At 70.6% G+C, this 53,827-nt stretch carries 56 protein-coding genes, 1 pseudogene and 1 riboswitch (1 of these 58 cut by a window edge); of the genes and pseudogenes, 30 read left to right on the top strand and 27 right to left on the bottom strand.

Going from position 1 to position 53,827, the window contains the following annotated elements; genetic code table 11:
- Both ACZ5VC_RS31485 and ACZ5VC_RS31480 read right to left on the bottom strand, forming a co-directional pair.
- Positions 1-1,548, bottom strand: the 5' portion of a protein-coding gene (locus ACZ5VC_RS31485) for an amidohydrolase (RefSeq protein WP_469123380.1). The gene continues 219 nt to the left of window position 1, outside the view; only the first 1,548 of its 1,767 coding nucleotides appear in the window; the start codon lies at positions 1,546-1,548; the stop codon falls past the left edge of the window.
- The gene (locus tag ACZ5VC_RS31480) at positions 1,545-2,942 is read right to left on the bottom strand and encodes a purine-cytosine permease family protein (RefSeq protein WP_469123379.1); all 1,398 of its coding nucleotides are present in this window, start codon (positions 2,940-2,942) and stop codon (positions 1,545-1,547) included. Before ACZ5VC_RS31480 ends, ACZ5VC_RS31485 begins: the two co-directional genes overlap by 4 nt.
- 176 nt (positions 2,943-3,118) lie before the next feature.
- Between ACZ5VC_RS31480 and ACZ5VC_RS31475 the strand changes: the two genes are divergently transcribed.
- From ACZ5VC_RS31475 to ACZ5VC_RS31465, 3 genes are all read left to right on the top strand, one after another.
- Positions 3,119-3,676 carry a TetR/AcrR family transcriptional regulator gene (locus ACZ5VC_RS31475; protein ID WP_469123378.1) on the top strand — a complete coding sequence of 186 codons (558 nt, stop codon included), beginning with the start codon at positions 3,119-3,121 and terminating at the stop codon, positions 3,674-3,676.
- Between the two features lie 76 nt (positions 3,677-3,752).
- Positions 3,753-4,616, top strand: a complete 864-nt coding sequence (locus ACZ5VC_RS31470; protein ID WP_469123377.1) for a YhjD/YihY/BrkB family envelope integrity protein — start codon at positions 3,753-3,755, stop codon at positions 4,614-4,616.
- Between the two features lie 149 nt (positions 4,617-4,765).
- Positions 4,766-5,143 (top strand): discoidin domain-containing protein, encoded by a 378-nt coding sequence (locus ACZ5VC_RS31465; RefSeq protein ID WP_469123376.1) that lies wholly within the window; start codon positions 4,766-4,768, stop codon positions 5,141-5,143.
- Between the two features lie 215 nt (positions 5,144-5,358).
- Here the strand turns inward: ACZ5VC_RS31465 and ACZ5VC_RS31460 are convergent, their stop codons facing one another.
- Positions 5,359-6,576: an FAD-dependent monooxygenase gene (locus ACZ5VC_RS31460; RefSeq protein WP_469123375.1), complete on the bottom strand. Its 1,218-nt coding sequence runs from the start codon at positions 6,574-6,576 to the stop codon at positions 5,359-5,361.
- A gap of 202 nt (positions 6,577-6,778) precedes the next feature.
- Positions 6,779-7,135, bottom strand: a complete 357-nt coding sequence (locus ACZ5VC_RS31455; protein ID WP_469123374.1) for a DUF6479 family protein — start codon at positions 7,133-7,135, stop codon at positions 6,779-6,781.
- Between the two features lie 200 nt (positions 7,136-7,335).
- Here ACZ5VC_RS31455 and ACZ5VC_RS31450 point away from each other — a divergent pair, with 200 nt between their 5' ends.
- Complete coding sequence (locus tag ACZ5VC_RS31450; protein ID WP_469123373.1) at positions 7,336-8,073, top strand: SDR family NAD(P)-dependent oxidoreductase; 738 nt, start codon at positions 7,336-7,338, stop codon at positions 8,071-8,073.
- A gap of 364 nt (positions 8,074-8,437) precedes the next feature.
- Entirely contained in the window at positions 8,438-10,495 is a 2,058-nt protein-coding gene (locus ACZ5VC_RS31445) for a phosphocholine-specific phospholipase C (RefSeq protein WP_469123372.1), read from the top strand.
- Between the two features lie 70 nt (positions 10,496-10,565).
- On the opposite strand, the gene ACZ5VC_RS31440 is transcribed toward ACZ5VC_RS31445, so the two are convergent.
- Positions 10,566-11,366: a DeoR/GlpR family DNA-binding transcription regulator gene (locus ACZ5VC_RS31440; protein ID WP_469123371.1), complete on the bottom strand. Its 801-nt coding sequence runs from the start codon at positions 11,364-11,366 to the stop codon at positions 10,566-10,568.
- Positions 11,367-11,610: 244 nt separating this feature from the next.
- Here ACZ5VC_RS31440 and ACZ5VC_RS31435 point away from each other — a divergent pair, with 244 nt between their 5' ends.
- From ACZ5VC_RS31435 to ACZ5VC_RS31420, 4 genes are read left to right on the top strand one after another with little or no spacing between them, the layout of a single operon-like run.
- Positions 11,611-12,591 (top strand): ABC transporter permease, encoded by a 981-nt coding sequence (locus ACZ5VC_RS31435; RefSeq protein WP_469123370.1) that lies wholly within the window; start codon positions 11,611-11,613, stop codon positions 12,589-12,591.
- Positions 12,588-13,484: a carbohydrate ABC transporter permease gene (locus tag ACZ5VC_RS31430; RefSeq protein WP_468713287.1), complete on the top strand. Its 897-nt coding sequence runs from the start codon at positions 12,588-12,590 to the stop codon at positions 13,482-13,484. Before ACZ5VC_RS31435 ends, ACZ5VC_RS31430 begins: the two co-directional genes overlap by 4 nt.
- 17 nt (positions 13,485-13,501) lie before the next feature.
- Entirely contained in the window at positions 13,502-15,151 is a 1,650-nt protein-coding gene (locus ACZ5VC_RS31425) for a type 2 periplasmic-binding domain-containing protein (RefSeq protein ID WP_469123369.1), read from the top strand.
- A 28-nt stretch (positions 15,152-15,179) separates the two neighbouring features.
- The gene (locus ACZ5VC_RS31420) at positions 15,180-16,349 is read left to right on the top strand and encodes a Gfo/Idh/MocA family protein (protein WP_469123368.1); all 1,170 of its coding nucleotides are present in this window, start codon (positions 15,180-15,182) and stop codon (positions 16,347-16,349) included.
- A gap of 178 nt (positions 16,350-16,527) precedes the next feature.
- Here ACZ5VC_RS31420 and ACZ5VC_RS31415 read toward each other — a convergent pair whose 3' ends face one another.
- From ACZ5VC_RS31415 to ACZ5VC_RS31405, 3 genes are all read right to left on the bottom strand, one after another.
- Positions 16,528-17,394: a class II fructose-bisphosphate aldolase gene (locus ACZ5VC_RS31415; protein WP_469123367.1), complete on the bottom strand. Its 867-nt coding sequence runs from the start codon at positions 17,392-17,394 to the stop codon at positions 16,528-16,530.
- Between the two features lie 3 nt (positions 17,395-17,397).
- Positions 17,398-18,282, bottom strand: coding sequence for an SIS domain-containing protein (locus tag ACZ5VC_RS31410; RefSeq protein ID WP_469123366.1), 885 nt, complete (start codon positions 18,280-18,282; stop codon positions 17,398-17,400).
- Positions 18,283-18,576: 294 nt separating this feature from the next.
- Positions 18,577-19,254, bottom strand: coding sequence for a TetR/AcrR family transcriptional regulator (locus ACZ5VC_RS31405; RefSeq protein WP_469123365.1), 678 nt, complete (start codon positions 19,252-19,254; stop codon positions 18,577-18,579).
- A gap of 147 nt (positions 19,255-19,401) precedes the next feature.
- On the opposite strand from ACZ5VC_RS31405, the gene ACZ5VC_RS31400 reads away from it, so the two are divergent.
- A complete protein-coding gene (locus ACZ5VC_RS31400) occupies positions 19,402-20,697 on the top strand; it encodes a YncE family protein (RefSeq protein ID WP_469123364.1) in 1,296 nt (431 codons plus the stop codon).
- 107 nt (positions 20,698-20,804) lie between these two features.
- Here the strand turns inward: ACZ5VC_RS31400 and ACZ5VC_RS31395 are convergent, their stop codons facing one another.
- The 4 genes from ACZ5VC_RS31395 to kstD form a co-directional block, all read right to left on the bottom strand.
- Positions 20,805-21,650, bottom strand: a complete 846-nt coding sequence (locus tag ACZ5VC_RS31395; protein WP_469123363.1) for an NAD(P)H-binding protein — start codon at positions 21,648-21,650, stop codon at positions 20,805-20,807.
- 216 nt (positions 21,651-21,866) lie between these two features.
- Positions 21,867-22,112, bottom strand: coding sequence for a hypothetical protein (locus ACZ5VC_RS31390; RefSeq protein ID WP_469123362.1), 246 nt, complete (start codon positions 22,110-22,112; stop codon positions 21,867-21,869).
- Between the two features lie 108 nt (positions 22,113-22,220).
- Positions 22,221-23,144: a universal stress protein gene (locus tag ACZ5VC_RS31385; protein WP_469123361.1), complete on the bottom strand. Its 924-nt coding sequence runs from the start codon at positions 23,142-23,144 to the stop codon at positions 22,221-22,223.
- A gap of 28 nt (positions 23,145-23,172) precedes the next feature.
- Positions 23,173-24,987 (bottom strand): 3-oxosteroid 1-dehydrogenase, encoded by a 1,815-nt coding sequence (gene kstD / locus ACZ5VC_RS31380; RefSeq protein WP_469123360.1) that lies wholly within the window; start codon positions 24,985-24,987, stop codon positions 23,173-23,175.
- Positions 24,988-25,271: 284 nt separating this feature from the next.
- Between kstD and ACZ5VC_RS31375 the strand changes: the two genes are divergently transcribed.
- The 3 genes from ACZ5VC_RS31375 to ACZ5VC_RS31365 all read left to right on the top strand — a co-directional run bounded on the left by ACZ5VC_RS31375 (position 25,272) and on the right by ACZ5VC_RS31365 (position 26,608).
- The gene (locus ACZ5VC_RS31375) at positions 25,272-25,658 is read left to right on the top strand and encodes a VOC family protein (protein ID WP_469123359.1); all 387 of its coding nucleotides are present in this window, start codon (positions 25,272-25,274) and stop codon (positions 25,656-25,658) included.
- Between the two features lie 128 nt (positions 25,659-25,786).
- Positions 25,787-26,248 (top strand): SRPBCC family protein, encoded by a 462-nt coding sequence (locus tag ACZ5VC_RS31370; protein WP_469123434.1) that lies wholly within the window; start codon positions 25,787-25,789, stop codon positions 26,246-26,248.
- Between the two features lie 153 nt (positions 26,249-26,401).
- Entirely contained in the window at positions 26,402-26,608 is a 207-nt protein-coding gene (locus ACZ5VC_RS31365) for a hypothetical protein (RefSeq protein WP_469123358.1), read from the top strand.
- Positions 26,609-26,671: 63 nt separating this feature from the next.
- Here the strand turns inward: ACZ5VC_RS31365 and ACZ5VC_RS31360 are convergent, their stop codons facing one another.
- On the bottom strand, positions 26,672-27,973 hold the full coding sequence (locus ACZ5VC_RS31360) for a serine hydrolase domain-containing protein (RefSeq protein ID WP_469123357.1): 1,302 nt from the start codon (positions 27,971-27,973) through the stop codon (positions 26,672-26,674).
- Positions 27,974-28,605: 632 nt separating this feature from the next.
- Positions 28,606-28,761: riboswitch (cyclic di-AMP (ydaO/yuaA leader) on the top strand.
- 2 nt (positions 28,762-28,763) lie between these two features.
- Between ACZ5VC_RS31360 and ACZ5VC_RS31355 the strand changes: the two genes are divergently transcribed.
- The gene (locus tag ACZ5VC_RS31355) at positions 28,764-29,594 is read left to right on the top strand and encodes a LysM peptidoglycan-binding domain-containing protein (protein WP_469123356.1); all 831 of its coding nucleotides are present in this window, start codon (positions 28,764-28,766) and stop codon (positions 29,592-29,594) included.
- Positions 29,595-29,719: 125 nt separating this feature from the next.
- Here the strand turns inward: ACZ5VC_RS31355 and ACZ5VC_RS31350 are convergent, their stop codons facing one another.
- Positions 29,720-31,045 carry a phytase gene (locus ACZ5VC_RS31350; protein ID WP_469123355.1) on the bottom strand — a complete coding sequence of 442 codons (1,326 nt, stop codon included), beginning with the start codon at positions 31,043-31,045 and terminating at the stop codon, positions 29,720-29,722.
- A gap of 177 nt (positions 31,046-31,222) precedes the next feature.
- On the opposite strand from ACZ5VC_RS31350, the gene ACZ5VC_RS31345 reads away from it, so the two are divergent.
- From ACZ5VC_RS31345 to ACZ5VC_RS31330, 4 genes are all read left to right on the top strand, one after another.
- Entirely contained in the window at positions 31,223-31,936 is a 714-nt protein-coding gene (locus ACZ5VC_RS31345) for an alpha/beta fold hydrolase (RefSeq protein ID WP_469123354.1), read from the top strand.
- Positions 31,937-31,983: 47 nt separating this feature from the next.
- Positions 31,984-32,406: a hypothetical protein gene (locus ACZ5VC_RS31340; RefSeq protein WP_469123353.1), complete on the top strand. Its 423-nt coding sequence runs from the start codon at positions 31,984-31,986 to the stop codon at positions 32,404-32,406.
- Positions 32,407-32,604: 198 nt separating this feature from the next.
- The gene (locus ACZ5VC_RS31335; protein ID WP_469123352.1) at positions 32,605-32,868 is read left to right on the top strand and encodes a WhiB family transcriptional regulator; all 264 of its coding nucleotides are present in this window, start codon (positions 32,605-32,607) and stop codon (positions 32,866-32,868) included.
- 221 nt (positions 32,869-33,089) lie between these two features.
- The gene (locus tag ACZ5VC_RS31330; protein ID WP_469123351.1) at positions 33,090-33,341 is read left to right on the top strand and encodes a hypothetical protein; all 252 of its coding nucleotides are present in this window, start codon (positions 33,090-33,092) and stop codon (positions 33,339-33,341) included.
- Positions 33,342-33,533: 192 nt separating this feature from the next.
- Here the strand turns inward: ACZ5VC_RS31330 and ACZ5VC_RS31325 are convergent, their stop codons facing one another.
- Entirely contained in the window at positions 33,534-34,028 is a 495-nt protein-coding gene (locus tag ACZ5VC_RS31325; RefSeq protein WP_468713240.1) for a peptidylprolyl isomerase, read from the bottom strand.
- A 193-nt stretch (positions 34,029-34,221) separates the two neighbouring features.
- Here ACZ5VC_RS31325 and ACZ5VC_RS31320 point away from each other — a divergent pair, with 193 nt between their 5' ends.
- The 3 genes from ACZ5VC_RS31320 (at position 34,222) to ACZ5VC_RS31310 (ending at position 37,397) form a co-directional block, all read left to right on the top strand.
- Positions 34,222-34,830 carry a phosphoribosylanthranilate isomerase gene (locus ACZ5VC_RS31320; protein WP_469123350.1) on the top strand — a complete coding sequence of 203 codons (609 nt, stop codon included), beginning with the start codon at positions 34,222-34,224 and terminating at the stop codon, positions 34,828-34,830.
- Positions 34,831-35,091: 261 nt separating this feature from the next.
- Entirely contained in the window at positions 35,092-36,684 is a 1,593-nt protein-coding gene (locus ACZ5VC_RS31315) for a hypothetical protein (protein WP_469123433.1), read from the top strand.
- 302 nt (positions 36,685-36,986) lie between these two features.
- Positions 36,987-37,397 (top strand): excalibur calcium-binding protein, encoded by a 411-nt coding sequence (locus ACZ5VC_RS31310; protein ID WP_469123349.1) that lies wholly within the window; start codon positions 36,987-36,989, stop codon positions 37,395-37,397.
- A 20-nt stretch (positions 37,398-37,417) separates the two neighbouring features.
- On the opposite strand, the gene ACZ5VC_RS31305 is transcribed toward ACZ5VC_RS31310, so the two are convergent.
- Positions 37,418-38,185, bottom strand: coding sequence for a LysR family substrate-binding domain-containing protein (locus ACZ5VC_RS31305; RefSeq protein WP_469123348.1), 768 nt, complete (start codon positions 38,183-38,185; stop codon positions 37,418-37,420).
- A 58-nt stretch (positions 38,186-38,243) separates the two neighbouring features.
- Between ACZ5VC_RS31305 and ACZ5VC_RS31300 the strand changes: the two genes are divergently transcribed.
- Positions 38,244-38,636: a DUF5997 family protein gene (locus ACZ5VC_RS31300; RefSeq protein ID WP_469123347.1), complete on the top strand. Its 393-nt coding sequence runs from the start codon at positions 38,244-38,246 to the stop codon at positions 38,634-38,636.
- A 176-nt stretch (positions 38,637-38,812) separates the two neighbouring features.
- Here ACZ5VC_RS31300 and ACZ5VC_RS31295 read toward each other — a convergent pair whose 3' ends face one another.
- Positions 38,813-39,172, bottom strand: coding sequence for a hypothetical protein (locus ACZ5VC_RS31295; RefSeq protein WP_469123346.1), 360 nt, complete (start codon positions 39,170-39,172; stop codon positions 38,813-38,815).
- Between the two features lie 226 nt (positions 39,173-39,398).
- On the opposite strand from ACZ5VC_RS31295, the gene ACZ5VC_RS31290 reads away from it, so the two are divergent.
- On the top strand, positions 39,399-39,668 hold the full coding sequence (locus ACZ5VC_RS31290; RefSeq protein ID WP_469123345.1) for a hypothetical protein: 270 nt from the start codon (positions 39,399-39,401) through the stop codon (positions 39,666-39,668).
- Between the two features lie 120 nt (positions 39,669-39,788).
- Here ACZ5VC_RS31290 and ACZ5VC_RS31285 read toward each other — a convergent pair whose 3' ends face one another.
- The 4 genes from ACZ5VC_RS31285 to ACZ5VC_RS31270 all read right to left on the bottom strand — a co-directional run bounded on the left by ACZ5VC_RS31285 (position 39,789) and on the right by ACZ5VC_RS31270 (position 42,325).
- On the bottom strand, positions 39,789-40,106 hold the full coding sequence (locus ACZ5VC_RS31285; protein ID WP_469123344.1) for a hypothetical protein: 318 nt from the start codon (positions 40,104-40,106) through the stop codon (positions 39,789-39,791).
- Between the two features lie 240 nt (positions 40,107-40,346).
- Positions 40,347-41,177: a serine/threonine protein kinase gene (locus ACZ5VC_RS31280; RefSeq protein ID WP_469123343.1), complete on the bottom strand. Its 831-nt coding sequence runs from the start codon at positions 41,175-41,177 to the stop codon at positions 40,347-40,349.
- A 71-nt stretch (positions 41,178-41,248) separates the two neighbouring features.
- Entirely contained in the window at positions 41,249-41,818 is a 570-nt protein-coding gene (locus tag ACZ5VC_RS31275) for a DUF6234 family protein (RefSeq protein ID WP_469123342.1), read from the bottom strand.
- Positions 41,819-41,923: 105 nt separating this feature from the next.
- The gene (locus ACZ5VC_RS31270) at positions 41,924-42,325 is read right to left on the bottom strand and encodes a MerR family transcriptional regulator (RefSeq protein ID WP_469123341.1); all 402 of its coding nucleotides are present in this window, start codon (positions 42,323-42,325) and stop codon (positions 41,924-41,926) included.
- Between the two features lie 427 nt (positions 42,326-42,752).
- On the opposite strand from ACZ5VC_RS31270, the gene ACZ5VC_RS31265 reads away from it, so the two are divergent.
- The 3 genes from ACZ5VC_RS31265 to ACZ5VC_RS31255 all read left to right on the top strand — a co-directional run bounded on the left by ACZ5VC_RS31265 (position 42,753) and on the right by ACZ5VC_RS31255 (position 45,755).
- The gene (locus ACZ5VC_RS31265; protein WP_469123340.1) at positions 42,753-44,195 is read left to right on the top strand and encodes an FAD-binding oxidoreductase; all 1,443 of its coding nucleotides are present in this window, start codon (positions 42,753-42,755) and stop codon (positions 44,193-44,195) included.
- Between the two features lie 155 nt (positions 44,196-44,350).
- Positions 44,351-45,022, top strand: a complete 672-nt coding sequence (locus ACZ5VC_RS31260) for a maltokinase N-terminal cap-like domain-containing protein (protein WP_469123339.1) — start codon at positions 44,351-44,353, stop codon at positions 45,020-45,022.
- 112 nt (positions 45,023-45,134) lie between these two features.
- Positions 45,135-45,755, top strand: a complete 621-nt coding sequence (locus ACZ5VC_RS31255) for an L-threonylcarbamoyladenylate synthase (RefSeq protein ID WP_468713203.1) — start codon at positions 45,135-45,137, stop codon at positions 45,753-45,755.
- Between the two features lie 31 nt (positions 45,756-45,786).
- Here ACZ5VC_RS31255 and ACZ5VC_RS31250 read toward each other — a convergent pair whose 3' ends face one another.
- The 5 genes from ACZ5VC_RS31250 to ACZ5VC_RS31230 all read right to left on the bottom strand — a co-directional run bounded on the left by ACZ5VC_RS31250 (position 45,787) and on the right by ACZ5VC_RS31230 (position 50,684).
- Complete coding sequence (locus ACZ5VC_RS31250; RefSeq protein WP_469123338.1) at positions 45,787-46,812, bottom strand: endonuclease/exonuclease/phosphatase family protein; 1,026 nt, start codon at positions 46,810-46,812, stop codon at positions 45,787-45,789.
- Positions 46,809-47,105, bottom strand: a complete 297-nt coding sequence (locus tag ACZ5VC_RS31245) for a hypothetical protein (protein WP_469123337.1) — start codon at positions 47,103-47,105, stop codon at positions 46,809-46,811. The genes ACZ5VC_RS31250 and ACZ5VC_RS31245 overlap by 4 nt, the downstream gene beginning before the upstream one ends.
- A gap of 43 nt (positions 47,106-47,148) precedes the next feature.
- Positions 47,149-47,640: a hypothetical protein gene (locus tag ACZ5VC_RS31240; protein ID WP_469123336.1), complete on the bottom strand. Its 492-nt coding sequence runs from the start codon at positions 47,638-47,640 to the stop codon at positions 47,149-47,151.
- A 142-nt stretch (positions 47,641-47,782) separates the two neighbouring features.
- The gene (locus tag ACZ5VC_RS31235) at positions 47,783-48,364 is read right to left on the bottom strand and encodes a GNAT family N-acetyltransferase (RefSeq protein WP_469123335.1); all 582 of its coding nucleotides are present in this window, start codon (positions 48,362-48,364) and stop codon (positions 47,783-47,785) included.
- A 196-nt stretch (positions 48,365-48,560) separates the two neighbouring features.
- Positions 48,561-50,684, bottom strand: a complete 2,124-nt coding sequence (locus ACZ5VC_RS31230; protein WP_469123334.1) for a SpoIIE family protein phosphatase — start codon at positions 50,682-50,684, stop codon at positions 48,561-48,563.
- A 425-nt stretch (positions 50,685-51,109) separates the two neighbouring features.
- On the opposite strand from ACZ5VC_RS31230, the gene ACZ5VC_RS31225 reads away from it, so the two are divergent.
- Both ACZ5VC_RS31225 and ACZ5VC_RS31220 read left to right on the top strand, forming a co-directional pair.
- Positions 51,110-51,307: a hypothetical protein gene (locus tag ACZ5VC_RS31225; protein WP_469123333.1), complete on the top strand. Its 198-nt coding sequence runs from the start codon at positions 51,110-51,112 to the stop codon at positions 51,305-51,307.
- 147 nt (positions 51,308-51,454) lie between these two features.
- On the top strand, positions 51,455-51,886 hold the full coding sequence (locus ACZ5VC_RS31220; protein WP_469123432.1) for a DUF3662 domain-containing protein: 432 nt from the start codon (positions 51,455-51,457) through the stop codon (positions 51,884-51,886).
- Positions 51,887-51,984: 98 nt separating this feature from the next.
- Here ACZ5VC_RS31220 and ACZ5VC_RS31215 read toward each other — a convergent pair whose 3' ends face one another.
- Positions 51,985-52,662 (bottom strand): TetR/AcrR family transcriptional regulator C-terminal domain-containing protein, encoded by a 678-nt coding sequence (locus ACZ5VC_RS31215; RefSeq protein ID WP_469123332.1) that lies wholly within the window; start codon positions 52,660-52,662, stop codon positions 51,985-51,987.
- A gap of 121 nt (positions 52,663-52,783) precedes the next feature.
- Here ACZ5VC_RS31215 and ACZ5VC_RS31210 point away from each other — a divergent pair, with 121 nt between their 5' ends.
- A complete protein-coding gene (locus ACZ5VC_RS31210; RefSeq protein ID WP_469123331.1) occupies positions 52,784-53,485 on the top strand; it encodes a DUF4386 domain-containing protein in 702 nt (233 codons plus the stop codon).
- A 73-nt stretch (positions 53,486-53,558) separates the two neighbouring features.
- A pseudogene (locus ACZ5VC_RS31205) lies at positions 53,559-53,684 on the top strand (phosphotyrosine protein phosphatase); the annotation flags it as partial.
- Positions 53,685-53,827: the final 143 nt, after the last annotated feature.

The raw sequence follows: 53,827 nt of genomic DNA, 5'->3' as shown, positions 1-53,827 counted from the left end.
CTGCCACGGCTCGCCGCCGCCCAGCGGGCGGCGGGTGACGGCCGTGTAGATGCCCACCATGGGGTCCATCTCGGCGACGTTCCAGTCGCTGGAGAAGGCGAGAACCGCCCCGGCCTCGTGCAGTCCGCGCATCGGCCATGCCTTGTGCCAGCGGTCCTCGCCGACGTTCTCCGCCCAGTCCTGGCCCGGACCGGCGATTTCCGGGGCGCAGTGCCTCGGCTGCATGCAGGCGACCACGCCCAGCTCGGCGAAGCGCGGGGTGTCGGCGGGGTCCAGGCACTCGACGTGCACCACCTGGTGGCGCGCGTCGCGCGGGCCGTTGACCCGGCGCGCGTGCGCGACGGCGTCGAGGACGGTACGGATGCCGCGGTCGCCGGTGGCGTGCACGAAACACTGGAAACCCCGCGCGTCCAGCCCGGCGAGGAGCCCGGCGAACTCCTCCGCCGGGTAGAAGGTCTCGCCCCGGTGGTGGCCGCAGCCCGCGTACGGTTCGAGCAGCGCGGCCGTACGCGGCTCGACGACGTCGTCGATGTACAGCTTGAGCGGCCCGACCCGCAGCCGGTCGTCGTTGAAGCGCTTCGCCGCGGCCGTGAAGTCGTCCAGGTCGGCCTCCGTGGTGCCGCGGGGGTGGAACAGCGCCGCGACGATCCTGGACCGCAGCCGGCCCTCGGCGCGCGCCCGCTCGAAGAGGGCGAGGTCGTCGAGGGAGTTCTGCGGCTCGATCACGGTGGTGATGCCGTAGCGGATCGCGTCGTCGAGGCTCTTGGCGAGCCGCCCGTACTGCCGGTCGGGGGACGCCCATGGCACGCCGAGCTCCCGCAGGGCCCGGTGGCCGTCCCGGGAGAGCCCCTTGACGGCGAAGTCCTTGATGAAGCCGGTGGGTTCGCCGGTCTCGGGGTCCGTCTCCGCTTGGCCGAAGGGAAGACTCGTACGGTCACGTGTCACACCGAGCCGGTGCAATGCTGCGGTGTTCAGCCATGCGGTATGGACGTCGTAGCTGAGGATGAAGGCCGGAGAGTCACCCGTGACCGGGTCGAGATCGGACGCGCGGGGCATCCGCCCGTCCCCGATCGCCGAGTAGTCGAACGCCTCGCCCTCGATCCACTCGGCATCCGGGTGCGCGGTGTGCCAGGCGCGGATCCGTTCGTGGATCCCTGCGAGCGTGCGGACCCCCGCGAGCTGTACGCACGCGTCGTCGGACCCGAGCCGGACATGGTTGTGGGCGTCGATGAAGCCGGGCAGCACCAGCCGCCCGCCGGCCTCGATGACCTCGGTGTCCGGCCCCCTCCAGCGGTTGGCGTCGGCGTCCGCCCCCAGCCAGACGATCCGGCCGTCGCGCACGGCGAGCGCCTCGGCCTCGGGCAGGCCCGGGTCGACGGTGTGAATACGGGCGCCGGTGAGGACGAGGTCGGCGGCGGCGGTGCGGGTCATGGGATGTGCGCTCCGGTGGCGGTTCGGGTCGAGCGGGTGGTCCTGGCTGTGCGGATGCTTCGGTTCGTGCGGGGACTTCGGGGCGTCCACGTACGGGTGGCCGCGCCGACGGCTCATGCGGCGGTACGGGGACGGGCCAGCGCCCAGTAGGTGAGTGCCGAGACCACCGAGCCGAGCAGGGTGAGGTCGGCGCCCCCGAGCGGGGCCACCAGCGGTCCGGTCCACAGCTCCGAGTCGCAGGTGAGCGCCGCGAAGACCATGCCGGTCAGCAGTGCGGCGATGCCCGCCGGGTGGTAGCCGGAGCGGTACCAGTAGGCGCCCGCGCGTCCCGCGTGCAGGGCGTCCGCGTCGTACCGGCAGCGCCGCAGCACCATGTCGGCGAGGAACACGCCGCCCCACGGCGCGAAGACGATGATCAGCAGGGAGAGGAAGGAGAGCAGCGACTCGGTGAAGTCGGCGAGGAACAGAGCGCCGAGCGAGCCGAGCGCGGTGACGACCGCGCTGATCACGATGGTCTTGGCCCGCGTCCACGGGATGCCGAGCACCTGCAGGTTCAGGCTGGACGAGTACAGCGTGATGATCGAGTTGGTGACGCAGCCGCCGAGGACCAGCGCGAGGAACAGCGGCTGGAACCAGCCCGGCAGCAGCTTCTCGGTGCCCGCGACCGCGTCGGTCATGTCCGTCTGAGTGGCGGCCGCGACCCCCGCGACCCCCAGGGCGACGGAGGAGAGGAATCCGCCGAGCGCCCCGCTCCAGGTGATCGCGCGGAGCGAGGTGGTCCGGGGGAGGTAGCGGGTGTAGTCGGCGGGCATCGGCAGGTACGAGAAGGGCCCGGCCAGCATCACGACGAAGGCCAGACTCCACCCGGAGGCGCCCGGGGCCGCCGTGGGGGCGGCGGTGTCGGTGCCGGGCAGGAGGAAGACCAGCAGCGCGGCGAAGCCGACGGCCAGCACGTACGCCATCCAGCGCTCGGCGAACTGCACGGTCGCGTGTCCCCACATGGCGACCACGAAGGTCAGGGCGAGGGTGACCAGAAGGGCGAGAGCGCGTGCGGTGTCGCCTCCCTGCCATCCGAGGTCGGCGAAGAAGACCTCCAGCGCGAGGGTGCCGACCACCGTGTTGACGATGGTGTAGCCGATGCTGACGACCCAGTTGAGGACTCCGGCGGGGAGGTTGCCGAGGGTTCCGAAGGCGGCGCGGGAGATGACGAGGGTGGCGGTTCCGGTCCGGATGCCGCTGAGGCCGGCCGCGCTGATGGCGAAGAAGGACAGCCCGCCGATGACGACGACGGCGGTGGCCTGCCAGAAGGACAGCCCGAAGGCGACGGCGAGGGCGCCGTTGATCACGTAGGTGAAGGTGAGGTTGGAGCCGAACCAGAGCCAGAAGAGATCCTTGGCGCCGCCGTGCCGCTCCTCGTCGGGGATGGGGTCGATGCCGTGCGTCTCGACCCGGAACACCTCGTCGACGGCGGCTGTCTCCATCCGGCCGAGCTCTGCTTCCGACTGACTCATCCTGCCGCCTCTGATCTTGAATGACGTTCTAACTCCTTGAATGGCATTCAAGATGAGGGGTGGATCCCGGCGGCGTCAAGACCTGCGCCGGGATAAGGTCTGGCCACGAAGAGCGGAGGGCGGGAGCGGTGGGCGGAGCGGCACGGCGGCGTGATGGGCAGGTCGCCCAGGAGCGCATGCTCGAAGAGGCCATGGCGGCCATCGCCGAGGACGGTCTGGCCTCGCTGACCATGTCCGCCCTCGCCGATCGGCTCGGTACCAGCGGCGGCCACATCCTGTACTACTTCGGCAGCAAGGACCGGCTGCTGCTCGAGGCCCTGCGCTGGAGCGAGGCCGCCCTCACCGAGGAACGCAAGGAGCTGCTGGGCCGGCGCCTGGGCGCGGAGCGCAAGCTCGATCTGTTCATCGAGCTGTATCTGCCCCGGGGTCCCCGCGACCCGCGCTGGACGCTGTGGATCGAGCTCTGGGCGCGTACGCCCTCCAACGAGGAGCTGCGCCGGGCGCAGGAGGAGATGGACCTCGGCTGGCAGCAGGACCTGGAGGCCCTCCTCGGCAAGGGGGTCGCGCAGTCGCGCTTCGCGCCGGATCTGGACGTACCCGGCCGCGCCTCCGAACTCCTCGCCCTGCTGGACGGATTGAGTACCAGGGTCGTCCTCGGGCAGCGCGACGCCGACCGCCGCCGGGCGCTCGCCGCGGCGCGGTCGGCCGCCGCGCGGCTGATCGAGCGCGCCTGACCGCGGGCCGCACGGCGCACACTCGTTCGGCGGTACGGGGGAGGGGTCAGGCGCCCCGGGGGGTACCCCACCGGATATGCCTCCCACTTCCCGAGGGCCGCGGCAGGGCGGCCCCCAGCACGGACGCTGGTTCCAGCGGCTCCATCGGCGCGCCCTCACGTCGGTCGTGGGGGTCGCCTGGAACCGCGGGCGCGAGATGGAGCTGATGCACCGGGCCATGGGTTTCGCGGCGCTGAGCCTGCTGACGCTCGTACCGCTGCTGATCGTGGTCGCCGCGGCCGACCTGGCCAGCGGGCAGGGCTTCGCCCGGTGGCTGGTGCAGGGGCTCGGGGTGTCCGAGGTGTCCCAGGAGGAGGTCGAGCGGCTGTTCGGGCGGTCGGAGCAGGCACTCCAGCGGACCACCGCCTTCGGTCTCGCCGCGCTCGCCACCTTCGGGGTGACCTTCGGGTCCGCCGTGCAGACGGGCTACGAACGCGCGTGGGACCTGCCGACCGCGCGCTGGCACACGATGTGGCGGCATGTCGTCTGGCTGGCCGTACTCGTCGCTTCGCTGCTGCTCTTCGTCAACGCGCCCCCGGACGATGCGTCCTCCCTCTCGTCTCTGCTGGTGGCGGCGGGGGACGTGATCGGTACGTTCTTCTTCTTCTGGTGGTCCCAGCGTCTGCTGCTCTGCGGGAGGATCCGCTGGCGCGCCCTCGCCCCCGGGGCCGCGGCGACGGCGCTCGGGCTGCTCGGGCTGCGGATCTTCTCGCAGTTCGTCTTCTCGCCCCTCATCGCCTCGAACGCGGTGACCTACGGCCAGTTCGGGACGGTGCTGGTGCTGCAGTCGTGGCTGGTGGGGGTGGGCTTCGTCGTGTACGGCGGGGCCCTGGTCGGGCGTCTGGTCCACGAGGCGCAGGTGAGACGCCGGCTGAACGTGAGGGTCGAAGAGGAGTCCTGAGCCACCGTCCCCGCGGCTCCTCCGGCGCCCCCGTCCGCGCACGCCACGGCGCCCGGTGAGAACGTCGGATCCAAGATCATATCTGGTGCGACAACCCCGGAGCCGAGACCGGGACGCAGATCGCCGCCGGCCTCAAGGACCCGCTGCGGATGCTCGCCCAGCATGCCTGGGGCTCGCCCAAGCCGGTGGCCACCTGGACCGCGTACCGGTCAGTGATCGCCACCGTCGGCCACAGTCCCTCGTGGCCCTGCGCCGCCCAGCCCGGCAACCTCGCCCACGGCCGGCCGGTGACCGCCTCCAGTACGGAGACCCCCGTCTTCCCCGCCGCCCAAGTGGTCGACGGTGACCACGCCACCCGCTGGTCCAGCGCCTACGCCGACGGCGAATGGATCCAGGTGGACCTCGGCGGCATCCGTCCGATCGGCAGGGTGAAGCTCTCCCGGGAAGTCGCCTACGGCAAGGGCTACCTCATCCAGGCCTCCGCCGACGGGACAGCCTGGCCCCCTCCACACCATGACCGCCGGTGACGGCGGAACCGACGCCCTCGGCGGCCTGAGCGGATCCGGCCGCCATCCGCGGGTGCAGGGCCGCGGCACCGGCCACGGATACTCCCTCTACGAGTTCGAGGTGTACGCGGCCACGACGGGCAGGCCGCCCGCGCCCCGGACGTGCCGCGCGCCGCCGCGACCGCCGGTCTCCGGCAACGCCCGCTCCTCCGGCAGCCGGCCTCGGACGCCCCAGCTCAGCTGGGGGAATCCATCGTGTCCTGACGCCGCGCATGGAGGGTCCGCGCGACTCGTGGGCCCAGCCAGCGCTTGAACCTGCGCAGCGGCTCCAGCTGATCGGCCGCCCGGTCGATCCGGTAGTACAGCTGGGGCGGGATGTGGGGAAGCAGCGGCGAATGCCTCTGACCGAGCAGCGCGAACATCTGCGCCGGGGCGAGGTGGATGTAGCGGGGCAGATTCTCGTACCACTGGGCGCTGTAGCGGGCGGCGCTCTGGACGGGCAGAAGCGCCGCCCTGCGTTCCCGTTCGTACCGGGCGAGTGCCGGCCGCAGCTCGGCGCCGCCCCGCAGCGCGCCGGCCAGACAGATGGCGTCCTCCAGGGCGAGCGTGGTGCCCGCGCCGATCGAGTAGTGCGTGGTGTGCGCCGCGTCGCCCAGCAGGACGAGGTTGTCGCGGGACCAGGTGCGGTTCGTCAGGGTCGGGAAGCTGAGCCACTGGGCGCTGCCGCCGGGCTGGCCGGCCAGCCGGTGTCCGCCGAGCAGCGAGGCGAACAGCCGCTCCAGCACGGCCAGGCCGTCCGGCTCGCTCGCGGTGTCGAGCCCGAGACCCGCCCAGGTCTCCGGGGCGCACTCGACGACGCAGGTGCTCCCCTCCTCGCTGAACTTGTAGGCGTAGCACCAGATCCAGCCGTGCGCCGTCTCCACGAAGGCGAAGGTGAAGGAGTCGAAGACCTTCGTCGTGCCCAGCCAGATGTACTTGTTCGTTCCCCGCGTGATCCGGGAGCCGAAGTGCTCGGCGTAGCGCCGGCGCAGCCCGCTGTTGACGCCGTCGCCGGCGACGATCAGGCCGGCTTCGGGGAGGGGACCGTCGGTGGCGAACTCGCGGTCGAACTCCACGCGTACGCCCAGGGACTGGGCCCGTTCGCCGAGAATCCGCAGCAGCCGGTGACGGCCGATGCCGAAGCCCTCGTCGCCCTGGTGCGTCGTCGTGCTCTCGCCGACATGCGCGACGCCGTCGCTCCAGCGGACCGAACTCTCGCGGATGGCCCGCGCCGACACGGGGTCGTGACGCTGGAGTTCGTCGAGCAGACCGGCCCAGTAGGTCACGCCCCAGCCGTATGTCGAACCGGCGGGGTTCCGTTCGTGGACGGTGATGTCATGGGACGGGTCCTGCCGCTTCATCAGGATCGAGAAGTAGAGGCCGGCGGGCCCGCCACCGACGCAGGTGACCTTCACACACGCTCCCGTTGATACTCACCGTATGTCATGGGCAACGGAGAGTATCATTCGAAATGGCATGCTTGAGCCGTGAATCGCCCAGTGACACACTGAGTGCGTGCGGTCCCGGAACGGCGCACGCGGACACATGAAGACCCCGACCAGTCCCCTCCGGTCGGGGTCTTCGCCGTACGGCCGCCACGCGTGGCCGCGACGGATGTCAGCTCGGCGGATTCGTGTCGCCCTCGCCACGCGGGGTCTCCTTGGCGTGTGGCGCCTCGTTGCCGTGGCCCTTCAGCTGATGGGGGGTGAGCCGCGTCCCGTTGTCGGGAAACTCCGTCGACGAGTGACTTCCCGACTCCTCGATGTGGGCCTGATGGTTCGGCGCGTGGGGCTGCTCGTCCGGACGCGGCGCCGGCGGCTCCTCACGGCGCTTTCGCATACCGAGCCAGACAGCACCGATGAGGATCGCCACGACCACCAGGCCCACAGTGAACTGCCCGGCGCCGTCGGTCCAGAACTCATTGGCCGCGAGGCCACGGGTCGCCATGTCGTGAAGTGCGCTCGTTGTGCTCATACCGATCGAATACCCGGACGGCCGCGACCCATGTGCCCCTGGCGGCCGAATGGCCCATCGACTCCGCTGTGACCTGCGGCGACTACGTTCCGCTACCGGGTGATCAGGCGCGGCGGGGCACCCCTCACGGGCCCGGGAGGGCGGTGCGGTGGGACTTGATCCGAGCCCACCCTCGTGCAGCTGCCCCCCAGGAGGAACGTGTGTCACGGCCGGTCACCATCGTCACAGGCGGCAGCCGAGGCATCGGCGCGGCCACATGCGTCCGTCTGGCGGCCGACGGACACGATCTGGCGCTCGGATACGTCGGCGACGGCGCGGCCGCCGAGGCGACGGCCGAGGCGGTGCGGGCGGCGGGCGCGCGCTGTGTGACCGTACGCGTGGACACCGCCGACGAGGCCGGTGTGGAGCGGCTCTTCGACATCGCGGCGACCGAGCTCGGACAGCTGACCGGGCTCGTCAACAACGCCGGCGTCACCGGCCCGCTGGGCAGGCTCGCCGATGCCCGTACCGAGGATCTGCGACGGGTGGTGGAGGTCAACCTCCTGGGCTGTCTGCTGTGCTGCCGCCGCGCTGCCCGCGACATGGCCGCGCACGGCTCCGGCGCGATCGTCAACATCTCCTCGGCCGCGGCGACCCTGGGCAGCCCCGGCGACTACGTCCATTACGCGGCCAAGGCAGCCACCGACGCCCTGACCATCGGCCTGTCCAAGGAGCTCGGCCCGGACGGCATCCGGGTCAACGCCGTCGCTCCCGGCATCGTCGACACCGACATGCACGCCACCATGGGCGACCCCGACCGCCCCGCCAGGGCGGCCTCCGGGATCCCGCTCGGCCGCCCGGGTGAACCCTCCGAGATCGCCGCCGCCGTCGCCTGGCTGCTGTCCGACGATGCCTCCTACACCACGGGGACCGTGCTGAGAGTGTCCGGCGGCCGGTAGACCGGCCGCGGGTGACGACCGCCGGTCGGCCTCCCCGCGAGTACCGACCGCCGGTGAGGCCCATCGGGCGAGCCCACGGCAACGCGCGTCCCGGGCCCGGGGGTTGCGGGCCCGCCCCGGTCCGGCACATGGACTTCCCGTACGTCCTCATGGACTTCTCGCGCCCCGCCGCCGACGGCGCCCCGCCGCTGCACCCCGCCGACCCGGCACGATGCCCGGCAGTCGTCCGCCGCCCCCACGGCCAGGCGTTCGTGTCACGTACCGCACCTCTTCACACCGAGGACACGCGTCCTTACGCTCCACTCGCTGCTCTTGGAACCCGCCAGGCCCATCGCCCCCCGACTCCCAAGAGGTCCCCACACACATGCCTGAACTCAATCGGCGCCGTTTCCTCCAGATCGCCGGCGCCACCGCCGGATTCGCCGCCCTGCAGAACAGCATCGCCCGCGCCGCCGAGATCCCCGCGGCGCGGCAGTCCGGCACGCTCGCGGACGTCGAGCACATCGTCGTCCTGATGCAGGAGAACCGTTCCTTCGACCACTACTTCGGCAAGCTCAGGGGCGTCCGCGGATTCGGTGACCCGCGCCCGGTGACGCTGCCGAGCGGGAAGTCGGTCTGGCACCAGTCCAACGGCACCAAGGACGTACTGCCGTACCACCCCACGGCCGAGGACCTCGGCATGCAGTTCATCGCAGGTCTCAACCACGACTGGGCCGGCGGCCACAAGGCCTGGAACAAGGGCAAGTACGACCAGTGGATACCCGCGAAGTCGGCGGGTACCATGGCGTATCTGACGCGCGAGGACATCCCGTTCCACTACGCGCTCGCCGACGCGTTCACCATCTGCGACGCCTACCACTGTTCCTTCGTCGGGGCGACCGACCCCAACCGCTACTACATGTGGACCGGGCACACGGGCAACGACGGCAAGGGCGGCGGTCCGGTCCTCGGCAACGAGGAGGCCGGGTACAGCTGGACGACGTACCCCGAGCGCCTGGAGCAGGCGGGCGTCTCCTGGAAGATCTACCAGGACGTCGGCGACGGTCTCGACGCGGCCGGGCACTGGGGCTGGATCGAGGACGCCTACCGCGGCAACTACGGTGACAACTCACTGCTCTACTTCAACAACTACCGCAACGCCAAGCCCGGCGACCCGCTCTACGACAAGGCCCGCACCGGCACGAACGCCAAGGCCGGTGACGGACTCTTCGACCGCCTGCGGGCGGACGTCGCCGCCGGAACGCTGCCGAAGATCTCCTGGATCACCGCCCCCGAGGCCTTCAGCGAGCACCCCAACTGGCCCGCGAACTACGGCGCCTGGTACATCTCTCAGGTGCTGGACGCGCTGACGTCCAATCCCGAGGTGTGGAGCCGGACCGCCCTGTTCATCACCTACGACGAGAACGACGGTTACTTCGACCACGTCGTCCCGCCCTACCCGCCCGCCTCCGCCGCACAGGGCCTGTCCACCGTCGCCACGACCCTGGACAACTTCGCCGGCAACTCCCGCTACGCCGCCGGGCCCTACGGCCTCGGCCAGCGCGTCCCGATGACGGTCGTCTCGCCCTGGAGCACCGGTGGTTACGTCTGCTCCGAGGTCTTCGACCACACCTCGATCATCCGCTTCATGGAGCGCCGCTTCGGCGTGAACGAGCCGTTCATCTCGCCGTGGCGCCGCGCCATCTGCGGCGACCTCACCTCGGCCTTCGACTTCGGCCTCCAGAACGCCACACCGGCGGCGCTCCCGGACACCGACGGATACCAGCCGCCGGACCGTGAGCGGCACTCCAGCTACGTACCGGCGCCGCCCTCCAACCCGGCCCTGCCGGTCCAGGAGCCGGGCTCACGCCCGGCGCGCCCGCTGCCGTACGCGCTGCTCGTCGACGGGGCGTCGACCCCCTCCACGGGCAAGTTCACGCTCACCTTCGGCGCGGGCGCCGCGGCCGGAGCGTTCTTCCAGGTCACGGCCCCCAACCGGACCGACGGACCCTGGACGTACACGGCAGGCGCCGGCAAGAGCATCTCGGACACCTGGAACACCGCCTACTCGCAGGGGGTGTACGACCTCTCGGTGTTCGGCCCCAACGGGTTCCTGCGCACGTTCCGCGGACCGGGCAAGACCGCCGGTCCCGAGGTCACCGCGCGCCACGACGGCGTGGCCGGCACGGTCGTCCTGACCATGAAGAACCCCGGCGCGACCGATGTGAACCTCACCGTGAGCAACGCGTACGGCGGCCCGGCGCAGACGTTCAAGGTGGCCAGGGGCGCGACGGTGACCCACACGGTGGATCTGCGCGTCTCCAGGCGCTGGTACGACCTGTCGGTGGTCTCCGACGGGAACAGCACCTTCCTGCGCCGGTTCGCCGGACACGTCGAGACCGGCGCTCCCGGCGTGAGCGACCCGGCCATCATCACCGGCTGACCCGTCTCGGCCGCACGCGTCTCTGCCCGGGGGCCCAGGCCCGGGCAGAAGTGTGCGACGGCGCGCGCGGTCAGACGGCGATGACCTTGACCCCGGCGTCCGTGAGGTGGCGTACGGACTCCGGGGAGATCGCCGAGTCGGTGACCAGGATGTCGATCCGGTCCAGGCCGCAGATCCTCGCGAAGGCGCGCTTGCCCATCTTGGACGAGTCGGTGACCACGATGACCCGGTGCGCGCGTTCGGCGAAGAGCCGGCTGATGCTGGCCTCATCCTCCTGGTGGGCCATGGCGCCGAGCTGGGGGTCGACGCCGTCGACCCCGAGGACGACGACATCGAGGACGACCTCGTTCAGCACTCCCACGGTCAGCGGGCCGACCAGCTCGTACGTCTGCGGGCGTGCCACACCACCGGTGACCACGATCTTGATCTGCGGTCGCACGGCCAGCTCGCCGGCGATGTTGAGCGCGTTGGTGACCACGGTCAGCGCCGGGCCGGTGGGCACCGCGCCGGCCTCCCGCCGGCCACTTCCGGCGCGCAGGGCGAGGGCCCGGGCCACCTCGGTCGTGGTCGTACCGCCGTTGAGCCCGACGACCTCCCCGTCGCCGACCAGATCCGCCACCGCCGCGGCGATCCGCTGCTTCTCGGACGCGTGGCGGGAGGACTTGTAGCGCAGCGGCAGCTCGTAGGAGACGCCCTGCGCGATCGCGCCGCCCCGGGTGCGGACGAGCATCTGCTGCTCGGCGAGCTCGTCGAGGTCCCGTCGGATCGTCGCGGCGGACACGTCCAGGGTGGTCGCGGCCTCCTCGACGTCCAGCCGGCCAGTGGCGGCCAGCAGTTCCAGCAGTGCGCTCCACCGCTCGTGCTTCGACATGCGTCGGGACTCCTTACCGGGACGGGAGCGCCTTGCTCGGAGGTGAGTCTAATCATCACGCCTCCGGGCGACTGGCTTGCGCGAAACTGCACGCAGTAAACAGTTTGCGAGCAACTCTTGTCACGAGCGTGCGCAGCGTTGCAAGATTCGGGCCCTGAGCGCTGCCCACCCCTCGTGCCACTGATGCCACGAGTAGTCGGAGGTGAATGTGTCGGCCGCCGCGTCTGCCGCGCCCCATCAGGTCATGTCCCCGTCCCCGCCCACGCCCCCGCCCGACGACGAGCCGCCGACGAAGGGGAAGCAGCGGTCCCGGACCTCCCGCCGGCCGCTGCGCGAGCGGCTGCGGCGCGACCGCGCGCTGCTGCTGCTCTGCGTACCCGGAGTCCTGTACTTCGTGGTGTTCTTCTACCTGCCGCTCGCCGGCAACACCATCGCCTTCCAGGACTACCAGCCCTACCTCGGCTTCCAGGGCAGTCCCTTCGTCGGCTGGGCCAACTTCACCGCCCTGCTCCAGGAGCCCGAGTTCTGGACGGCCGTCGAGAACACCCTGGAGATCACCGCCGTCCAGCTGCTGCTCTACTTCCCCGCGCCCATCGCCCTCGCGCTGCTGCTCAACTCCCTGATCAGCGACCGGACCCGGCGCGTCATGCAGACCCTGGTCTATCTGCCGCACTTCCTGTCCTGGGTGGTGGTCGTCGCCATGTTCCAGCAGGTCCTCGGCGGCGCCGGCACCGTCAGCAGCCTCCTCAACGACCACGGCGTGTCCGTCGGCAACATCATGACCAACCCCGACACGTTCACCCTGCTCATCACCTCCCAGGTGATCTGGAAGGACGCCGGCTGGGGCGCGATCATCTTCCTCGCCGCGATGGCCTCCATCGACAACGGCCTGTACGAGTCCGCGGCGATGGACGGCGCCGGATGGCTGCGCAGGATCTGGCACATCACCCTGCCGGGCATCCGCCCCACGATCGTCCTGCTGCTCATCCTGCGACTCGGAGACATCCTCTCGGTCGGCTTCGAACAGATCGTGCTGCAGCGCGAGTCCGTCGGCGCCGACGCCTCCGAAGTCCTCGACACCTACGTCTACTTCCACGGCGTCGTCGACGGCGACTGGGGCATGGCCACCGCCGCCGGACTCATGAAGGGCGTCATCGGCTTCGCGCTGATCGTCGCCGCCAACAAATTCGCCCACCGCCTGGGCGAGCAGGGGGTCTACCGATGACCACGCTCTCCCCCTCCCGCCCGCCGTGGATGGAGAAGCCGCACTGGTACGGCCAGGGCGCCAAGGCCCTGGTGCTCCTCGCCCTCACCGTCGCCGTCGGATACCCCTTCCTGCTGGCGCTCGGCACCAGCCTTGCGGGGAAGGCGGAACTCGCGGCCAACGGCGGCTACGTGCTCATCCCGCGCCACCCCACCACGGAGGCCTACGAAGCCGTGCTCGCCGGCGGTGTCGTCACCCGGGCCGCCGTCGTCAGCATCGGCGTCACCCTCGTCGGCACCGCGCTGAGCCTGCTCTGCACGGTCTGCCTCGCCTACGGGCTCTCCCGGCCGGGCACGGTCGCCGGCAAACCGATCCTCTTCGTCGTGCTGGGCACGTTCCTCTTCACCCCCGGCATCATCCCCACCTACCTCGTGGTCGAGCAGCTCGGCCTCATCGACAGCTACGCCGCGCTGATCGTCCCGATCATGCTCAACGCCTTCAACATCATCGTGATCCGGGCCTTCTTCCAGTCCATTCCCGACGAGCTGTACGAGGCGGCACGTCTCGACGGCGCGGGGGAGCTGAGCATCCTCGTGCGGATCGTGCTGCCCCTGTCCAAGGCCGTGATCGCCGTGGTCGGCATGTTCTACGCCGTCACGTACTGGAACAACTTCTTCAACGGCATGCTCTACCTCAACGACTCGGCGAAGCTGCCCCTCCAACTGGTGCTGCGCTCCTACGTGTTGCAGGGCGACACGATCAACGCCAAGGCCATGGGCGTGGCCACGCTGCCGCCCTCCAGCTCCCTCCAGATGGCCGTACTGATCCTCGCCATCGTGCCGATCGTCGCCGTCTACCCCTTCCTCCAGAAGTACTTCGTCAAGGGCGTCCTCACCGGCGCCATCAAGGCCTGAACCCCCTGAGGAGAAGCATGACTTACCCGAGCATCAACCGGCGCGGTTTCCTCGGCGCCGTGGGTGCCGCAGGCCTGACGATCGCCGGCGGCGGAGCACTCGCCGCCTGCGGCCCCGGCGCGACGGCCGGCAAGGGCGGCGCCGCCAAATCGGCGAAGGTGAAGCTGCCGACGTACGTGAAGGCGAACGTCGTCGCGCCCGACCTGGCCGGGAACACCGCCGGTCTCGACCCCGCCTACCTGCGCTACCCCACGAAGCTGACCCGTACCGTCGCCAAGGCACCGGGCGACGGCACCCCCATCACGGCGCTCACGGAGACCTTCACCACCGCCGCCCCGGCCATGGACCGCAACACCTTCTGGCAGGAGCTCAACAAGCGGCTCGGCTCCGAACTCAGAATGACGATCGTCAACGGACTCGGTTCCGACGACGTCTACCGCACCAAGTTCAACGCCATGGTGGCCGGCGACAGCGTCCCGGACCTCGTGTGGTTCACCCCCAACCAGGGCCTGAAGAACGTCCCGCAGATCCTCGAGGCCAAGTTCCACGACCTGACGCCCCACCTCTCGGGCGACGCGGTCAAGAAGTACCCGAACCTCGCCAACATCCCTGAGTTCGCCTGGAAGACCGCCGTCGTCGACGGCCGGATCTGGGGCACGGCCGTCCCCTACGGCCGCATGGGCCAGGTCTACGTCGCCAACACCGACTTCTGGAAGCCGGTCGGCGGCATCACCTTCGACAGCGCCGAGGACTTCCTCGCCAAGGGCAAGGAACTCCTCGACACCCGGCGCAAGAAGTACGTCCTCGAACCCGCCTACTACAACCACATCCACATGTTCAGCCAGTGGTACGGCGCCCCGAACGCCTGGTCCCTGAAGAACGGCCGGCTCACCAGCCAGTTCGAGACGGACGAGTACCTCGCCGCCATCGAGTTCGCCCTCAAGTGCCGCCGGGCGCAGCTCTTCTGGCCCGACCCGAACCTGCGCACCACCCTGGAGAAGCTCGAGGGAGGCTTCCTCGGCGCCCACGTCCAGTCCTTCCCCGGCTTCCTCGACGACAGCTCGATGTACGACTTCCCCATGGACGTCATCGTGCCGTTCCCCGCGCGGAGCGGGGCCAAGCCCGTCTACAACCTCGGCTACGGCTCCGTCGGCTTCACCGCCATCAGCAGGACCGCCGACAAGAAGCGCCTGCACATGCTCCTCGACGTCCTCAACTACCTCAACGCGCCTTTCGGCAGCGAGGAGCGGCTCTTCCTCGACAACGGCATCGAGGGCACGCACTACGAACGCACCAAGGGCGGCGACATCAGGCTCACCGCCAAGGGCAACGGCGAGGTCCTCACCACCAACCAGGCCCTGATGTTCCTCGGAAACACCCCGCAGACCCTCTACCTCCCCGACGCCGCCCGGACCACCCGCCACATCCACGAGGTGGAGACAGCGCTGCTGAAGCTGGCCCAGGCCAACCCGACCACCGGCCACTACTCCGACACGTACGCCCAGAAGTGGCAGTCCCTCCAGAACGAACTGAAACTCGACGTCGTCGACATCGTCGCCGGACGCAAGCCGCTGTCCTCCTACAAGGACACCGTGAAGAAGTTCCTGCGCTCCGGCGGCGACGCGATCCGCGGCGAGTTCGAGGACGCCCTCGCGAAGGCCGAGTGAGCTCCGCCCACCACCCGAGAAGAGGACCATGGAAGACCTGCGCATAGGCGTCATCGGGCTCGGGCTGCGGCGCAATCTGGCCACCGCCCTCCACCGCCCCGGCAGGGGCTCGGTGGTGGCCGCGGTCGCCGACGTCGACCCCGCCGTACGCGCCGAGGTGCCCGGCCTGTACGAGGGGGCGGTGGCCGTCGCCGACCACCGCCGCCTGCTCGACGACGACCGCATCGACGCCGTCGTCGTCGCCACCCCCGACGACACCCATGAAACCGTCGCCTGCGACGCCCTCGTGGCGGGCAAGGCGGCCTACGTCGAGAAGCCGCTCGGGATCACCGTCGAGCAGTGCGACACCATCCTGCGTACCGCCCACAAGACCGGCACCAGGCTCTACGTCGGGCACAACATGCGCCACATGGGCGTCGTCCGCCTCATGCGGGACATCATCGCCCGGGGCGACATCGGCGAGCCGAAGACCGTCTGGGTGCGGCACTTCGTCTCCTACGGCGGCGACTACTACTTCAAGGACTGGCACGCCGACCGGCGCCGCACGACCGGGTTGCTGCTGCAGAAGGCCGCGCACGACATCGACGTGGTGCACTGGCTGGCGGGCGGCTACACCAGCCGCGTCAACGCCCTGGGTGATCTGATGCTCTACGGCGACCTGCCCCGGCGCGCGCCGGACACCCCGCGGCCGGCCGGCTGGCTGCGCGAGTTCGACTGGCCACCGGCCACGCGCAAGGACCTCCACCACGTCGTGGACGTCGAGGACGTGTCGGTGATGAACATGCGCCTCGACAACGGCGTCCTCGCCGCGTACCAGCAGTGCCACTTCAGCCCGGACTACTTCCGCAACTACACCGTCATCGGCACCGAGGGCCGGCTGGAGAACTTCGGCGACCGGCCCGGCGACGAGGTGCGCGTCTGGAACACCGGCCCGTCCGCCTACCGGGCGGACGCGGACGCCGTCCACCGGGTGCCCGAGGCGCAGGGCTCGCACGGCGGCGCGGACGGCCGGATCGTGGAGGAGTTCTGCCGCTTCGCGCGCGACGGCGGAGCCACCGACACCTCGCCCGTGGCCGCGCGCATGAGTGTGGCGGCGGGGGAGATGGCCACGCGTTCACTGCGTGAGGGCGGCATGCCGCACGACATTCCGGCGCTCGACCCCGAGCTGGTGGCCTACTTCGCCGCCGGCCAGCGCTAGGGAGTGTCCGCAAAGTATCGTCGTCCGCCCGGAGGGCGTCGCAGGCCAGGCGAGACGTTGCGGACACGACCCAGGGCCCGACTTTTGGATCAGGCCGGGTCGGTGAGCGGAGTCTGGCCCCAGGAGCCGTACATCCGGGCGGCTGCGGCACAGCAGGACGTGCCGCAGCCCCCGCATGTCACGCCCGGGGAGCCGACCGGTCCAGGACCCTGATGAGTTCGGTCACCGTGTCGGCCATCGCCTGCCGTCCGACCGAGAGATACGTCCGGGAGTCCACCGCCTCGGGGTGGGCGGCCAGATACGCGCGGATCGCCCGCGTCATCGCGATGTTGAGCGCGGTGCCGACGTTGACCTTGGCGATCCCGCCGTCCACCGCGGCCCTCAGCTCCTCGTCCGGCACACCGGAGGAACCGTGGAGCACCAGCGGCACCTGCAGTGCCTTGTCCAGCCGGGCGATCAGATCGTGGTCCAGGGCGGCGGTCCGGTCGGTCATCGCGTGAGAGCTGCCGACCGCGACGGCCAGCGCGTCGACGCCGGAGGCCCCGACGAAGGCCCGCGCCTCCCACGGGTCGGTACGTGCCCCGGGGGAGTGGGCGTCGAGCGGCGCGGCGCCGTCCTTGCCGCCCACCTCGCCCAGCTCGGCCTCGATCCACAGACCCCGGCCGTGCGCCCAGACGGCGGCGGCCCGGGTGGCGGCGAGATTCTCCCCGTACGGCAGGTGGGCCGCGTCGTACATCACCGAGCTGAACCCGGCGTCGGCGGCCTGCCGCAGCAGCTCGGTGCTCTTGACGTGGTCGAGATGCAGGGCGACGGGAACCCCGGCCGTCCGGGCGACCGCCGCCGCGGCCCGGGCGAGCGGCAGGACCCGTCCGTAGCGGAACTTCACCGCGTTCTCACTGATCTGCAGGATCACCGGGGCGCCGGCGGCCTCGGCCCCCGCCACCACCGCCTCGGCGTGCTCCAGCGTGATGATGTTGAACGCGGCCACGGCGCCGCGGGCGGCGGCGGCCTCGGCGACCAGGGCGCCGGTTTCGGCGAGCGGCATCGGTCAGGCTCCGGCGAGGATGACGGAACGGGTGAGGTGACGCGGGCGGTCCGGATTCAGCCCGCGGGCGGCGGCGACCGCGACCGCGAGCCGCTGCGCCCGGACCAGCTCGGCGAGCGGGTCGAGGCCCCCGGCCACCCACATACCGCCGGCGGCGTGCACCTCGTCCGCCAGGCCGGAGGGGGAGTCGCCGATCATCCACGTCGCCGTGGAGCGCGTGGTGATGCTGATGGGACCGTGCCGGTACTCCATGGCCGGGTAGGACTCGGTCCAGGACAGGGACGCCTCCCGCATCTTCAGCGCGGCCTCGTTGGCGAGACCGACGGTCCATCCCCGGCCGAGGAACGTGAACTGCGTGCAGTCGACCAGCCAGCCCGGCAGCGGCTCGACCAGCGCGTCCCGTCCGTCGTCGACGACCGCCTCGGTGTGCAGACCGACATGGGCGCGCAGGAGGGTGAGTGCGGTGGTGGCGAACCGCGTCTGCACCACCGACTTCTCGTCCGCGAAGTCGAGCACGACCACGTCGTCGGCGGCCGACATGACTGGGGTGGTGGCGTCGGCGGTGATGGCGAGGGTGCGCGTGCGGCCGCGCAGTTCGGCGAGGAGGCCCAGCACCTCGGTGGTGGTGCCCGAGCGGGTGAGTGCCACGACCCGGTCGTAGCGGCGCCCGGCCGGGAACTCGGAGGCGGCGAACGCGTCGGTCTCGCCGTGCCCCGCGCTCTCGCGCAGCGCGGCGGCCGCCTGCGCCATGTAGAAGGAGGTGCCGCAGCCGATGAGCGCCACCCGCTCTCCGGGTTGGGGGAGCGTGTCGCTCCGGGTCGTGGCCAGGTCGGCGGCGCGGTTCCAGCAGTCGGGCTGGCTGGCCAGCTCCGTCTCGACATGTCTCATGACGCACACTCACTTTCACCAGGTTGCTCGTTCATGCAAGGTATAGCCATTCTTCGAGCAAGTACAAGCATTCGGCTCCATGCCGAAAACGCCCCCGGCGAATGAGAGCCGGGGGCGCTGGTGAGGTGCTCCGACAGGAAGGCAGGCGGGTGTCGCTGCCGGAAGGCGTGTCCTACTGCTCCTTGTGGGCCGCGTCATGCCGACGGGACCGGAGTGCGCGAGGCGCAGGACTGCTTCGGCGGTCGGCGCCGGTCTCCAGTCGCGGCCGGAGCGGTAACGAAGGCGGGGAGCCGTTCACGCCGGATCGCGGGCGTGCGACGGGCGAGGACCGCCGGGTGAGTCGCCGACGATGCAGAGCAGGATGCGGACGAGCTCGTCGACGACCTCGGTGAGTGTGGCGTCCACGCAGCCCGCGCTCCAGTCCGTCAGCAGACCGTTGACCGCGCTGACGAACGCCTGAGCCGCGATGCGGTAGTCACGCTCGGCCGCCTCCCCGAGGCCGACCGCACGCTCGGCCTCCGCCGTGATCATCTCCGCCCAGCGCGCGCGGCGTTCCATGCGCCGGCGTTCGAGCTCGGGCCCCGCCGCGACGACCTCCACGAAGGCGATCCGCACATGCCGCGGATCGTTCACGACCGCCTCGGCGTAGGCGCGGAACGCCGCCGCCGCCCGCCGCGCCAGGGGCAGGTCCGCCGAGGACGCGAGCGCCTCGGCGGCCGCCTCCTCGGCGCGGTCGTTGATCAGGCCGTGCAGGGCGGCCAGCACCTGTTCCAGGCTTCGGAACTCCTCGTAGAACTGACGCGTCGACAGCCCCGCCGTCTCGCACAGGGACGTGATGGTCGTCCCGCGATAACCCGGCGCTTCCCCGAACAGCCGCATCCCGGCGTCGAGCAGCCGCTGCCGCCGCTCGGCCCGCCGGTCCTCCGCGCTGCGCCCTCCGTACACCCGGATGGGGTGTTTGCCCGCCGCCACCGTCCGCCTCCTCGCCTCGGTGCCCCAATTCTTCTTGCGTCGCGGGGGTTGTGGCGTACCCCGACCCTCGTTACCGTCCGGTAAATCTGAACAGGACCATTTTCAGACTGTGCCTCGATGCTCCAGCCCCCCACGGAAGGAACAACGATGTCTGCACTCCGCCCCGGGCCCCGACCCCTGCTCCCGGCCCGCCCGCGCCGCACCCGCCGGGTGGCCGGAGCTCTCGCCGCCGCGCTGGCCGTGGTCCTCGCGAACACCTCGGCCGCCGCGACGGCCCAGGGAACCGACGGCGCCGCCCTGCGCGAGGTGATGTTCGTGGGCAACAACTGGGAAGGAACCGCCGATGTCATCGCCTCCACCGGCGAGTTCACGAAGATAGGCCGGATCGACGTGGTTCCGGACAAGGCGGAGCGGCTGCGCGAGATCCACCTCAACCCCGTGAAGCTTGCCTACTTCCTCGGCATCCGCGAGACCGCCGGCGAAGGCCACGACCAGTTCGTCGACGACATGTACTCCACCCCGGACGGCACGGCCGTCGTCGTCTCCCGCCCCAGCTTCGCCGACGTGGTGTCGATCGACCTTGCCACCGGGAGGATCAACTGGCGTTTCGCCGTGGAGGGTTACCGATCCGATCACATGGCCGTCTCGCCGGACGGCACCCGCGTCGCCGTCTCGGCCTCGACGTCCAACACCGTCCATGTTCTCGACATCGGCAGCGGAAAACAGCTCGGCTCCTTCAAGGCCGGTGACAAGCCCCACGAGAACGTCTTCACCGACGGCGGGACGCGCCTGTGGAACATGGCCATCGGCGAGGTCAACACGGCTCTCGACCACTGGACCATGGACTGGACGAAGGGCGACCGGCGGATCACGGTCGTGGACGCCCGTACCTTCCAGCAGGTCAAGGTCATCGACATGCGCCAACGCCTCGACGCCTTCGGCCGCAAGGACCTCTCCGACGCGGTCCGTCCCGTCGCCTTCACCCCCGACGAGTCCACGCTGTACTTCCAGGTCTCGTTCTTCAACGGCTTCCTCGAGTACGACGTCGCCTCCGACAGGATCACCCGGCTGAAGACGCTCCCGAAGAACCCCGCGACCAGCGAGGACCGCACCACCTGGGTCAACGACTCCCGCCATCACGGTCTGTCCATGAACCCGGCCGGCGACAAGCTCTGCGTCGCCGGGACGATGGACGACTACGCGACCGTCGTCGACCGCGCCACTCTCCAGGAAGGCCCGCTGGTCCCGGCCGTGAAGCCCTACTGGGCCACCGTCAGCGGTGACGGGAAGGCCTGCGTCATCTCCGAGAGCGGGGCCGACCGGGTCACCGCCATCGACTTCGCCACCGGCCGGAAGATCGCGTCGGTGCCCGTGGGCGACCACCCCCAGCGCGTACGCGTCGGCCACGTCGGCGCGGACTGGACCGGACCCGCGGCGAACTGACCGGCCCGGCGCACGAGTCTCCTGATGGTCCCGGCGCAAAGCGACGCGGTGGCTGCCCCCGGGACCCGCGCACCCTGGGCAGCCACCACACGCGCCGTGGCAGAGGCTCAGCCGAAGACCGCGACGTGCCGCCCCGCCCAGTCCGCGAAGGTGCGCGGCCCACGGCCCAGGATCCGCTCGACGTCGGTACTCACGCGCCGCTCCTCGGCCGACGGCTCACCCAGTACCGCCAGCGTGCCCTCCACGACCGGCTCCGGCATGAACCCCAGCAATTGCGCGCGTGCCTCCTCCCGGCTCTGCTCGACGAAGCGCACCGGCGAGCCCAGCGCATCACCGATCGCCCGTGCCCGGTCGCGCGGGGAGACCGGCGCGGGCCCGGTCAGGACATACGTACGCCCGGCATGGGCGCCGTCAGCACCGGTCAGGACCGCGGCGGCGACCTCCGCGATGTCGGCGGGGTCGATCACCGGCAGTGCCACGTCCGCGAAGGGCGCGGATACCGTCCGCTCCGACCGGACCGACTCGGACCACAGGAAGGCGTTGGACGCGAAGCCGCCCGGCCGCAGAATCGTCCACTCCAGCCCCGACTCCCGCACGGCGTCCTCGAACGCGCGCAACGGAGCGTGGGACGCGGAATCCGGCCGGGTCCCCGTCACCTGCGACGACTGCAGTACGACCCGCCGTACGCCGACGCTCCTCGCCGCATCGAGAAGCCCGACGGGACTCAGCATTTCCCCGCCGCCCGCCACGAGCAGATACAACGCGTCGGCACCCTCCAACACCGGCTTGAGACCGACCGGTTCGCTCAGATCGGCCTGCCGACGCCGTACGACCTCCGGTTCCGTCGCGTCCACGCGCCGGCGCGAGACGGCCGTGACCTGCTCGCCGGCCGAGGCGAGTGCGCGCACGAGCGGCTGTCCGACGTTTCCGGTGGCTCCAGTGACAACGATCATGATGGATTCCTCTTCCCACGGGCACCTGGGGTTCAGGTGCCGTCATGACGTCATCCTGGAAGCCAAACTGGCCACCCTCTGGCCAGTTTCCCGAGAAAGCCGGGCGCCGACTGCGGACGGTTCAGGACGCACTCCCGTCTCGTCCCTCTCGCGCCTCGGCCGCGCACTCTCGTACCGCAGGTGTGAAGCACTGGACTGCTCCGCTCTGACCGCTCGTCACACGCGCGACGCGGCTCTCCTCCGGCGCAACCTGTTCCGGCCGCACCTGGTCCAGTGGGCCGGCGAGACCGGTGCGCGGTGGCCACCGTTGGTGATCAACGCGTTGACCGGGCTCATGGGATCCGCGGCCATCGCCTTCGCCAGCAGGACGCCGACCACGAGCGGGAGCAGGGCGGCGGCCAGGGCTGTTCCGGCGGTGGTGACATGGTGCATGCGCGGGTGCCGGGGCGTGTCAGTGGTCATGGGTTGAATTCCACCAACGACGCGCCGCCGCGGGATCCCTCCACGTACTCAGATTCACGGCCCGCACGTACTCATGTACTCATCGGCGGTCGGGTCGCAGCGTCGGCATCAGTCCTGGAGCCGCGGCTGAGGCGGCACCACCGCCACCGGGCACTCGGCTTCGTGCACCACGGTGTGCGTGACCGACCCCATCAGCAGTGACTCCGCCCGCATGCGGTGGCGATGGCGGCCCACGACCACAAGAGCCGCGTCCTTGGAGCCCGTGACCAGAGGCCCGGCCGCATCCGCCGGTGTCACGCCGGGAAGCACCCGGACCTCCGGGTAGCGCTCGGCGAAGGGGCGCAGCCGCCCTGTCTGCTTGCCCTCCGCTTCCCGCGCCAGTTCCCTGCTGTCCCCGGTCATGTCGGGCAGCGGCATCACCGGAGCCGGGGAGCCCATCAGGAGCACGGGGGAGGGCGGGACGGGGTAGGCGGTGACCACCTCGAGTTCCACGCCTCGCCGCCGGGCCGCCCGGAAGGCGAAGTCGACGACGGCGTCGTCGGTTTCCTCCGGGTGGAGGCCGAGAAGTACGCGCCCGGTGCCCGCGCCGCTTCCGAGTGCCTCGGCGCGTGTGTGGTGCGGTACGACCACGACCGGACAGGGGGCGGAAGAGGCGAGGGCCCGGCTGGTGGACCCGAGGAGCGCGCTCGCCACCCCGCCCCGGCCGCGCGCACCGACCGCGATCAGCTGAGCCCCGTGCCCTGCGGCGATCAGGGCGTCCGGCACGGAGCCGTCGAGGGTCTCGTATCGCACGGCGAGTGTGTCCGCGCGGTCCGCGAGGCCGGCGCGGACCGTGTCCAGCACGGTGTCGGAGGGATCGGGTTCCTCGCCCAGCGACTCGATCCGGGCCCGACCGAGCTGCAGCGCGTCGGACCTGACGTGCACCACGAGCAGACCGGCGTCGAGCCCCTCGGGCGCCCCGAGAGCCCACTCCAGCGCCCTGTGGCTGTGCTCGGAACCATCAACGGCGACGACTACTGGCTTATTGGTCACATGCAGCGCGTAACCCATATGCCCGCGCTTATGCGGGTCCGCCCGAAGATCGGGCGGCCATCCCGTCCGCGATGTCGTTGGCCGCGACATGGCCGAAGGTCATCGCGGGCCCGATGGTCGAACCCGCACCCGCGTAGCTGTGCCCCATCACCGCGGCGCTGGCATTGCCCGCCGCGTAGAGCCCCTGAACGACCGAGCCGTCGTGGCGCAGCACCCGGGCCCGGGCATCGGTGCGCATCCCGCCCTTGGTCCCTAGATCACCCGGAACGATCTTCAAGGCGTAGAAGGGCGCCAGCCAGAGCGGTGCCAGACAGGAGTTCGGCCGGATCGCGGGATCGGTGTAGTAGTGGTCGTAGGCGCTGTCCCCGCGCCGGAAATCGGGGTCCGCGCCGTTCCACGTGAAGCCGTTGAAGCGGTTGACGGTCGCGCGCAGCGCCGCCGCCGGGACGCCGATCCCCGCGGCCAGCTGGTCCAGCGTCCAGGCCTTGTGCGCCACCCCGGAGGCGTACCACTCGTCGGGGAAGGACAGCGTCGGGGCGATGTCCTTGAAGAGGTACCGATTGCGGTAGTTCTGGTCGACGATCAGCCAGGCCGGGATGTGCGGCGCGTCGGTGTGCCGTTCGTACATGACGTGTACGACATCGCTGTACGGGGCGGCCTCGTTGACGAACCGGCCGCCGGCCGCGTTCACGATCAGGCCGCCCGGCAGGGTGCGCTCGGCGAGGCAGAAGTACGGGTCGCCCGGCACCGGAATGGCAGGCCCCCACCACGCGTCCTCCATCAGGTCGAGCGAGGCGCCGGCACGCAGACCGGCCCGGATGCCGTCGCCGGTGTTCTCCTTGGCGCCGACGGTCCACGTGGTGCCGATGGGCTGCCGCTGGTACTGCGCGCGCATCGCCGCGTTGTGCTCGAAGCCGCCCGAGCCGACGATGACCCCGCGCCGCGCCCTGACCAGGGCGGGGGCGCCGCCCTTCGACACGATCACACCGGTGGCGACGCCGTTCTCCAGATGCAGATCGGTGAGCGGGGTGTTGAGCAGGACCGGCACTCCGGCCGCAAGCAGTCCGGCGCGCAGGCCCCCTGCCAGCGCCTGCCCCATGGTGAGCGGCTTCTCCCCGCGCAGCGCGGCCTCGGTGCCCCGGGCGAGCGCCTGCGTGGCGACGGCCGCGCCCCTGGCACTGACGGCGGACAGCGCCAGCCACTTGTAGTCGCCCCCGAAGACGACCATCCCGGCCGGGACGGACAGGTACGGGGGATTCAGCCGGGCCAGCTCCGGGCCCAGAAGGTTGCCGTCCAGCTGGTCGGGCTCGATGGACCGGCCTCCGGGAAGACCGCCGGGGAGCTCGGGGTAGTAGTCGCTGTAGCCGTCCATCCACCGGAAGCGCAGCGGACTGTGGGACATGACGAAGGAGATCATGTCCGGGCCATGGGCGAGGAAGGCCCGCTGACGCTCCGCGGAGACCTCTTCGCCGACGACCGCGGCGAGGTACGTGGCCGCCTTCTGCGGTGTGTCGGGAACGCCGGCGGCCCGGAGCACCTGGTTGTTCGGTATCCACACGGCGGCGCCCGAGCGGGCCGCCGACCCTCCGTACGTGGGTGCCTTCTCGACGACGACGGTGCGCAGCCCCCGCGCGGCCGCGGTCAGCGCCGCGGTCATGCCCGCCGCTCCCGCACCGACCACGACGACGTCGTACTCGCCGAGCACGGGCGGGGTCGCGCCGTACGCCCGCCCTCCGGTCAGGCCACCGGCGGCCAGGACGACCCCGGCGCCCGTGGCGCCCAGTAGCCGCCGTCGCGTGGGGCCGTTCGGTGTCTCGCTCACGGAATCCGCGCTCTCGGGCATGGCGAGCTCCAGCGGTCGGGGGACTCGGGACGGTGACGTACGGGGGCTTGGGCACGTGGGGCCGCGGGGAGAGAGGTGCCCGGACCACAGTTCTGATGCCGTGTCAGGGGAATGTGGCCCGGGGGTCTTGTGAAGTCAAGAGACGTCCGGCGCGGGTGGGTGCACGGGAGGGTGATTCCGGGGACGCATCTGGCCGCTGGCGCGTGGCGCCGGTCCCGGCGGGGTGGCCCATGGTGTGGCCTGGCAGGCGGTCAATCGGCTCGTGCTGGAAGGGAATGACGGCCATGTTCCGCAATACGAAGGCGTTCAGCAGCTTCTCGGTGGACGACATCGCGAAGGCCCGGCAGTTCTACGGCGACACGCTCGGACTCGCGGTGGAGGAGGACGGCGGGGAGGGCATGAACATGCTCCACCTGACCCTCGGGGGCGGCGGGAAGGTGATGGTCTACCCCAAGGAAAAGCACACCCCGGCGAGCTTCACGGTCCTCAACTTCACCGTCGACGACATCGAGGCGGCCGTCGACGAGCTGACCGGTCGCGGCGTGCGGTTCGAGCGGTACCCCGGCTTCGACGCGGACGACAAGGGCATCGTCCGCAGTGAGGGCGGTCCAACCGTCGCCTGGTTCACGGACCCGGCGGGCAATGTCATCGCGGTCTTCCAGGAGGGCTGAGCACCGCCCGGCCTCTGGCGCGCCCGCTTCGCACGCCTCGTCGCGGCCCCTGGCCGCCCCTGGCGCCGGGCGCCCCCAGGTGGGATCATTCGTATGAAGAGACAACAATGGGGGGCGTAAGAGGGTGCATAGCCGTGATCAGGGAAAGCATCGACATTTCCCGTCGCCCCGAAGAGGTCTTCTCCTATGCGACCGACCCGTCTCATCTGCCTGAATGGCAGGAGAGCGCCGTGTCGGCACACCCGATGAGCGACGCACCGCTCACGGTGGGCTCCCGTGTCGCCGTGCGGCGCAGGGTCGGCCGCCGGGAGTTCCCCATGACCATGGAGGTCACGGAATTCGAGCCGCCGAGAAGGTGGCACCTGCACGGAGTCGACGGCCCGGTCCGTGGAGACGTGGAGGGCACGATCGAACCGCTCGACAACGGCGAGCGGTCCCGCCTGACCATGTCTCTCGACTTCGAGGCGCACGGCATCGGGAAGGTCCTCGTCCCGTTCGTGATCCGCCCGTTCGCCCGCAAGGAGATGCCGAAGAACGAGCAGGCGCTCAAGAACCTGCTGGAACGGGACGCCACCGGTACATCGACATAGACGAGGCCTCAGGGACATCGACAGAGACGCGGCCGCGGACATGGGCGCGGCGTCGCACAGAAGGCGAGGCGCCGGCCCGGCCGCGGTGCCGCCCCCGCTGCGCCGCCCAGTACCCGACCGTGACCCGAGCGGGCGTGAGCAGTTGAACCGGGCATGAAGAAGCGCAGCATGCTCGCCGTCGCATCCCTCGCCGCAGGCATTGTCACGGCCCTCGTCACCCCGCCCCCGTCCGCGTCCGCCGACACCACCGGCTTCGACCATCTCCCGGAGGGCACCTCCGTCGGTTCGCTGATGGAGGAGACCGTCGACGGCGTCGCGGAAGGCGATGTCCACACCCAGGAGGCCGGCCCCTGGGCGTAGTACCCGCTGTGCGGGTGAGGACGACCGCGGCCGGGGCGGTCGTCCTCACCCCGTGAAAGCCCTTCAGCCGCGCAGCTGTTCCGGCGTGACGAAGGGGTGGGTCATGAGGAGCGGGGTGCTGGGTGCCGGCTGTCGCAGCCGGGGCGTCGTCCGGCCGCTGAGGGCGCCGTCGACGTAGCCGACCAGAGCCTCGCCGATCGGGTCCGGCTTCGGATGGTTCTGGTCGTCGTACCGCTCGTACTTCATCAGGTTGTAGCCGATGGCGACCTGGCGGCGGCCGTCCTCGGTGGACAGGGCCCATGTTCCGGCACCGAAGACACCCCCGTCGTGTCCCCAGTACCAGCCTCCGCCGGGCATCTGCAGGGTGTACAGACCCAAGCCGTAGCGCATACGCGCCTCCTGGCCGGGTTCCGGCTCGTAGGCCGGGACGGTCGTCTTCATCTCCCGCAACTCGGCGGCACCGAGCAGCTTTCCGCCGAGCAACCGGCGGTAGAAGTCGTTGAGGTCGGCCATCGTCGACACCATCGCACCGGCGGTGCCGGCCCACGACATGTCGTAGACGCTGTAGTCGCGGGGCGGATCGATATAGCCGTACATCGACTCGTACATCCTGGCGTGAGGTCCCGATATGTACGGGGAGCGCGGGAAGTAGGTGTGGCGAAGTCCGGCTTTGCGGATGACGTGCTGGGCGATGTACTTCTCCGGCTCCTGACCGGTGGCCTTCTTCAGCAGCAGTCCGGCGATGATGTAGTTCGTGTTCGAGTAGGAGTGCGTGCCGCGCTCCACGACGGGCGGGGCCGCGAGACCGAGACGGACCAGTTCCTCCGGAGCAACATGGCGGAAGCGGTTCTCGTCGAGTGTCTTTCCGGGATTCTCCACCAGGCCGGGAAACGCGGGAAGGACGTAATCGGCAATGCCACTCGTGTGGTTGAGAAGCATCCGGACGGTCACCTTCTGGCCTCGCTCTCCCGGAATCAGCTCCGGGAGATAGCGGCCGATCGGCGCGTCGAGGTCGATGTGCCCCTTGCCCACCTGCTGGAGGACGGCGACCGCGGTGAACGTCTTGGTGATGCTCCCGATCCGGTGCTCGAAATCGGGCCGCGTCGGCCGATCGGTCTTCACGTCGGCGACGCCCGCCGCCCCCTGCCACCGCTCGGATCCGTCCCGGACCGCCGAATAGGCGCCGTACATTCCCGCCCGGTGCAACGCCTCCAGCGATGCGCGCAGCGCCTCGCGGTCGAGCTCGGGGAGATACGCCGCCGGGGCGGCGGCTTCCGCGAACCGGGCGGAGGGGGCGGAGTTGAGGGGTGTGGAATGGGCGGGGAGTACACCGACGGTGAGCGACAGCAGAGTTGCTGATGCCACGGCAGTCGCGAGTCGAACTCTCCGACGGCTCGGGCGGCTGCCCGGCTTGGTTAAGCGCATGGAACGAATCCCGTTCTCTCGGCTCGTGCGCACCGCGCGCACGGCGCCTCCATCCTCATTCGTGGGGCTCTGTGCTGCCGTCCTCCGAGAGGACGACTCGCATCACAGGAAGGGATGACATTTGTCAGTCGTGGGGTCCGCCCGGGCCTCCCCGGAGGCAGACACGACAGGCACCGTGAGGGAGCGGGGCGCCCCGAGCGAGGGGTGAATGCCCGATTGGGTCCGATATTGCCCCTATCGTCGGTTTGCCTCTATGGCCCATTAAGGCATGAATGAAGCTCTCTTATGCTGACTTTTCACTTGCTCAACTCCTGTTGTGGCAAAGGTCCTTTCGGCTGCGATGCGAGGTGATGTCAATCACGTCACCGATCGTGAGGGTGAATGAAGGCTCGGCCCAGAACTGTTCTGCGGAAAGAGAGTTGAGTTCCGACTTCAGGGCCGATCACATGCTTTTCGCGATCTTCACCGCTCATGTCGAATGCGGGCATGAATTCGGGCCTTGTCTCGCCGCGTCTCTCTCGCTTAACGTCACGGTCAATCCGGATGGACCGCCGAATCCTGCCGCCTTCCGGAATCCGCACCCACTCATCCACGGCAGGAGCGGGGGACCCAGGTAAGCCGTCGATCCGGAAATCCGGAACGTCTTGGGGTGAAGTCGCAGCCACTGCGGCCGGGCATCTCCAGTCCGAACCCGACAGCTCACCTCGCAGGCGCCGGAGAGGAATTCGTCATGCCCGCAAAGGGAAAGCACCGCCGGCCCAAGAACAACCCGCTCGCCCGAGGTATCGCCGTCGCGGGCACCGGTGGTGCCGCGCTCGTTCTTCCGGTGATCGGCGCCACCACCGCCGGTGCCGCGCCGAACGCCGCGCAGTCCGCCACCGCACAGAGCAGCGTCACGTCGACGGTCGCGGCCGCGCCGAAGGCCGCCGCCAAGAAGGCCGGGCCCGGGATCTACCGCGTGGTCCCCGGTGACTCCCTCTCCAAGATCGCGACCGAGCACTCGCTCACCGGTGGCTGGAAGCGGCTCTACCAGGACAACCGCAGGGCCATCGGTGGCAACCCGTCCCTGATCCGCCCCGGCCTCAAGCTGACGATCGCGGCGGAGCCCGCCGCCTCGGAGGCGGCGAAGACCAAGGCCACGACGCCGAAGCGCGCCGCCGAGCCCGAGCGCGCCGACCGCTCCACGCGGACGAGCACCCTGAGCGCGGCCCCCGCGGCCGCGAAGGCCGCGACGACCTACGCCGACAACCTCGACGGCTGGATCCGGGAGTCGCTGGACATCATGGCCAAGCACGGCATCCCCGGCTCGTACGACGGCATCCACCGCAACGTCATGCGTGAGTCCTCGGGCAACCCGCTGGCCATCAACAACTGGGACTCCAACGCCATGGCCGGCATCCCGTCCAAGGGCCTGCTCCAGGTCATCGACCCGACCTTCCAGGCCTACCACGTGCCCGGTACGTCGATGGACTCCTACGACCCGGTCGCCAACATCACCGCCGCGTGCAACTACGCGGCCGCCCGGTACGGCTCGATCGACAACGTCAACGGCCCGTACTAGTACCCCCGCGCCTCAGCACGCTGGGGCGGACCCGCCGACAGGACGCCCTCCTCGCGAGGGCGTCCTGTCGGCGTTCTTCCGGGGGCTCGGCGCCGGGCCCGACCCCGGCGCCCAGGCCGGAGGTGTCAGTCGTCGATGCCCTCCAGGACTTCCCCGAGGTCCACGAACTTGAAGCCGGTGGCCTCACGCGTCCCGTCCGCCGGGGCGTCGTGGCCGTCCTGGACGACAAGGAGACCGTGCGGGTACTTCCTGCCCAGCGGCGCGTTCAGGACGGCGGCGCCGTCGCACTCTTCGGAGCCGTCGAGAGTCCGGCCGGCGGCGACGCGGAAGCCGCCCTCGTACTCGTTCGCGTCGGCGCCTTCCCGGTCGTACGCGGCGAAGGTGTTGTCGCCCTGGCTGGACGCGAGCAGGTAGCCGTCCCCGTCGGGCTCGGTCAGCAGAGTCAGCCCCTCGACGTCGGCCGCGAGGCGCGAGCCGCCGTAGCCGGGACCGCTCCCGTTGACGCACTCCTCGGTCGCCTCGTCGTACACACCCGGCACGCCGTACTCGCGGACCTTGTCCACCAGCTCCGGGGTGCCGGTGAGATCGGCGCGCAGCCGCCAGATGCCGACGTCCTCCTGCCCGGCGTAGAGCATGCCGTTGGCCGGGTCCACGACCATGCCTTCGACCTGCGGAAGTTCCCCCGGCTCGGCACAGGGGGACCACGGAGTGCCGTTCGGCAGGCGGAAGGACGAGGGGAGATCGAGGGTTCGGATCCTGCGGTACGTCACCGTGCCCGCGGGCGTGGCGACGAGCTCCAGAAGGGCCAGGGTCGTGCGGTTGCGGCGGCTCGCCAGCGCGTACGAGCGGCTGGTCGACGGGTCGGTCCAGGTGGCGAGGCCGTAGGCGGTCTGCTGGTCGTTGATCTCGTCCTGGCTAGCGGAGAAGACCGGCGGGGCGGACGGGTCGGTGATCTCGGTGAGCGGGCCGCCCGGCCGGCCCGGGGTGATGCGGTGGATCCGCAGACGGTCATGACCGCGATCGGTGGTCACCGTCACGTCGGCGCGTCCGGACGGCAGCCGCAGACCGTGGACCAGGTCGACGTTGTTGAAGCGGCCAGGGGCGTCGTCCGGACCCGGCGGGGGAGGTGCGGGGATCGACTGCACCTGGCGGGCGTCCAGGTCGTAGACGCGCAGCCCGCCCTCCTTGGCCGTGGCGATGACAAGGCTGCGGTCCGGGTCGGCGGGGTTGCGCCAGATGGCCGGGTCGTCCGCGTTGGCGTTGCCACCGGCCTCGTCGTCGTACAGCGTGGCCGTCTCCGCACGGGCGACGACACCCGGCAGCGATCCCGCGGAGTGCGCGCCGGCGGGAACGGTCGCGGCCAGCGCCGTCAGGGCCGTGCCGACCACGAGCGCGGCCGAACGGAGGGGGCGGAGCCTGGTCACAGAGACTCTCCTACGTGTCGGGGACATGACCTTCACCGTCGGGAGAGTGGTACGGGTGAATGACGCCTCGGCGTACGGAGCGGGGTGCGGACATGTGCGCGCGATGAATCCGACCGCTCGAACGGCCGTCCGCCCGCCCGCCCATGGGTGCCCGGCCAGGAGTGCCCGACCGGGAGTGCCGGACCCCTCGGCTAGGTTGCCACCATGACGAACTTCGTACTGGTGGCAGGCACCTGGCTGGGGTCGTGGGCCTGGAGCGAGGTGGTGGCGGAGCTGCGCGCGGCGGGTCACGGAGCCCTGGCCCTGACGCTGTCCGGTCTCGCCGAGAAGCAGGGCGTAGCCGCTGGACAGCAGACCCATGTGCGGGACATCGTCGACGAGGTGGAACACCGGCAGTTGTACGACGTCGTCCTCGTCGGTCACAGCTACGCGGGCATCCCCGTGGGCCAGGCCGCCGCGAGGCTGGGTGACCGGCTGGCCCGCGTGGTGTTGGTCGACTCCAACGTGCCCGCCGACGGTGAGTCTTTCGTCTCCGGCTGGCCGGACGGCCGGGCCATGGTGGAGGCATCGACAGCCGAGAACGACGGCTTCTGGCCGCCCCTGACGGCAGCCGACTACGACGGCCAGGGCCTCACCGGCGAGCAGATCGCCCGCATCGTGCGCGGCTCGACGCCCCACCCGGGCGCCACCTTGACCGAGCCCGCCGTCCTGGCCCGCCCGCTCGCCGAACTTCCGACGACCTACATCAAGTGCCTGCTCGACGGGGCCGAGCCGAACGACGACGTGGCCGAGCTGCTCACCAGCGAACTGTGGCAGCTGGTGGAGATGGACACCGGCCACTGGCCCATGTTCTCCCGGCCGCGCGAGCTGGCGGGCATCCTCCTCGAGGCGGTAGGCCCCGGGCCTCGGACCACCTGATGGGGCCCCATGGCTACGGAAGCCGCTCCGATTACCTGCCGCGCTTCATGAGCGACCGTCAGGAGGGGGCGGCCGACGACGTTCTCCTGCTCGACCATGCCGACAGCCGCCGGCTCGAGGCGATGAGCCTGAACCGGTTCCCGGTGCGGAACAGCTGCGAGCTGGACTGGAGCGCCGCGCCGTTTGTGGACCAGCGATGGTGCGCCGACGACGAGGCCTGGGCCGCCGTGGCCGCCGAGCTGCTCGCCCCGTACGTCGCCCGGGCAGATCTCGTCGCCGTCTTCTGGAGCAACTTCGTCGTCCCCACAGTGGTCCTGCCCGCCGGCGTACTGGTTCGCCACGCGCGGGAGATCCAGGACGTCCAGCCGGGGTTCTGGCTCTACCCGCTCTCCGGGGGCGTCCTGATCGAGTGCCTGCCCGACGGCACGGTGACCGTGGCGGCCGTCCCGGCGCCCCGGCCGACCGGCTGAAATCCGCCCACGAGGGGACGGCAGTCGTCCGTATCCGCACCCTCGACACGACGACGTGACGCGGGCCCGCGTCTCAAAGTTGCTTCCCGAAGCGGACTTTGGTGTTTGGACCTGGCTGTGACGGTCAGCCGAAGAGAATGCCCCCGCCGATGCCGCGGGGCGGTCCCCACCACACCGCAGAGGAAGGATTGCCGACTCATGACGGAATGGCGACAGGACTGGCGGCACGAGGCCGCCTGCCTGGACGAGGACCCGGATCTCTTCTTTCCCATCGGCAGCTCGGGCCCCGCGCTGCTGCAAGCCGCCGAGGCCAAGGCCGTGTGCCGGCGGCGTTGCCCCGTGAGGGAGCAGTGCCTGTCCTGGGCCATGGAGACGGGCCAGGACACCGGTGTCTGGGGTGGCCTGGACGAGAACGAACGCCGCGCGCTCAAGCGCCGCATCGCCCGCCGCCGGTCCGCCTAGGCAGCGGCGGCCTCACGCCGCCCGGCCGACCTGGCCGCGCCCCTCGGCGCGGACGTCCGGACCTTGGTCCATGGGTGTGAGCTGTGGTGCGAGCCCGTACGCCGGGTTTCGCATCCGGGTGGATTCCGTTGCTCCTGGCCCCGTGCCGCCTGTCGGCGGGTATCTCCAGGCAACAGGCGAGCAGCATGCGAGCGCCCGGGACGAACGGATCCGTTGAAGCCATGACCGAGGCTCTGAGCGACTTCCTGAACGCCCTCTCACCGGAGAGCCGCGCGCGCGTCGAGCAGGAGAGCGCACCCCGACAGGAGGAGTTGGCGAAGCAGTGGAGAGATCGAGTAGCGGAGACCCCCGAGGCCGGGGCCGCGAGTGCCGGCGACGGCTTTCTCGTACCCGGCATGTCCCGGGCCGCTCACGAGGCGGAGTACATCGTGAGCATGTCGCTCGAACAGCTCAGGAACACCGAAGAACCCTGACCCACCGAAGAACCCTGAACGACCGAAGAACCCTGAACGACCGAAGAATCCTGAGACACCGAATCCTGAAACGGTGGCGAGTCCTGAAGGACCGGAGAGTCCTGAACACCGGAGTGCCTGCCGTGCAGCCGCCCTCCGCCCGGACCGGCCGGACGGAAGGCGGCTGACGCGGTTCAGCAAGAAGGGCGGCGATCAGGCGTCGACGACGCCGGACTTCGCGATCTTGATGTCGGCCTTGGTGGCGCCGGTGCGGGAGCCCAGGCCCTCGATCTTCTTGACGACGTCCATGCCCTCGACGACCTCGCCGAAGACGACGTGCTTGCCGTCGAGCCAGTCGGTGACGATCGTCGTGATGAAGAACTGCGAGCCGTTGGTGTTCGGGCCCGCGTTCGCCATCGACAGCTGACCCGGCTTGGTGTGCTTCAGCTGGAAGTTCTCGTCCGGGAACTTCTCGCCGTAGATGCTCTTGCCGCCGGTGCCGTTGTGGTTGGTGAAGTCACCACCCTGGAGCATGAAGTCCGGGATGACGCGGTGGAAGCCGGAGCCCTCGTAGCCGTAGCCGTGCTCACCGGTGGCGAGCTCGCGGAAGTTCTTCGCGGTCTTGGGGACCACGTCGTCGAACAGCTGGAAGACGATCCGGCCGGCCGGCTCGTCGTTGATGGTGATGTCGAAGAACACGTTACTCATGGCTTCATCCTGACACCTTCGGTCACTGGACTGCGCACAAGGGTCACTCCACGTGCGAAAACCATGCCCGGACGGCCCTCCTCGTCTGCCTCTTCCCTGCTCAGGACCCCCTACGGCGACGCCTCCGCACAGCGCGGAGGTACTAGCGTGTCGGTGAACGCGGTCGGCAGAGCCAGGAACGGGAGCAGCGCACGTGGACCACCCCTTGTTCATCAAAGTCTGTGGTCTGCGGACCGAGAGGGACGTCGACACCGCCGTCGAGGCGGGCGCTGACGCCATCGGTTTCGTCTTCGCCGAGAGCCCGCGCCGCGTCGACGCCGCCACCGCGCGCAGGCTGGCCGGCCGCGTCCCGGAAGGGATCATGACGGTCGGGGTCTTTCGCGACCAGCCGCTGGAGGACGTACGGGACCTGCTGGACGCGAGCGGCGTGCGCGCCGTGCAACTGCACGGTGACGAGGACCTCGCCTATTACGACGCCCTGCGCCCGGACGGGCGGACCCTGATCCGGGGCGCCTCCGTCCGGGGCGAAGTGCCGCGCCACGGGGAGCGAGGCGAGGACATCCTGCTGCTCGACGCGCCGGTGCCGGGCGCGGGCGAAGTGTGGGACCGGTCGGGGAAGCGGCTGCCCGAGGCGGGTCAGGCGTGGCTGCTGGCCGGGGGGCTCGATCCGCGCAATGTGGCGGGGGCCGTACGCGCCACGCGCCCGTGGGGCGTGGACGTCTCCAGTGGCATCGAAGTCAGCCGGGGCGTCAAGAGCCCAGCGCTGATCACGGCGTTCATCGAGGCCGCTCGCGGGGCCTAGGAGCCCTACGGCGGGGGCGGCGGAGCGAACCCGGCCTCGGCCCGGCCACCGCCGACGCCACCGCCACCGCCACCGCCGACGCTGTCCAGGGTCACACGCGGAGCGAGTCCGCCAGGCCTGGCCGCTGTGCGCCGAGGACACCCGGCGGCATGGAGTCGCGCGCGGACGGCGCACGCGCGAGGGAGAAATCCGGCCACGCGGCGCGCCCGCCCGCAGGCAGGCGTCCGACGCGGGGCGCTGCCCTACAGTCCAGCCGTGCTCATGTCGCCAGGCGTCTCGCCCGCCGTCGTCCGCCCGTCCACGACCGGGGCCCGGGTACCGCTGCTGGTGACGGCCGCCGCGGTGCCGCTGTACGCGGTGTGGGCGCTGTGGCTGGCGACGCCGGCGGGTGATCTGGCAGCTCAGGTGGCGTGGGCCGACTTCGCCGGACAGTACCCGGGATCGGCGTACAACCTCTCCTGGTACGGCGGCGTGCACCCGGCCAACTACAGCCTGATCACCCCGCATCTGATGGCGTTCGGCGGGGTGCGGGCCGTTTCGGTCGCCGCGGGTCTCGGGGCCACCTGGGCGCTGTCCGCGCTGCTGTGCCGACTGCCTGGGGTGACCGCGCCGCTGTGGACGGCCTTGCTGGCGGCGGTGACATTGTGGTGTGACATCGCCTCCGGCCGTACGACGTTCGCGGTCGGTGTGGCGGTCGCGTGCTGGGCGTGCCACCAGGCCCACCGCCCGGCGGTGGGAGCCGCCGTCGCCGCCCTGGCCGCGGCGGCCAGTCCCATGGCCGGCCTCTTCCTGCTGGTCGCTGGAGCCGCGCATCTGCTCCTGCGGCACAGGCGCGCAGCGATCACGCTCCTCGCTCCGGTCGCCCTCGTCCAACTGCTGGTCGCCTGCGCGTTCCCGTACTGGGGAGAGCAGCCCATGACCGCACGCACCGCGGCGATGCCCCTGCTCATGTGCGTCGCGACGGCTTGGGCCGCGCCGCGCGCCTGGGGCCTGGTGCGGGCGGGCGCGGCCTTCTACGGCATCGGCATCCTGCTCACCCTCCTGATCACCTCACCGATCGGATCGAACGTCGAACGGCTCGCCCTGATCGCGGGGCCGCCCGTCCTGCTGGCCGCACGTCTGGCGGGGGCGCCGCGACAGCGCCGTCCGCGTACCCGGGCGGCCGTGCTGACCGCGGCCGCCCTCGCCGCCTCCCTGTGGGTCCTGGGCAAGAGCGCCGACGACCTGCGGCACTCGGTTCCCGTACCGGCCCGGGCGGCGCACACGCACGAGGTGACCGGCCAACTGCTGCGGCTGGGAGCCGACCGCTCACGCATCGAGGTGGTGCCCGCCCGCGACCATCGTGAGGCGTGGCTGCTGGGGCGACGGTTCCATCTGGCACGCGGGTGGAACCGCCAACTGGACGTGGAGCGGGGCAGGTTGTTCTACGACGGCACGTTCAGCGCGAGCACCTACCGCGCCTGGCTCGACCATTGGGCCGTCAGCCATGTCGTCCTCCAGGCGGGAATCCCGGACGGCCCGGCCACCGCGGAGGCGGCGCTCGTCCGAGCCGGCCCGCCCTATCTGAAGCCCCTCTGGCGCGACGGACACTGGACCATCTTCGCCGTCGCCCGCCCGGTTCCCCTGGTCAAGGGCCCGGCCCGGGTGGTCCGTTCGACAGCCGCCTCGCTGGTGATCCAGGTGGACGAGCCGAGTCCGGTGACGGTCCGCGTACGGTATTCCCCGTGGCTGCGGGCGGGTGGCGGCGCGACCGTGACCCGCGAGGGGCCCTGGTCCCGTCTCACCGTCCCGAAGGCGGGCCGCTACCGACTCTCCGCCCCCTACCTGCCCCGCCCCCTCCCTCTGCCACAGTGAGCGAGGCGGTACCAGGGGACGCGCCACGGACCGCGCGGGGCAGGAGCCGCCAGATCGGGTCGAGTACCGCCTCCAGGGACCGCGCCACATGAGAGCGTCAGCCGCCACCCACGTTGGCGCGAGCCTTCGGCGGGAGGGGGCTGTCGGGGTCGAAGCCCTCGTGGTCCAGGAACAGCCGGGTGCCGCGGCCTTCTGGTTCGTCCGCCGGTCGCCCCGTTCGGCTCACCGCCGCTCGCCGTGGAGCGTGGCCCTTCCTATCGTCGAGCCGAAGGCCGTCAGGCCGTAGGCCGCGAGGAGGTCCTATGAACTGCCGTATCGCTGTGGCCGGCATAGTTCTCGCCGTCGCGTCTGTGGTGCCGGCGGCGGGGGGCGCGTACGCACAGAACGATCTCGACTGCCGTGACTTCACCTTCCAGGAAGACGCCCAGGCAGAGTTCAACAGGGATCCGAGCGATCCACACCGGCTCGACGAGGACCAGGGGCCGGACGACGGCATCGCCTGCGAGGTCCTGCCCAGACGAAACAGCGGCACTTTCCCTCAGCCGATCACCCCCACCCGGCCGACCACTCTTCCGACCCGAGGAGTCTCCGGCGGCTTCGGCGGGTGGGCGGGTCCCAGCACCTTCGACACCTACCTCGGCCTCACCCTCACCCTCGGCGGCGCCGCCCTGACGATCGGCTACGCGGCCACAACCCGCCGCCGGCGCGGCTGACCGGGCTCCGCGCCGGCGTGCTACGTCCGCCGGCGCGGTTTGCCGCGCTTCGTGCCCTTCGAACCGCCGGAACCGCCTCGGGGGTTCTTGCCGGTCGACCTGCCGGGGGCCGGCTTCCGGCCCCCACCGGCTGTCGAGGCGCGCTTGGGCTTCGGCTCCGCCGGGGTGGTCGCCGGCCGACGGCCGCGGGAGCTGTTGACGGTCCGGCCGCGGACGATCCCGATGAATTCCTCCACCAGGTCGGTGGTCCCGTCCTCCGGCCACGACAGCGCGACGCGCGACTCGGGAGCGCCCGACACCGGCCGGTAGGTGAGGTCCTTGCGGTGGTGCAGGCGGGCGAGGGACTGCGGGACGATCAGTACCCCCACTCCTGCCGCCACCAGCTCGATGGCGTCCGCCGTCGTGGCCGGGCGCTCGATCGCGGGCCGGCCCGGCAGCTGCTCCCAGTCGAGGGTGTTGTCGAGGGGGTGCAGGACGATGTCGTCGGACAGATCCTCGGCGGACACCTCGTCGACCGCGGCCACGAGGTGGTCCTTCGGGATCACCACGACCGTCGTCTCGGTGTAGAGCGGGATCGCGCTGAGGTCCGTCCTGTCGATCGGCAGCCGTACGAAACCGGCGTCGGCGCCGCCGTCCCGCAGCAGGCCCGGTGCCTCGGCGGCGGGCACCGCGACGAGGGTCAGCGGGACGTCGGGCAGCCGCTCGTTCCAGATCCGCACCCATTTGGTGGGCGTCACGCCTGGGACATAGGCGAGCCGGAACGAAGGGGGTACTTCCGAGCCTGTCACCCGGCCAGGTTACCGGCCGTGGTCAGAGGTAGCGCACACGCTCGATACTCTTGACACCATGACGTCGCACAAGACCACCCAGACGATGAAGCCCGCGACCGCGGCGAAGAAGCTGGGTGTGTACCTCGAGGCCACCCCCGCCGAGTTCCAGGAGGGTGTCGTCTCGCGCACCGAGCTGAACACGCTCCAGGCCGATCCCCCCGAGTGGCTGCTGGAACTGCGACGCAATGGCCCGCACCCCCGGCCGGTGGTCGCGGCGAAGCTGGGCATCTCCATCGCGGGACTCGCGCGCGGAGGCGTGACCGAGCCGCTCACCACGGAGCAGATCGAAGAGCTGAAGAGCGAATCTCCCGAGTGGCTGCAGAAGGAACGCGCCACCCAGGCCGAGGTCCGGAAGGAAGCGGTCCGCATCAAGGAGAAGAAGGCGGAGCGGGACGCCCAAGGGCGCTGACCGGGACCCCGTCGGCGGGAGAAAGCGGCGCTGCCCGCCCGCCTCGCGCGGGAAGAGGGCGAGCAGCACATCGAAGCTCGCGGCCGGCGCGGGCGGCCTCCGCGGCCTCCCGTACCTCCGGAGTTCCGGGGTTCCGTAGCTCCGGAAGAGAGGCCGCTGGGGGACGCGCGGGGCGGTCAGCCCTCGGCGGTGGCCGGGGCGGCGGCGGCCTCGTCGAGTTCCCATGCGTGACGCTTGAACTCGCGGATGAAGTCCGGGTGGTCCTCCCAGTTCCGGGCGATCCCGCGCAGCACGTCCCAGTTCTGCTCCAGCGCCTGGTCGATGATGTTGCGCATGGCCTCGTCGGCCGTCTCGCGCTGCGCGATGATCCCCTTGACCGCCGCCGCGGCCCTCACCGTGTTGAGCAGTGCGCGCAGAGCGCGCGAGGTGTCGTCCATCCCGAAGCCGTGATCGCTCCCGGTCTCGGGGTCGAAGAGCGGGCGCAGCCGGTCCTCGATGAACGCGGTGATCCGCTCGAAACGCTGCTGGGCGTCCATGGGGTCTCCATCTCCTGCCGTGCGACCCTCGGTCCCGGCATTTCCGGTGATCTACGTGTTGATGAGCGCTGCTGATGTCGCTTCAGCAGCGCTACGGGACAACCGTAATCGTCCGGCACCAGCGGACATCCCGCTCCGCCGCCAGGACTGCAGCCCTCGCCGCCGTACTCGGCCCGTGGAGGCCGCGCTCGGCGCATTGTCAGTGGTGGCTGGGATGCTTGCGGGCATGGATGAGCAGATCATGCGTGGCCGGGTCTACGGAGCCGACCACGACGATCCCGACCCGGGACCGCAGCCCGGACACACCTACCGCGAACTGGTGGGCGGCCCGCTCGACGGCCTGCTCCTGGACGTCACCGGCTGGACGCCGGAGCAACTGAGCGAAGGCGCGGCTCTGACCACCGAGATAGGCCGGTTCGGACCCGGCGGGCGGACCCTGTACGAACCGCGCCCGTCGGCCCCCGAGCGGTGGGACTGGGGCGGGGACATGCCGTAAGTCACCCGGCCTCGTCGGCCCGCGCCGTGTGCGGACGGCCGCGGGGCGGTATCTCGGCGTGGCCGCAGGAGCAGGCACGGCCGGTGTGTCTGCGCACCGCAGGACAGGGGAGCGGGCGGCTCACCCCGGTCGTCGGCGCAGGGCGATCTCGGTCGGTGGCGGTCCGGCCTCCGTGCCGCGCAGGTGGAGGGTGCGGAGAGTGGCCGCGGTCTCGCGCTGAAGGTGCTCGTACGAAATCAGCCGCTGCCAGAGCGGGTCCGGCGCCCCGGGCACGGTGGCGCCACGGGCCGCCCACTCCTGGGCGAGCTTCTCGAAGAGCGGCGCACCGCCGGCTTTGCCGACGGCACTGTTCGTCTGGCGTGGGACCCGCCCGGCGACAGCGCCGTCCGGCGCCCGGTGCCGGGCCGGGCGCGGGGAGGTGCGATGCGTCGTGGCCATGCCTGCCCAAACGATTCTGTCCGTCCGGGGACACGCCCACCGGCGCAGGCGAGGTGGCGGTGACCAACCGGCAGGGAGTCAGGTACGGGCGGGAACCCGCGCGCGAAGCGGCGGACCGGCCTTGGCGACGACTGGCGGAGAGCGACGCCCATCCGCGCCTGATCAGCTGCATTCACCGTTCACTGACGCCCGGACGCCCGGCACTCAGGTCCAGTACTGGGGCCCGGCACTGACGCCGGCCTACGACTCCGGCGTGGGGCCGGCGGCGGCCTCCCACGCCGAGGCGAGCTCGCGGACGGTGGTGAACCGTTGTCCGGGAGCGGTACGGGTCGCCCGCTCCAGTACGCCGAGCTGACCCGGGTTGCCTCTCCAGGCACGCTCCTGGTCGCCGGCGTCCAGCAGCAGCCGTGCCGCGCGGCCGAGGGTGAACACGGTGGTGCGCGTGTCGATGACGGCCCCGCGACGGAACTCCTCGGGTGCCATGAACCGCCGGGACCCCGGCAGCCGCTCGTCGTTCAGGGTGAAGGGGCCCGGCCGGTACTCGTCGAGGTCCACCAGACGCAGCTGGTCTCGGGAGAAGTCGTAGAGCAGCGCGCCGTCGTAGAAGTCGACAGCGACATGGCCCGCATCCTCCACGGCGAGGTGCGCGCTCAGGATCTGGTCGAAGGCACGCAGTACTCGCGCGAGCGGCAGAGCTCGAAACCGTGCCATCGCGCTTGCCGCACCGACGCGGTCTCCCGCGCCACGGACCGTGGGGTGGTACAGCACTTCACCCTCGTGCCATGGCATGACCACGGCCCATCTGTCGCGCACGGAGATCCGGTGGACCTGCGGGACGACAACGGGATGCCTCACGGCCTGATGGAAGGCCCACCCGCGCTCCAGAGACCTTCGGGCGTCCTCCGTCACGGCCTCCTTGACGAACCACCGCTCACCGTCCGGGAGCCGCACACCGTACGACACGCACCCGGAGTCCTGGTCACGAAACGCCTTGAACACCTCTCCGACAGTGCGGAGATACGGCTCCACGTCGGTGATCGCATCGATGTCCAGCAGGGGGTGGGAGTCCATGGAGGCATCGTGTCACCGTCCGGCGGGGGAGTGGGGCCTGGGCGGCTGAAAGAGGGGGTGGACGGAGAGGCTCAGCGTCCGCTGTCCGCGCATTCGTCGCTGTCTCCGCCGCTGCGGCACTGATGCCCGGTGCGGCCCGGGTCGTCCGAGGACGAGGACGATGGTGAGGGCGAGGTTGGCGGGAGGGTGTCGGGCGCACACGGCACGCCGGCCCGCGTCGGGCACGGTGGGAGCGGGGACGGATGGGCGAGTGTGTGTGCCTCGTGCCAGGCGGCAACCGTGACGAACAGCGCGATCGCCGCGAACAGCAACTGGACCGATCCCGCGAACGGATGCTGCGAACGCAGGAGGATCACGGCGAGCGCGAGAAGGGTCAGTGTGAAGCCGCCCAGCCAGTAAACCGGTACCCAGTCCATCGGCGGAGGTCCGGTGCGCGCCTCGGGGCCGGAGTACTCGTTCATCCTGGCCATGCCGCGCACTCCCAGCTGCAGAGTGAGCAGCAAGGCGGCCGGGATCTCGAGTATGACGAGCAGGACGCCGAGGCAGCCACCGGAGAGTGTGTCGCCTCGGGTGTCAGACGGCGGGCGGGGCCGCCGGCTCTCCGCCGGTGGCGGTGGGCCGGAACCGGGATAGGGGATCACGGTCGTACATTCGTACGGGAGTCCGGGTGGCGCCCCGCTGTTGGCCGAATCGAGATCAAGCCGTCCCCGGCCCGGGACCGGCCAGCGGATGTCCCGACTCCACGATCACACGCGAACCGAGCGTTCGCGCGGGGCCGCGGCTTCGTCGTGCGCGATCGAGGCCGCGTCGATCACCTCGTCCAGGACGTCCCGGGAGCGGAGCAGATCGTTGATCATGCGATCGATGCGGTCCCGCTCCGTGGTGAGATCGTCCACCAGCCGCTGGGTGGCGATCGCGGACGGGCCGCCGTCCGCGTCCCGCATGCAGGGGAGCAGCTGCGCGATCTTCTTGCTGTGCAGTCCTGCCGCGTAGAGGGCCTGGATGCGGATGACCCGGTCGACCGCCCAGTCGCCGTAGTCGCGGTGGCCACCGGGAGTGCGGTCGGACGCGAGCAGTCCCTGCATCTCGTAGTAGCGCAGCGAACGCTCGCTCACCCCAGTGCGCTGGGCCAGCTCCCCGATTCGCATCCGCCACCTCGCCTTGTCTCCGACGTTCGCCGCTCTCCCGGACGCCGCTCTCCCCGACGCCGTCCGCCACCTGCCGTCCCCCACCGGGAGCCGGGAGCCGGTGACTCCTTGTCAGGAGCGTCCGGGATCCACCGTACCGGCACGAGGAGCAGGCCAGTTGGGGCCCTGGGAGAAGGATGGGGCGGACGTGGCGCCGGGTGCGAACCGTCCGTTGCGTACGCAGGAGGTCGGGCCGGCCGGTGCCGGCAGCATCCGGCCCCTGAGGTAGGCGAGGGCCCAGCGGGGAGAGCGCGCCGGGATCCGTAGCCCCGGGGCGGTCCAGGCGGCAGCCCGCCGACCCGGTGTTCCGGGCGGCGCCCGGAACACTGGCCGGTCCACCCGCGCGGTGGAAGACTGTGAACGGGGCCCGCGCGGCGAGGAGCAGCCCATGAATGCCTCCGCATACGCCTCCACATCTGCGGCGGCAGCCGGACTGGACGATTCCGCAGTCCGTGAGCTGGCGCTTTCCTTCCGGGGCGACCTGGTGCGGCCCGGCGATCCCACGTACGACGATCACCGGCGGATCTGGAACGGCTCGATCGACCGGTACCCCGCCCTGATCGCGCGCTGCACCGGCGTCGCCGACATCGCGGCGGCACTCCGGTGTGCGATCAGTACCGGCCTGCCGGTCGCCGTGCGCAGCGGCGGGCACAGCTTCCCCGGGCAGTCGGTCTGCGACGGCGGGGTCGTCATCGACCTGTCGGCGATGAAGGGCATACGGGCCGACCCGGAGGCCCGTACGGTCAGGGCTCAGGCGGGCGTTCTCCTCGGCGAGCTGGACCACGAGACCCAGCACTTCGGCATGGCCGTGCCCGCGGGGATCGTGACGCACACCGGGCTGGCCGGGCTCACCCTCGGGGGCGGTATCGGCTGGCTGACCCGCAAGTACGGGCTCACCATCGACCAGCTGCTGTCGGTGGACATGGTCACCGCGGACGGAGAGTTCGTCAGGGCCGACGAGAAGCACAACCCGGAACTCTTCTGGGGAGTGCGCGGGGCGGGCAGCAACTTCGGCATCGTCACGGAGTTCACCTTCCGGCTCAACCCCGTCGGTCCCGTCGTCCTCGCCGGACCGATCCTGTGGCCGATGGAGGACTCGCCCGACGTGCTGCGCTTCTACCGGGAATGGATCACCCAGGTCCCCGACGAGCTCATGACGATCGTGATCCACCGCAAGGCCCCGCCGCTCCCGGTCATCCCGGAGGCGCTGCACGGCAGGCCGGTCGTCATCGTGGCCGGCTGCTACGCCGGGGACGTGGCGGCGGGGGAGGAGGTCATGCGGCCGATGAGGTCGTTCGGCCGACCGCTGCTCGACCTGTGCGCGCCCAAGCCCTTCGAGGCACACCAGGCGATGTTCGACCCGTCCTTCCCGCACGGCCGGTGGTACTACTTCCGCAGCTGTGACGTGGAGCGCCTCAGCGACGAGGTCATCGACATCACCGCGGACCACGCCTTGCGGATGACGTCGCCGTACAACGCGTTCCCGATCTTCCACCTGGGCGGGGCCGCCGCCCGGGTCGGCGAGGACGAGACCGCCTTCAGCGGGCGCGGCGTCGGGCACACCATCAACATCAACGGGACCTGTCTGACGGCCGACGGCTTCGATGAGGAGCGCCGCTGGGTCCGGGAGTTCTGGACCGACCTGCAGCCGTATCACGCGGGCGTGTACGTCAACTTCCTGATGGACGAGGGCGAACAGCGGATCCGCCAGGCCTACGGGCCGGAGAAGCTGGAGCGGCTGCGCGCGCTGAAGCGCCACTACGACCCGGGCAACGTCTTCCGCCTCAACCAGAACATCCAGCCGACGCCGCCCGTAGAGCCGGCCCCGTGAACTGGTGCCGTATCAAGCAATGTCCGCCCGTCATCACGGCTCGGCTCGCAGGTCCTGCTCCCTGGATCCTGTCCACTGGAACGCCGCTCCATCGGCGCCGCGCAGATGCGAAGGTGTGACGGTTCGCCTCCGCTCAAGGAAAGAGGTCCTCCGGCATGGCCGTCATCCACCACACCGTCCTCAAGCCGACCAAGCTGGAACTGCTGAGCTCCTGGCTGCCCTCCCGGCCGTGGTACGACGGTGGCGCGGCCGCGCCGGAGTTGGCGAAGGCCGGCGGCTTCCGGCTGGACGACCCCCAGGGCGAGGTCGGGATCGAGTTCATCGTGGTCACCGATGCCTCCGGTCCTCGCCTGATCACGTACCTGGTGCCCCTCACATATCGGGGTGCTCCGCTCGAGGGGGCGGAAGGCGCTCTCGTGGGCACCATGGAGCACGGTGTGCTGGGACGGCGCTGGGCCTACGACGGGTGTCACGACCCCGTCCTGGTCGCCCAGTTGCCGGCCCTGATGGAGGGCCGGGCGCAGGCCCAGGACCAGAGCATCAGCGATGTCCCCGACCGGGACGTCATCGGTGCCTACACCGGCGAAGGGCCCATCCCCGCGGACTTCACCGCCGGTGCGATCGATGATCCAGAGGGCACCGAATTGACTGCGCCGGATGGCACGACCCTCCGCCTGCACCGGGTCCTGCGGCCCGCCCCGGACGGACCCTTTCTCCCTCCGCGGGGAGCGATCGGCCACGTCACCGGCTCCTGGCGCACGCCGGACGGCACCCGCGACAGGGGGATCTTCGCCGTCTTGCACCCCGGCACCGTGCTCAGCCGCTGAGCCACGTCGGTCGCCTCGGATCGCCCGGGGCGGCCACGACGACGGCGCACCGTGCACGGCGGCGCCGTCCCGGTCCCACGGGCGGGAGCGTCCCGTCCCGTAGTCTCGGCGGATGGCTAAGTACTTCGACGTGCACCCCGAGAATCCTCAGCAGCGCACCATCACCACCGTCGCTGACAGCATCCGCTCCGGCGCGCTCGTCGCCTACCCCACGGACTCCTGCTACGCGCTGGGCTGTCAGCTGGGCAATCGTGACGGCCTCAACCGCATCCGGTCGATCCGGAACCTCGACGACCGTCACCACTTCACCCTGGTGTGCCAGAACTTCGCGCAGCTGGGGCAGTTCGTCCACATCGACAACGACGTCTTCCGCGCGATCAAGGCGGCCACGCCCGGGAGTTACACCTTCATCCTCCCCGCGACGAAGGAGGTGCCGCGCCAGCTGTTGCACCCGAAGAAGAAGACGGTCGGAGTCCGTATCCCCGACCACGGCGTCGCTCAGGCCCTGCTCGCCGCCCTCGGTGAGCCCCTCCTCTCCAGCACGCTGCTCCTGCCCGACGAGGAGGAGCCGCTGACGCAGGGCTGGGAGATCAAGGAGCGGCTCGACCACACGGTGGACGCCGTCCTCGACTCGGGCGACTGCGGCACCGAGCCGACCACGGTCATCGACTTCTCCAGCGGTGAGGCGGAGATCGTACGCAGGGGGGCGGGCGACTCGTCGCGCTTCGAGTGACCGCGACGCGGCCGCCGGCCGCCAGGCAGCGCTAGAACGTGATGTGAGCCGCGATGGGCAAGTGGTCGCTGCCCGTCGCCGGTAGCGACCACACGCGGGTGACGGTCGCCGACCGGGTCATGATCTGGTCGATCCGTGCGACGGGCAGCGCCGCGGGCCAGCTGAATCCGAATCCTGGGCCCGGAACGGTCATCTGCGAGCTGACGGGAGCCAGCGCACGGTCGTCGACCGTGCTGTTGAGATCACCGAGCAGAATCACCCTGTTCACTCGCTCCGCCGCGATCGCCGTGCCGAGGAGCGCGGCGCTCTCGTCCCGCCGGACGGAATTGAAGCCGCGCGACAGGCCGAGCCGCACCGACGGCAGATGAGCCACGTAGACGGCGACATCCCCCTGAGGTGTCCGGGCCGTTGCCCGCAGCCCGCGATTCCAGTCGTTCCCCACCCCCGCCGGCCTGATATCCACCGGGCGTACGGCTGTCAGCGGATATGTCGACCAGAGCCCGACGGTGCCTACTGTCACATGGTGCGGATGGTCCTCTGCGAGGACCGCCGCGAACGCCGGGAGTGCGGAGGGCGTCAGCTCTTCCAGCGCGATGAGGTCGGCCCCGGTCTTCGCCAGGGCCCTCGCCGTGCCTGTCGGATCCGGGTTCTCGTCGCTGACGTTGTGCTGAACCGCGACGATGTCATGCTCCTGATCCTGACCGGAGAGCATCAGGCCGCCGAACAGGCTCAGCCAGGCAGCGACGGGAAGCAGCAGCGCGAACGACGCGACGGCCGAGCGGCGGAGCAGCGCCAATCCCAGCAGTACGGGTATGAGCAGTCCGAGCCACGGAAGGAACGTCTCCAGGAAACTGCCGGGACGGCCGACCGTGTTGGGCACCGTGGAATGAAAGGCCAGCAGAGACGCGAGCAGCCCGGCGAGCCCGGCGAGAACGCGTCCCCGCTCTTCGCCCGGCAGCCGTCGCCTTTCACTGGTCGGAGTCCCCTGGCGGAGCGGGATCCAGCGACGTGTCCCGCTCCGTACCGTCGGCATCGCACCACCGTCTGCCTGCTTCATCGGTCTTGGCCATGCTCCGCTTCGGCATCGTCTCCCACATCGAACAGGGCGATCACCCCCGCCCCGGAGGTGCCGGAGCTGGAACCGGAGCCGGAGCCGCGTACGTTCGGCAGCTCGTCCTGATATGCGGTGGCATCGATCGCCGGCACCCTGGCCATGCTTCCTTCGCAGAGCACCAGGGCGCGCGCGGTCCGCTTGTGATCGTGCACGGATACCACGCCGAGCGCGCTCGTGGGCACGCCCGCGTAGACCCCGCGGCACACCGGGCACTCGACCCGAGGATGTTTTGCCATGGAGCCAGTGTCATACGTGACACTGACACTTCACACGGCTCAGTCACCGATGACGGGTGAACTGCTGCCGACAGCCGGCCGTGAGAGCAGGGTCCAGTCCCGCACCGGCGGACCAGTCGCACACCACCGAGGGGTCGAATTCCGTCCGCCGCTTCTCGGCCCAGCGGCTCTGCTTGCGCGCCGGCTTCGGCTTCGCCTTGGAATGCTGCGCGGCCGCGCGCCGGGGGGCACGCCTGCGCGCGGGAACCTCCGGCACCGAATGCTGTGCCCGCCGCTCTCGCCCCCGCTCCGGCCGGTCCTCCGGCGCCTTTCCCTGGGGCACGCTCGCGCGCCGGTCCACCGGCCCGGACATACCGAGCTCCTCACGCGCCGGTGCGGGCTTCAATGCCGGAGCCTCGGGCAGCGGGGACGCCGAACCGACCACGGCAGGGCTCATTTCGGTGTGCGGCCGGCTGCCGGTCCGATTGACGGAGACACAGCCGGCCGAGCCGATGGCGAGGGTCAGGACGAGGACGGCGGCAAAGGTGCGGTGCATGGGCTCACCGTGCCCCATGATCCGCACCGTGCTCCACCAGCACGCGCCCTCACCACCAGCATGGGTGACACGGCATTACTGGAGAACAGGCGCGAGAGGGCAGGAGCGAGAGAACAGGCGTGAGAGGGCAGGGCAGAAAAGGTCAGCTCGATTGTTGCGCGTGCTCGGCTGTCCTTGCCTTCCACTGGTCGGCCGTCATCCGCCGGATCACGTCAATCCCCACTTCACCAGGAGCCGTAGGCCCTTCCGGCACCCGTATGCGCTCAACTTCGGTGAATCCCAGGCGCAGGGCGACGGCTCCGCTGGCGAGGTTGGCGGCATCGTGGTGGATCTCGATGCGGTCTATGCCCGCCAGCCGGAGGCCCTGGTCGACAAGAGCCGCCGCGGCCATCGTGGCCAGACCCCGACCCGCCCAACGGGGGTGGAGCCAGTAGCCCAAGTCGAGGCCGCCCGCGCCGATGCGGCGAAAGAGGCCACAACTGCCGATCACCGCGCTGTCCGAGGTGATCGCATAGCAGAAGGCCTGCCCTGTGTCCCACTCCTCCTGGCTCCGGGCGAGGAAGTCGGAGGTGCGCTGTCGGCCGGTGTCCGCTGCCCACGGCATCCACGGCACCAGATGGTCCAGGGATTCGTGGATCACCCGTTCCAGGACATCGAGATCGCTCACCCGCCACCGGCGCAGGGCGACCCGGTCGAAGCTGAGGCTTTCGGCAGGTTGTTCCATGCGCCGGATGATCTCGCAGGCCGGCTGAGGGCGACAACTCCTTTCAATCGCAGGGTGCCCGACCGAGCACCGGACGACACGGGGAGCGGCTCACCCCAGCATCGGAAGCCGCTCGGGCAGGCGCTTGATGTAGCCCGGCCGCCAATCCGTGACAGTCCACCGGGCGGCTACAGGGGGCTGGGTCTGTGGCCGTCACCTAGTGATCGGTGCTGCTCTGCAGCACGAGGATGGCGATGTCGTCGGTGCGTTGCCGGGTGGGGCGGAGCTTTTCGAGAAGGGTGTCGATCAGGAGGTCCAGGTCCCGGTCGTCGGCGTGTTCGAGGTGGTCGGCGAGCTGCCCGATGGCGTCGTCGAGGTCGACGCCAGGGGTTTCGACGAGGCCGTCGGTGTAGAGGAGGAGCATCAACTCGTCGCTGAGCGGGATCTCCGTGATGGGGTAGGTGGCGTCCGGGTCGATGCCCAGCAGCGGGCCGGGTGTCACATCGAGGGGACGCGTGGAGCGGTGGGGGGCGCGTACAAGGGGCGGCGGGTGGCCCGCGCTGGCGAGCAGGACCCGTCGTTCGGCAAGGTCGAGGTGGGCGTAGAGACAGCTGGTGAATAGGCCGGGGTCGAGTTCGATGAGAAGGCGATTGGCGAGGGAGAGGACCTGGTCCGGGGGCGCGCCGAGGGTGGCGTGGGCGTGGATGGCGGTGCGTACCTGTCCCATCAGGGCGGCGGCGGCCACGTTGTGGCCCTGGACGTCGCCGATGACGGCCGCGGCGGAGGTGGCGCCGAGTCGGATCAGGTCGTAGAAGTCGCCGCCGATGTCCATGCCGTGTGTGGCGGGCAGATAGCGGGCGGCGACCCTCAGGCCGGAGACCGTGGGCAGAGTGTGCGGCAGCAGTGCCTGCTGGAGGCCGTGGGCCAGTTCGAGTTTCGTGTCGTACAGACGGGCACGGTCGAGGGCCTGGGCGATGAGCCCGGCGAGCGAGGTCATGACCGCGCGCTCCTCGGCGGAGAACGTATGGAGATGGTCGTACGTCAGGACGCAGCAGCCGACTGGACGCCCGGAAATGATCAGGGGCAGGAAGGCCCACGCCTTCTTGCCGCTGATCAGGGGAGCCTCGGGGTAGATCCGCTGCATTTCCTCCGGGCGGGCGAAGAACGACGGAATGCCGGTCGCCAGGGCCTGCCCGGCGGGGGTGAAGGTCGTGTCGAGCGGCAGGCCGTCCAGGCGCTCGATGGCCTCGGCGGGGTAGCCGCGATGCCCGGTGATCTTGAGCCGGCCTGCCTCGGCGGTGGACAGGACGAGTCCCTCGGCGCCGAACGCGGGCATGATCTGGTCCGCCACCAGGTCGACGACGTCCTGGACGCCGACGACCTCGGTCAGGGCGGCGGCCAGGTGCATGAGCTGGTAGAGCTGGCCCGCCCGTGCCGGTGTGGCCGTGGTCATGGACATGGGAGGCGCGGGGGAGGGTGGTGCCTGCGCGCCGCCCGTGGGCACGATGCGGACGCTGATGCCGCTGGCGTCCGGGTAGAGATGGAAGTCCAGCCACCGGTCGGGCGGACGGCAGGCGCTGAACGACACAGGCTGGCGGCTGATCACCGCCGCCCGGTAGCGGTCCTCGTAGGTGGGGTCGTCGAGCCACGGCAACGACTGCCAGGGCAGCGTTCCCAGCAGTTGATCGGCGCTACGGCCCAGCAGCTCGGCTGCGCCGTTGGTGAGGAAGCTGATGCGTCCTTCCAGGTCCAGTGCGCAGGAGCCGCCCGGCAGCCGCTCGGCGAAGTCGTCGGCGGCCATGGTCAGCGGTGAGACGGGCCGGCCGCGTCCCACGGGGAGTACGTGCGGCTCGTCGCAGGCGGCCCGTGGGTTTCCGGCGTCCGCGGCCTCTTCCAGCAGCCGGGCCAGACGTCGACAGCTGGATGTGACATGGCCGCGCTCCCGGCGGCTCATCTCCGGTGGATGGGTCGCCGGCCACATGAGCAGCAGCGATCCCCACGGCCGGACTCCTGTGACCGGCGCGGCAGCCAGCGCGCAGGGGTAGGGCAGCGCCATGGCGGTGCGGGGATAGGAGCGGGCCAGTTCCTCCTGACTGCCCACCCAGACCAGGCGGTCCTTCCGGATCGCGTCGGCCACCGGGGCCGGCGAGGCCGAAGGCACCCTCGCCCAGGGGGCGGCGAACTCCGCCGGTGCCCCGCACAGCACGCTCAGACAGAGCACCTCGTCGTCGGGAGCGAGCAGGTAGAGAGCGCCCACGCTCGCGCCGGTGCGGCGCACGGTCTCCACCAGCGAGGTGTCCACCGCGTCGGTGGAATGCACCGCATCACCCGAGCTGGTCACCAGGCAGCACCTCCCACGACCGGACACCTGCGCCCGGCCCACGGAGCGATGGGTCGGTCGGCACACGGACGCCGCCCGGCGCACCAGGGCTGCCCGAGGCGCCGGCTCCACCCTCCGAGGCGGTACTGCCCCAGGCGTCAGAGGCCTCCGGGGCATCCGGCAGCGCTCCGTCTGCCGCAGCGCATTCGGTCTCCACGCGGATGCGCCGGAGCCCCATGACGACGCGCCGGACATCACGTACGTAATGGACGTTACGCCCCCGGGGAGGGGATGGCACGCCGCTGACAGCGCCGCGGCTGTGTGAACTGGGTGTCTGTGCGCCTGTGCGCCTGTGCGGCTGGGTGGGCGGGTGTAGGGAGGCGTTTCGCGAGGAAGGCGTGGGACAAAGTCACCGGGCCGCCGGTCCACCGGCAGAGAGGCACATCATGAGCGACAAGAAGAGCAAGCCCGAGACGGCCGCCGACGAGGTACTGCACGAGTTCGAAGAGGCCGAGCTGAGCCTCGACGACGGGGAGTCGGACGAGCACGACCGCGAGGCGGCGGACGCGCTCAGCCCCAGTCGGACCGCCCAGGAATCGGCCCGGCAGGCCAAGCAGAGCGAGCAGACGAAGCAGGCCAGGTAAGTAGGTCAACCAGCCGAGCAGGCCGAGCAGGCCGAGCAGAACGAGGGCGCGTGCGGAGAACACGCCCCGCGTCGATGGGTGGCGCCTCGGAGACCCGCGCTCAGGCTCGGACACATGGGGCGATGCCGAGCGGGCAAGCGATGCGACATGGGAATGATGCACCGATGGGAACGAGCGGTCGAGGAATGGGAGGACGCGCTCCTGGCGAAGGTCTTCCACAACGAGCCCGTCGAGTTGCTCGACGCGCTGCGGCGGGAGTGCGACGACCACGCTGTCGTATGCAGTCAGACGCGCGTCGTCGTCCCGAACGCCTACGACGTCGAGCTCGCCGAAGGCGTGTACGAGGAACTGGCCAAGCACGAAGCGGGGGTGGGCCAAGCGTTGACGGACACCCTGGCGCGTCACGCCGAGAGGAACGGTTACGAGTGGGCCGGCCCGCTCGCCGTGCATGTCACCAAGTCCGCCGATGTCCCCAACGGCCGGTATCGCCTGGCGAGCAGCGCCGTCCCCAACGTACGCGCCGACGCGTTTGCCCAGCCCCCTCACGACGACACCGGCAGTGGTCCGACCCTTCTGTGATGCGGTTCCGGTGCGCCGCGGGGCCCCCGTACCCAGCCCGAGGTGGGGCTGCGTGGGTGATGTGTCGCCGGACAAGGACGGCGCGGGGGCGTCGCGGTTCACTCGCGCTGCCGGAGTCTGTCGCACCCGTCCAGCAGTAGGTCGAGCGCGAACTCGAACTCCGCCTGGTCGTCGCATCCCTGGCCGACGACGGAGGCGTCGTCGTGTGCCGCCGCCGCCATCTCCGCGATGTTCGGGTACGTCGCCGTTATCTCGCGGACCATTGCGGCCTGCGCTTCCGGGTCGGCGGGAGCCGAGTCGTCGAACAGCTCCTGAGTGAACCCCAGCAGGCGGCTGCCCATGGCGTGCATGACGTGATGCGTGAGATCGGCGGAGAATCCGCCGGCCCGGAACATGCCGATCATCGAGTCCATGTACGCGAGGAGCGCGGGCGTCGGACGCGTCCTCGACGTGATGACCTGCGAAGCCCAGGGGTGGCGTAGGAACGTTCGGCGCGCCGACAGGATCCGCTGTCGTACCGCACTCCTCCAATCGGTTTCGTGGGCCGGCGGATCGATCTCCCCCACGACGGCGTCCGCCATGCCGTCGAGCAGCTCTTCCTTGTTGGCGACGTGCTTGTAGAGCGCCATGGGTACGACACCCAGCTCCTGTGCGAGCTTGCGCATGCTCAACGACGCGACCCCGGCCTCGTCGGCCAGCGCGACGGCGGCCCGCAGAACACGGTCCCTGCTCAGAGGGTCCCGGCGTACCGTCCGCATCCGCGTCCGCTCAGTCATCCCGTCATCTCCTCGCCATGCGCTGTCGAGCATGTCCGCTCTTGACGAGTGTACGTCGTACACCTACCGTGAGCGGCGCGAGGTGTACGCCGTACACCTCGTTCTATGGAGAGGAGTCCACGTGGACTCGGAGCGAAAGACCGCCGCCGTAGCGGGCGGATTGTTCCTGCTGACAGAACTAGCCGCGATCGCCGGGCTCGCCCTTTACGGCCCCGCTCTGGACAGCGCCGCGTACGTCTCCGGCTCCGGCGCCGACGGCAGGGTGATCCTTGGAGCGTTGTGCGAGGTGCTCCTCGCGGTCGCCGTCGCCGGCACCGGGGTGACTCTGTTCCCCGTACTGAAGCGGCAGAACGAAGGAACAGCTCTCGGCTACGTCTGCGGGCGGCTCCTCGAGGCCGCCGTCATCGTCGTGGGCATCATCAGCGTCCTGGCGCTGGTGACACTGCGCCAGGACACGGCGGGCGCCGGGGACACCGACGCCACCGCCGTCACGGCAGTCGCCACCGCGTTGGGAGCGGTTCACGACTGGGCGTTCCTCCTCGGCCCCAACATCGTCCTGGGCGCGAACACCCTCCTCCTCGCCCACCTCATGTACAGGTCGGGACTCGCACCGCGCCCCCTCGCCATCCTCGGCCTGGTCGGCGGAGCGCTGATCTCCGCATCGGGGGTGGCGGTGATGTTCGGTCTCTACCCGCAGCTTTCGCCATGGGGATCGCTCGCGGCCCTCCCGGTGTTCGCCTGGGAGGTGACACTCGCGATCCGACTGATCGCCAAGGGGTTCGGGCCGGCGCCGATGGCGGGACGGGTGGTCGCAGCGGCCTGAAGGGGGTGGGGGCGGCTGACTTCGCCGGCGGACTGCACCACGGGGTGGCGGTCCAGGCGCCGGCGGCCGCGTCCCCGGCGAGCGCGGCGGCGATCGAGCGCACCGGTTCCTAGCCGGTCATGGCGTCGCCGTCGTGCGCCCGATCCGCGACGAGATCAGGAAGCTCGTGGAAGGGCTCATCGAGGAGATCGCCCCCGAGGGCGGGAAGCGACGGGTGGCGTGGGAGGTTTGTCCAACGTCACCGTGGTCAGGGCTTATTGCTCTCTGGTGGTGGACCGTTTCTCCGTGTAGCGTCGCTGCCAGCTGTCGTGGTTCGCAGTACCTGCCCGCGCCTTGGCGCGG

Source organism: Streptomyces sp. NPDC033174 (assembly GCF_055577795.1).
The sequence above is the reverse complement of the archived record's forward strand: the minus strand, read 5'-3'. Positions and strand labels throughout refer to the sequence as shown.

Excerpts from the sequence above, each read along its gene's own strand:
- ACZ5VC_RS31480 (WP_469123379.1), bottom strand. The coding sequence starts at position 2,942 with ATGAGTCAGTCGGAAGCAGAGCTCGGCCGGATGGAGACAGCCGCCGTC.
- ACZ5VC_RS31475 (WP_469123378.1), top strand. The coding sequence starts at position 3,119 with ATGCTCGAAGAGGCCATGGCGGCCATCGCCGAGGACGGTCTGGCCTCG.
- ACZ5VC_RS31470 (WP_469123377.1), top strand. The coding sequence starts at position 3,753 with ATGCCTCCCACTTCCCGAGGGCCGCGGCAGGGCGGCCCCCAGCACGGA.
- ACZ5VC_RS31465 (WP_469123376.1), top strand. The coding sequence starts at position 4,766 with ATGCTCGCCCAGCATGCCTGGGGCTCGCCCAAGCCGGTGGCCACCTGG.
- ACZ5VC_RS31455 (WP_469123374.1), bottom strand. The coding sequence starts at position 7,135 with ATGAGCACAACGAGCGCACTTCACGACATGGCGACCCGTGGCCTCGCG.
- ACZ5VC_RS31445 (WP_469123372.1), top strand. The coding sequence starts at position 8,438 with ATGCCTGAACTCAATCGGCGCCGTTTCCTCCAGATCGCCGGCGCCACC.
- ACZ5VC_RS31440 (WP_469123371.1), bottom strand. The coding sequence starts at position 11,366 with ATGTCGAAGCACGAGCGGTGGAGCGCACTGCTGGAACTGCTGGCCGCC.
- ACZ5VC_RS31435 (WP_469123370.1), top strand. The coding sequence starts at position 11,611 with ATGTCCCCGTCCCCGCCCACGCCCCCGCCCGACGACGAGCCGCCGACG.
- ACZ5VC_RS31430 (WP_468713287.1), top strand. The coding sequence starts at position 12,588 with ATGACCACGCTCTCCCCCTCCCGCCCGCCGTGGATGGAGAAGCCGCAC.
- ACZ5VC_RS31425 (WP_469123369.1), top strand. The coding sequence starts at position 13,502 with ATGACTTACCCGAGCATCAACCGGCGCGGTTTCCTCGGCGCCGTGGGT.
- ACZ5VC_RS31420 (WP_469123368.1), top strand. The coding sequence starts at position 15,180 with ATGGAAGACCTGCGCATAGGCGTCATCGGGCTCGGGCTGCGGCGCAAT.
- ACZ5VC_RS31415 (WP_469123367.1), bottom strand. The coding sequence starts at position 17,394 with ATGCCGCTCGCCGAAACCGGCGCCCTGGTCGCCGAGGCCGCCGCCGCC.
- ACZ5VC_RS31410 (WP_469123366.1), bottom strand. The coding sequence starts at position 18,282 with ATGAGACATGTCGAGACGGAGCTGGCCAGCCAGCCCGACTGCTGGAAC.
- ACZ5VC_RS31400 (WP_469123364.1), top strand. The coding sequence starts at position 19,402 with ATGTCTGCACTCCGCCCCGGGCCCCGACCCCTGCTCCCGGCCCGCCCG.
- ACZ5VC_RS31395 (WP_469123363.1), bottom strand. The coding sequence starts at position 21,650 with ATGATCGTTGTCACTGGAGCCACCGGAAACGTCGGACAGCCGCTCGTG.
- ACZ5VC_RS31390 (WP_469123362.1), bottom strand. The coding sequence starts at position 22,112 with ATGACCACTGACACGCCCCGGCACCCGCGCATGCACCATGTCACCACC.
- kstD (WP_469123360.1), bottom strand. The coding sequence starts at position 24,987 with ATGCCCGAGAGCGCGGATTCCGTGAGCGAGACACCGAACGGCCCCACG.
- ACZ5VC_RS31375 (WP_469123359.1), top strand. The coding sequence starts at position 25,272 with ATGTTCCGCAATACGAAGGCGTTCAGCAGCTTCTCGGTGGACGACATC.
- ACZ5VC_RS31365 (WP_469123358.1), top strand. The coding sequence starts at position 26,402 with ATGAAGAAGCGCAGCATGCTCGCCGTCGCATCCCTCGCCGCAGGCATT.
- ACZ5VC_RS31355 (WP_469123356.1), top strand. The coding sequence starts at position 28,764 with ATGCCCGCAAAGGGAAAGCACCGCCGGCCCAAGAACAACCCGCTCGCC.
- ACZ5VC_RS31350 (WP_469123355.1), bottom strand. The coding sequence starts at position 31,045 with ATGTCCCCGACACGTAGGAGAGTCTCTGTGACCAGGCTCCGCCCCCTC.
- ACZ5VC_RS31345 (WP_469123354.1), top strand. The coding sequence starts at position 31,223 with ATGACGAACTTCGTACTGGTGGCAGGCACCTGGCTGGGGTCGTGGGCC.
- ACZ5VC_RS31340 (WP_469123353.1), top strand. The coding sequence starts at position 31,984 with ATGAGCGACCGTCAGGAGGGGGCGGCCGACGACGTTCTCCTGCTCGAC.
- ACZ5VC_RS31335 (WP_469123352.1), top strand. The coding sequence starts at position 32,605 with ATGACGGAATGGCGACAGGACTGGCGGCACGAGGCCGCCTGCCTGGAC.
- ACZ5VC_RS31330 (WP_469123351.1), top strand. The coding sequence starts at position 33,090 with ATGACCGAGGCTCTGAGCGACTTCCTGAACGCCCTCTCACCGGAGAGC.
- ACZ5VC_RS31325 (WP_468713240.1), bottom strand. The coding sequence starts at position 34,028 with ATGAGTAACGTGTTCTTCGACATCACCATCAACGACGAGCCGGCCGGC.
- ACZ5VC_RS31315 (WP_469123433.1), top strand. The coding sequence starts at position 35,092 with ATGTCGCCAGGCGTCTCGCCCGCCGTCGTCCGCCCGTCCACGACCGGG.
- ACZ5VC_RS31310 (WP_469123349.1), top strand. The coding sequence starts at position 36,987 with ATGAACTGCCGTATCGCTGTGGCCGGCATAGTTCTCGCCGTCGCGTCT.
- ACZ5VC_RS31300 (WP_469123347.1), top strand. The coding sequence starts at position 38,244 with ATGACGTCGCACAAGACCACCCAGACGATGAAGCCCGCGACCGCGGCG.
- ACZ5VC_RS31295 (WP_469123346.1), bottom strand. The coding sequence starts at position 39,172 with ATGGACGCCCAGCAGCGTTTCGAGCGGATCACCGCGTTCATCGAGGAC.
- ACZ5VC_RS31290 (WP_469123345.1), top strand. The coding sequence starts at position 39,399 with ATGGATGAGCAGATCATGCGTGGCCGGGTCTACGGAGCCGACCACGAC.
- ACZ5VC_RS31285 (WP_469123344.1), bottom strand. The coding sequence starts at position 40,106 with ATGGCCACGACGCATCGCACCTCCCCGCGCCCGGCCCGGCACCGGGCG.
- ACZ5VC_RS31280 (WP_469123343.1), bottom strand. The coding sequence starts at position 41,177 with ATGGACTCCCACCCCCTGCTGGACATCGATGCGATCACCGACGTGGAG.
- ACZ5VC_RS31270 (WP_469123341.1), bottom strand. The coding sequence starts at position 42,325 with ATGCGAATCGGGGAGCTGGCCCAGCGCACTGGGGTGAGCGAGCGTTCG.
- ACZ5VC_RS31265 (WP_469123340.1), top strand. The coding sequence starts at position 42,753 with ATGAATGCCTCCGCATACGCCTCCACATCTGCGGCGGCAGCCGGACTG.
- ACZ5VC_RS31260 (WP_469123339.1), top strand. The coding sequence starts at position 44,351 with ATGGCCGTCATCCACCACACCGTCCTCAAGCCGACCAAGCTGGAACTG.
- ACZ5VC_RS31255 (WP_468713203.1), top strand. The coding sequence starts at position 45,135 with ATGGCTAAGTACTTCGACGTGCACCCCGAGAATCCTCAGCAGCGCACC.
- ACZ5VC_RS31250 (WP_469123338.1), bottom strand. The coding sequence starts at position 46,812 with ATGAAGCAGGCAGACGGTGGTGCGATGCCGACGGTACGGAGCGGGACA.
- ACZ5VC_RS31245 (WP_469123337.1), bottom strand. The coding sequence starts at position 47,105 with ATGGCAAAACATCCTCGGGTCGAGTGCCCGGTGTGCCGCGGGGTCTAC.
- ACZ5VC_RS31240 (WP_469123336.1), bottom strand. The coding sequence starts at position 47,640 with ATGCACCGCACCTTTGCCGCCGTCCTCGTCCTGACCCTCGCCATCGGC.
- ACZ5VC_RS31235 (WP_469123335.1), bottom strand. The coding sequence starts at position 48,364 with ATGGAACAACCTGCCGAAAGCCTCAGCTTCGACCGGGTCGCCCTGCGC.
- ACZ5VC_RS31225 (WP_469123333.1), top strand. The coding sequence starts at position 51,110 with ATGAGCGACAAGAAGAGCAAGCCCGAGACGGCCGCCGACGAGGTACTG.
- ACZ5VC_RS31220 (WP_469123432.1), top strand. The coding sequence starts at position 51,455 with ATGGGAATGATGCACCGATGGGAACGAGCGGTCGAGGAATGGGAGGAC.
- ACZ5VC_RS31215 (WP_469123332.1), bottom strand. The coding sequence starts at position 52,662 with ATGACTGAGCGGACGCGGATGCGGACGGTACGCCGGGACCCTCTGAGC.